Source organism: Mesorhizobium sp. KACC 23794 (assembly GCF_052180275.1).
Taxonomy (GTDB): domain Bacteria; phylum Pseudomonadota; class Alphaproteobacteria; order Rhizobiales; family Rhizobiaceae; genus Kumtagia.
The window spans coordinates 1,742,848-1,785,000 of the sequence record NZ_CP197465.1 but is presented as its reverse complement, the minus strand read 5'-3'; the positions used below and the strand labels follow the sequence as shown (position 1 = coordinate 1,785,000).

Genomic DNA, 42,153 nt, shown 5'->3' with positions numbered 1-42,153 from the left:
CGTTTTTGACCGGCGTCACCTCGACTGTTCTGATGGGTGTCGCCCTTGTCGTGGCGCTCGACGGCCGCGAGCAGCTCGCCACGCCGCCGGAGATCGCCGACCTCGCCACCGTGCAGGACGACAGCGGCGGCGAGGCGGCCAAGACCACGCGCCTCGTGCCGCCGCGCCAGGTGGCGCGCGCCAAAAACCGCCGGCGCATGGAAGTCTCCATGATGACCCGCGTCGGCGATCACGACGTCATCAAGACTATGCCTTTTGTGCAGATCAAGATGCCGCTCGCCGCCGGCTACAAGACCACCCGTTCCTACCCGCCCTTCGACCCGCTCGCCGTCTTCGCCGAGGACGGCGCGGCGGAGGTCACGGCCGCCGCAACCACCGGCGCGCAGATATACGGGTCGAAGGTCGAGAACGAGATGAGCCTGAAGACGGTCGACTTCCCGATCTCGACCGCCGCTTTCGACGAGAAGAGCGACCTGACCTCCGCCGAGGTCGAGGAGGTGGTCCGCACCACCGGCGCCGCGCTGACCGACGGCGCGATCCAGGTCGCCGCGCTGCACTATGTCGATCCGCAGCGTTTCGGCGACGGGCTCGACGCGCAGGCGCTGGCCGCCGCGTCCTACGGCATCCGCATCACCCAGGAAAACGTCTCCGTCGCGCCGCGCAGCGAGCCGGCCGCCGACGACATCGCCTATGCCGAGGACCTGATCCCCTTCAACAGCGACCGCGACGTCACCGAAGCACTCGCCGACGCGGGCTATGCCGGGGACGATGCGAAGGCAATGGCTGCTGCCGTCGCCGACCGGCTGAACGCCACGACGCTGAAGGCCGGCACGGTGCTCTGCATCGGGCTGGAGGTGCGCGGCGAGGACGCCAAGATGGTACGGCTCGGCGTCTACGACCGCACGCAGCATCTGATCACCGTCGCCGTCAACGACAGGAACACCATCGTCACGACGCCCGAGGCCGAACCCAATCCCGGCCTGCAGACCGCCTTCGACGACACGCCGATCATCACCGCGCGCGGCGCCCTGCCCTCCGTCTATGACGGCATCTACCAGGCAGCCTATTCCTACGGCATGTCGCGCTCGATGACGCGCCAGTTGATCAAGCTGCTCGCCTCCGACGTCGACTTCCAGTCGCGACTGAGCCCGTCCGACCAGATCGACGTGTTCTTCTCGCAGCCCGACGACAGCGACGCGGTTTCGGACGATTCGGAACTGCTCTACGTCGCCACCAATTTCGGCGGCGTCGCCCAGAAATTCTACCGCTTCGCCTTCCCGGACGGCTCGATCGACTATTTCGACGAAGACGGCCGCAGCTCGAAGCAGTTCCTGATTCGCAAGCCGGTGCCCAACGCCGTCTTCCGCTCCGGCTTCGGCGGCCGCAACCACCCGATCCTCGGCCTTACGCGCATGCACACCGGCGTCGACTGGGCGGCGCCGCGCGGCACGCCGATCATCGCCGCCGGCAACGGCGTCGTGGAAAAATCCGGATGGGCCGGGGGTTACGGCCGCCAGACCATCGTGCGCCACGCCAATGGCTACGAGACCTCCTACAACCACCAGAGCGGCATTGCGCAGGGGATAAGACCCGGCGTGCGCGTCCGCCAGGGTCAGGTCATCGGCTTCGTCGGCACCACCGGCCTGTCGACCGGGCCGCATCTCCACTTCGAACTGATCGTCAACGGCACCAAGGTCGACCCGATGCGCGTGCGCCTGCCCTCGGGCCGCGCCCTGAAGGGCGAGGACCTCGATCGCTTCCAGGTCGAGCGCAAACGGATTGACGATTTGCTGAAGGAAGACAAGGACGGCTCGGCGCTGAAGGTCGCCAGCGCAGGAAAGTAGCCGGGGCAATCCCCCGCCGCGCCAGCTTGCCTGCTGTTGGTATTCTGTTCACAGCATCGGCCTGGAGTGCAGATCGCCTGCTTTTGCGGCAGACGACACCTACCGTTGGCGGCGCTCCGCGCATAATGTTGCCCGCATGGTGCTGCGACAGACCATAAAATTCTGCTCCTCGCGCGACGGGACCAGGATTGCCGTCGCGTCCGTCGGAAGCGGCCCGCCGCTGCTGCGCGCCGCGCATTGGCTGAGCCATGTCGAATACGACCTCGAAAGCCCGATCTGGCGGCCATGGCTGACGGCGTTTTCGGAGCGCAACACCTACGTCCGCTACGACCAGCGCGGCTGCGGCCTGTCCGACCGGCAGCCGGCTGACATATCGTTCGATGCCTGGCTGGCGGATCTCGAAGCGGTCGCCGACACCATCGACCAAAGATCCTTCCCGCTGCTCGGCATGTCGCAAGGCGGCGCGCTGGCCATCGCCTTCGCGTTGCGTCATCCCGAACGGGTCTCGCATCTGATCCTCTTCGGCGCCTATGCGCGCGGCGCGCACCACCGGGCAACGAACGAAGCGGAGCGACTCGAAGCGAAAACCTTGGTCGACCTGATCCGCGTCGGCTGGGGGCGGGACAATCCGGCCTTCCGCCAGGTGTTCACCAGCCTGTTCATCCCAGGCGGGACGGCGGAGCAGCATCGATGGTGGAACGACCTCGAACGCATCAGCACGAGCCCGGAGATCGCGGCACTGACGCTTGAGCAGCTTCACCAGATCGATGTGACGGCGATGGCCGCGCAGCTTCGGGTTCCGACGCTGGTGCTGCATGCGCGCGGAGACGCGCGCGTGCCCTTCGAGGAAGGCCGGAAGCTGGCCGGGCTGATCCAGAACGCCAGATTCGTGCCACTGGAGAGCAGCAACCACACGCTGCTTCCGTCCGAGCCTGCCTGGCTGCAGTTCCTGGCCGAGATACGTAGCTTTCTGACGCCCGAAGCGGAAACCCTTCGCAGGCCGTCCGTCGACCGGGCGGGCCTCACCGCCGCCGAGGCAGAGGTTCTGGCGCTTGTCGCCGCCGGTCTCGACAACCGGGCGATCGCCGGGCAGTTGGGCAAGGCCGAGAAGACGGTGCGGAACCAGTTGTCCTCAATCCTTGACAAGCTTGGCGTGCGCAGCCGGGCGGAAGCCATCGTGCTCGCCCTGAAGGATTGATGGGGACAGGCCCACCATACCGGCGAATGTTTTTCACGACGGGCGGGACAAACGCCCCATGCGCTCCGCTCCGACGCACGTTTTTCTCACCGCACCATCGCTTTGCCGGCCCGCCTGCCGCGGCCGCGCCAAGCTTGTCGAAATAGGGATGGCATGCCCGGTCCGCCGGCCTCGCCATTGGAAAAAACGGAGGAGACCGAGATGGACGCGATCAGCCAGGATAAGGTCAGCGAAGACAAACTGAACAGTTTTGTCGGGCAGCTGTTGTCCGATCTCGGCGGCGCGGCCAGCGTTCCGCTGGTCAGGATCGGCGACACGCTTGGACTGTATCGGGCGCTCCACGAGAAAGGCCCGATGACGCCGGCCGCGCTCGCCAAGGCCAGCGGCTGCCATGAACGATACCTGCGCGAATGGCTCAGCGCCCAGGCCGCGTCGAACTATCTGGCCTATGACGCGGGCACCGGAGCATTTTCGCTCCCGCCGGAGCAGGCCATGGTGTTCGCCGTGGAAGGCAGCCCGGTGAACATGATCGGCGCCTTCGATATGATGGCGGCGATGGTCGAAAACCAGAAATCGGTCGAAACGGCCTTCCGCACCGGCGACGGCGTCGCATGGGGCAGTCAGGAGGGCTGCCTGTTCTGCGCCGTCGCCCGCTTCTTCCGCCCGGGCTATCTGAACAACCTCGTCTCGGCCTGGCTCCCTGCCCTGGACGGCGTCGTCGAAAAGCTGGAGCGCGGCGCCAGCGTGGCCGATGTCGGCTGTGGCCACGGCGTTTCGACCATGCTGATGGCCGAGGCATTCCCCAACTCGACCTTCGTCGGCTACGATTTTCACGAAGGCTCGATCGCGGAGGCGAACGAACACGCCAAGGCGCATGGGAGCACCGGCAATCTGCGCTTCGAGGTCGGGCTGGCAAAAGATTATCCCGCCAAAAATCTCGACCTCGTGACCTGCTTCGACTGCCTGCACGACATGGGCGACCCGCGCGGCGCGGCGGCGCATGTCAGGCAGTCGCTGAGACCGGACGGAACCTGGATGGTGGTCGAGCCGATGGCGCAGGATCGGCTCGAAGCCAACCTCAATCCGGTCGGCCGCCTCTATTATTCGGCGTCGACGATGATCTGCGTGCCTACATCGTTGGCGCAGGAAGAAGGCGCAGCACTCGGCGCGCAGGCCGGCGAGGCCCGGCTGAAGGACGTCATCCGCTCCGGCGGCTTCGGGAAAGTACGGGTGGCGACGTCGACGCCGTTCAACATGGTGCTCGAAGCGACAGCCTGAGGCCGGCCCGAGATCACGGGCGTCGGAAGCAGCCGCGCTTACGCCATGGCATCTCGACGACCAAGCGCCGAGCCCTTCAGCTCGCCGCCTTTATCCGTCCGTCGCCGCGGCCCGGTGTGCCGACCCGCTTGGCCCGCTTGGCGGCATACATCGCCTGGTCGGCCGAGGCGATCAGCGCTTCCGCGTCCCGTCCGTCGTCGGGATGCACGGCGATACCGACCGTAGCGCCCACGGCAAGGCTCGACGTGCCGAACTGCCGTGGCCTTGCCATGTCGCGGGCGAGCCGCTGCGCAAGAAACAGCAGCGATTCGCGGCCGGTGGAACCCGGGATCACGATGCCGAACTCATCGCCGCCGAGCCGCGCCACCGTGGTCCCCTCCGGTGCCGCATGGGCGATCTGCTCGGCCACTGCGATCAGCACCTCGTCGCCAACCGCATGACCGTAGGTGTCGTTGACCGGCTTGAAGCCGTCCAGATCGATGAACAGCACGGCGCAGTTCGACGACGAGTTTTCCGATATCGCGATCGCCGTCCGCAACGCCTCGCCGAAGCGGCGGCGATTGGCCAGCCCGGTCAGCGGATCGTGCCTGGCCGACTCATGGGCGAGGCGTTCGGCAGCCTCGCGGCGCGCGATTTCGCGGAAGAGCTGCCGGGTGCGGATGGCGAGAAACACAATGGAGACCAGGCCGGCGCAAAGCAGCAACGACAAGAGCTCGTCGAGTTCCCAGTCTTCATAGAGGCGGGTTGCCGCGAAAAGCCGATCGTACAGGTCGATGGTCGCCACGATTGCGAAAAGCCCGATCACCGCCAGCAACCACAGCCCGGCGGTCAACACCCGGCGCCAGACCTTGGCCGGCCACATCCCCGGGTCGTCGCCATTGGAATGGCTCTGCCGATGCAGATCGGTTGCCGACATCCAGCCCGCCCTCGTCGTCGAAAGCGTGAGGCCAAACGATTAACGGCCAGTCAGTTTCGACGATTGAATTTTATCAAAGACCGTTGCCGCCGTCACCGCCCGATGCCCCTTTCCGCGAGCGCCTTAGGACCCGCACGACCGCGGCGCGAGCAGGCTGAAAATATGCCTGCACAAGCTCCATGGATGATCCGGATCGCGTCAAGCTCGTCAAGCCGGACCCATCCGTGCCGTCAGGCCGAAACGCCGGAAGAGCCCGGTCGAGAAAGGCTGAGGCGCTGACCTCACTCGACGAATTCGACAATCACTCCGGCCGAGACCAGCTTGGCGAGTTCCTGGGCGTCCCAGTTGGTCAGGCGTATGCAGCCATGGCTTTCGGTCTTGCCGATCTTCGACGGATCCGGCGTGCCGTGGATGCCGTAGGTCGGCTTGTCCAGCGCGATCCACACCGAGCCGACCGGGCCGTTGGGTCCGGGCGGGATGGTCAGCACCTTGTCGTTCTCGCCCTGCTTGAAATTGAGCTTCGGATTGTAGGTGTAGTTCGGGTTGATTGCTACGCGCGACACGGCATGCGTGCCGGTGGGCGACGGGGTATCGGACGAGCCGATCGTCGCCGGATAGGCGGCGACGAGCTTGCCGCCGGCATCGTAGGCCCGCACCTGCTTCTGGCCCTTGTCGGCAATGATATGGGCAACCTTGGTGGTGACGTTCGAGCCGAAGTTGGCGACCCGCACCAGCGTCCCCGGTCGCGAGAAATTCGCCTCCGGATTCAAGGCCTTCAGATAGCCCTCGTCCATATGGAACCGCTCGGCCAGCATCTCGGTGACCGAGGTGTAGCTCATATGGTCGAGCTTGGCCTTCTCGCTGTAGTCGGCGGGAACCGCGGCAACGAAAGGTCCGGCCGCGTCCTCGGGCGTGATCTCGTACAGGCCCAAGGCATCGCCGCCGCTCTCCGCAAGCGCTGCCGTGATGCCGATCGTGTCCGTCGACTTCAAATTGGTGCCGGTCAGTTCGCGATAGGCGGCGAATGCCTTGTCGACATTCGAACCGAATTTTCCGTCGATGACGCCGGGCGAAGCCCCTGCCCTGTCCATCAGCACCTGGATTGCCGCGACATCCTCGCGCGCGGTGAAGTTTAGCGCAGGCGGCGTCGCCGGACTGACGGTTGTGTCGGGACGCGGCTCGACCGTGCCGGTTATGTCCGATTCGGCCGAGCTGACCTGCCCGCCGCCGAGCGGCGCACGCTGGATCGGCTCCTGGCTGGCCATGACCGGCGGGGCCTCGCGTCCGCCGCGCGGCGGGCGCGGCGCAGCCGGGAATTCGTCGGGCGCCGGCTCGCGGTAGCCATAGTCCTCCTCGGGCTGGGCGTAGTCCGGAATGGCATAGCCGTCATCCGACGGAACGGCCCTCAAACCCTCGTCGCGCCTGAGCCGTGCCATGTCTTCCGGATCGTCGAGATAATAGCGGTCCTGGCGGCGGATCTCGCGGCGGCGCTCCCGAAATTGGTCGCGCCGGTTGTTGAACTCGCGCGGCTGCACGGCGATCACCTCGCCCGTCACCGAATCGACGATGACCCGGTTGCCGTTGCCGTCGAAATAGACTTCCGCGTCGCGATATTGCGCGAGCCGGATCTCGCCCTGCGCCGGAGCCTGCCGCGCCGGTTCGCGCATCCATGGCGCGGGGGATTCGGATGCGGCAGCGGCACTTGCCGCCAAACCCATTGCCATGGCCGGAAGAAAAATCAGCCCGCGAAGCATTGTTGGTCGTTCTCTCCGGTTCCCGTCCGTCGTTCCGCGCCCGGATAGACCGTAACGCGCCTGCGAATCTAGTTGTTCCAGTATGAACAGGGCATGAAGATGACCGCCAGCATTTTCCGATGCCCGGCGTAGAACCGTGCCCGAAGAGGCGCGCGGGCGGGCAGTTCAGGCGTTGTCCAGCCCGAGTTCCCGCCGTATCTTCTTCGTCAGCCCGAGGACGACCCGCCGCCGGCTCTCCCGCAGATAGTCCTTGAGTGCGGCGTCATCCATCGATTCGTCCGTCTGCCTCTGGATCCATTTCATGCCACGCGAGGCAAGATAGGGCGCCGGGCGGCAGCCGGGCTGCTCCCTCAAGATGTCGAACGCCATTTCGGAAGTCTTGAAGGTCACGGCAAGCGCGTCGCCATCGCTCCAGCCGGCAATGGCGAAAACCTTGCCGCCGACCTTCCACACATGCGCCCCGCCCCACTGGACGACATGGGTCGTGGCGGAAAGCGAAGCGCAGAAGGCGTTGTAGTCGTCGAGGGTCATGGCCCCTCTCTCGCACACATGACGGGTCCTTGCCACGCTCCGGATTTTCACCGGCCTGGCTGTTGATCATTCCCGGCAAGTTCAGGGGACAGTTTCCTTGATTCCGCAGAAAGACGCAGCGTTTCAAGGTTGACGCGGGCGGAATCAGGTAACTGTCCCCGGGCGTTCGACGCGTCATGACGTGTCGGGGCGGAGCGCGTAGTGGGCCAGCGCGTGGGCGTGCGCCAGAATCTCGTCGATGTCGCGAATGTTGCGCCCGGGCGGGGCGTCAGGATCGTAGCGGGACAGGCGGCCGCCCGGTGGCCGGCCGCCGCGCAGAGGCGTAACGCGGCAAATGCGTCCCGCCGCAAGCGCCTGATCGCGCCGTGCTTTCCAGCGCGCGAAGCGTTTCACCTGCCCCGGCAAATCGTCCAGCGCGCGGGCAAGCGCCGCCAGCCGCCGGCCAAGACGGCCCGCGTCGAGCGGATCGTCGGGCGAGGGCGGCTTCCAGGCCGGGACGGCAAGGTGCTGGGTGATGCCGGCTATGCAGATGCGCGGCACGCTGGTGGCGACCGCCCGCCGGCGGTGGCGGCTCCACCGCGTCAGCGGATCGAGCAGCGGGAAGGAAAGCGGCCGGGCCGCCGTCTTGCGAGGAACGAGATGGGCCAGATGGGCAGGGACGGGTGCGCCGCGCGGCAAGACGATGCCGGTGCCGACGCCGTCGCGCACGAAGATGGAAGTCGGCCTCGGCTTCGGCTTGGCCTTGCGCGCGTGCCGCGGCGGTAGCGCCACGACGACACCGCGCGCCAGCACGATGACCAGGCGCCGCGCCGCGGATTCGGCCGGCCGCAGCAGCCTGAGCACGGCGCGGTAGAGATGGCGCGGCAAGCCAGGCGCCGGGGACGGTTCGCTTTTTTCCGCCTGCGCCGGAGTTGAGGCGGCCACGCCTTTCCCCGGAAACAAAGCAAACTGTCCCCCCATCTCGACCATGGCGACGAGCGCGGCCACGATGCGCCTCAGCGCCGCGCGGTGGTTCTCGATCACTGCACTCAAGTCCATCGCCGCCTCCCTTGCTTCGAACACAGGCGCGACGATTGTCGTCTGCGCGGGGAGGTTGGGGATAAATGGGAACGGATTTTTTGCGAGGTGCCCGTCAAGCACATGGAATCACAGGAAGACTCTTTTTGATTCATTCGAGGGACCGGAAATCCATCCCCTTTTTTGAGACGCACGCCACCCGATCAGAGGCAGGCGATTGACACGCTCGCGCCGTTTCCTAGCGGAAAGCGCGCACAAGTGCGCTGGAGAGAATGAAACCGGGAACCCGTATATCTGTCTCTATTGTATGATCTCAGATACGACACGGCCCAGGCCATCTGTGCGATATTGACGTAGTGTCAGCGCCGTTCCGATCTGAAGGAATCGCCGGTCTCCCTCGCCACCTTACTTCCCTTTGGCGCAACGCGTTTTTGGCCGCCAGATTTAACAAAAAGTAAGAAGATTCATATGATCACATATGGCCGGATAAGGGCGCCACCTTACCCCTGCGGTTTGTATTGCTGCATGCAGCGAAGCCGAATCGATTTGCGTTGGCGTCAGCTTATTGACCTGTAGGAGCTCTCTTCTGTGCCGTCAAACATGTACAAAATAGCCTTTCTGTCCACCATTGCATTAATCGCAAGCAATACTTTTTCGGCGGCCTCAGACAATACCGCTGGACCCAAAGTGACGGACCCGAACTTCCATATATCCCCAGGCTATCTTCAGCAAAAAGAACTGCCCGATAGCCTTGAATTGCTCGGACCGCCCCCGGCGGAGGGGAGTGCGGCGCTTGCCCGCGACGAAGCGGCAAGAAGCGCAACCATACCGCTGCGCGACAAGCCGCGCTGGGACCTGGCGCGCATGGACGCAGATCTGGAGTTTCCACAGCCGGCAAAGAACTTCTCCTGCGCCATGGGGGTCGACATCAATGAAAGCGGAACCCCGCATCTGTATCGGCTGATGCAGAAGGTGCTGACGGACGCGGGCCTGTCGACATATGGCGTCAAAAACGCGTTCAATCGCACGCGTCCTTTCGTGGTCCACAACGAGGGCACCTGCACGCCCGACCAGGAGCCAGTTCTACGCCATGACGGTTCCTACCCTTCGGGTCATACTGCGGCTGGCTGGGCCTGGGCGCTTGTGCTGACCGAAGTCAACCCTGAGCGCGCAAATAATCTGCTCAAGCGCGGTATGGAATTCGGCCAGAGCCGTGTGATTTGCGATGCGCACTGGCAGAGCGACGTCGATGCAGGGCGTATCATGGGTGCTGCCGCGGTGGCCAAGCTTCATAGCAATGCAGAATTCCTCGCTGATATCGAGGCTGCCCGCGCAGAAGTGAAAGCCGTGCAGGCAAATGGTTCATCTGCCCAGCCAAGCTGTGCCGCGGAGGAAGCGGCCTTGTCCACCGAGTAACGCCGTTGGCCGTATTTCTCATTCCGTCGATAAGAATTTCCTGCCCGGGAATTTGCGGGCCGGAATCTCGGATGCGGTACAACGTCTTCAAAATCCCTGTTCAAGAAGTGGCCTGCCAATGAACGAGATCGCTACTCCGGCCTCGGCGGACGTGAACGCGGGAGATCCTTCCCCGCGCCCCGCTCCCGATCTGGGTGAATTTCTTGCGTCCCACGGCGGACCTTTCTTCGAACTGCAAGTGCAACTGAAACTGCTTCAGAAGCACACGCTTCGCGTCGGGTCTCGAGCGGCCCTGTTCGTGTCGTTGGCCTGGGGCGTTCCTTTTCTGCTTGGCTTGCCGCGCAGTTTCTCACTGGACCACGGCCAGGGAGCCTATCTCGCCGATCTCGGGGTATGGGCGAAGTTCTTCTTCGGGATCGGTGCTTTTATTCTGGCCGAGCAACAGGTGGAAAAAGGCTTGAAAGCCAAGCTGTCCCAGCTTCTGAGCGCGCCGATCGTCGCTCCGGGGTCAATCCCGGCTGCCGCGGCTATCGTGTCCTCGGCGCTTCGCCAGCGCGATTCTCGGGGGGCAGAGCTTATTTGCCTAGCCTTGGCGGTTGTCGCCTCGATCCTCTCCTACCTGAATCTTCACACGGTGGGAGCGTCATCATGGGCGGTCGAGCATTTGCAGGAAGGCAACAGGATTTCGCTTGCCGGGTGGTGGTCGATCTGCTTCAGCCTTCCCTTGTTCGTCTTCCTCTTTCTGCGCGGTATTTGGAGGCACTTTGTATGGGCTCGCATGCTTCGCAAGGTTGCGAAGCTTGATCTCCGCCTGGTCGCGACCCATCCCGACGGCAAGGGCGGGTTGGCGTTCCTGGGGCAGTATCCGAACGCCTATGCCATGTTCGTCTTTGGAATGAGCTGCGCAATCGCCGCGGCGGTCGCAAAGTACAGCCACCACGAAGACCTGTCCGCGGCGACGCTAAGCGTGGTCATGAGCGGCTGGCTCGCGATCGTCATCGGCTTCTTCGCCTATCCGTTGTCCGCCTTCACCCCTCCGCTTCATCGGTTGAAAGAGCAAGGTTTGGCGTTTCTGGGTGCTCAGGCGACGCAATTTCATCGATCTGCCGAACGGAAGGCTATCGGCCGGAATGTCTTTTCGGATTCCACACCCGAGCCGGACACGGAACTGTCGGATCCGGGCAAACACTACGACGCGATGCGCAAGCTTTCGACGATCCTCGTCAGCAGGGCCGCCGTCGTGCCCGTCGCCGCCGCGGCACTCATTCCTTTCGCGGTGGTGGGTGCGTCCGTGCTGCCATACAAGGAGGTCATGTCCGTCCTGAAGAAATTGCTCCTGCTGTAATGCACAACTTCCCCTGAGCTTCGCGGTTCATTGCCCGCTCGGCAACGCGTCGCATCCGGTTCTTGTTCATCGGCCGCAGCTTCCGCGCTTTTCCCCACGTCGGTCGCCCTCCGGCAGTCAGGCTTGACTTGGCTCGCCATGACAAGCTCACGATGGAATTTTCACGCACAAGAGTGTGTCCATACTGGGCGCACAAAAAATGCCCCGCCTTGCGGCGGGGCATTTTTCTCATTGGGGCTCGGCCCTACCCGTACAGGAGAGCGGCGCTTACGCCGCCTCAGCCTCATCATCCGCCGTCAGCGACGCGCGCGGCCGAAAATTCAGCCGGTCGCTTCCCGCCGTGATTTTCACGGTCGAATTGTCGCGCACGTCGCCGAGCAGGATGCGCTCGGCAAGCGGGTCCTGCAGCTCCTTCTGGATGACGCGCTTCAGCGGGCGGGCGCCGTAGGCGGGGTCGTAGCCCTTGGCAGCCAGCCAGTCGATCGCCTCTTGATCCAGATCGAGCCCGATCTTGCGGTCGGTCAGGAGCTTCTCCAGCCGCTTGAGCTGGATCTCGACGATGCGGCCCATGTCCTGCCGGCGCAGGCGGTGGAACAGGATCACCTCGTCGACGCGGTTCAGGAACTCCGGCCGGAACGAGGCTTTCACCACCGACATCACCTCGTCGCGAACCTTGTCGACATCCTCGCCGTCGGCGAGGTTGACCAGATATTCGGCGCCGAGGTTCGACGTCATGATGATCAGCGTGTTGCGGAAATCGACCGTGCGGCCCTGCCCGTCGGTCAGCCGTCCGTCGTCCAGCACCTGGAGCAGCACGTTGAACACGTCGGGATGCGCCTTCTCGATCTCGTCGAACAGCACGACCTGATAGGGCCGTCTGCGCACCGCTTCGGTCAGCGCGCCGCCTTCCTCGTAACCGACATAGCCGGGAGGAGCGCCGATCAGCCGGGCCACGGAGTGCTTCTCCATGTATTCCGACATGTCGATGCGCACCAGCGCGGTCTCGTCGTCGAACAGGAAGTCGGCCAGCGCCTTGGTCAACTCGGTCTTGCCGACGCCGGTCGGGCCGAGGAACATGAACGAGCCGATCGGCCGGTTCGGGTCCTGCAGCCCGGCGCGGGCACGGCGCACGGCCTTCGACACGGCCTGCACAGCCTCGCCCTGGCCGACGACGCGCACGCCGATCTCGTCTTCCATGCGCAAGAGCTTGTCGCGCTCGCCTTCCAGCATCTTGTCAACCGGAATGCCGGTCCAGCGCGACACGATGTGGGCGACGTGGTCGGGCGTCACGGTCTCTTCGACCATGCCCACCTTGCCGTCCTGCGCCTCGGCGTCCTTCAGCTTCTTCTCGACCTCGGGAATCTTGCCGTAGGCAAGTTCGCCGGCACGGGCGAAGTCGCCCCTGCGCTGCGCGATGGCCAGTTCGTTGCGCATTTCATCGAGCTGCTTCTTCAGGTCGGCGGCGAGCCCCAGCTTCTGCTTCTCGGACTGCCATTTGGCGGTGAGCTCGGTGGACTCCTCCTCCAGCGAGGCGAGATCCTTTTCGATGCGATGCAGCCGGTCTTTCGACGCGTCGTCCTTCTCCAGCTTCAGCGCCTCGCGCTCGATCTTGAGCTGCATGATGCGGCGGTCGATCTCGTCCAGCGCCTCGGGCTTGGAATCCACCTGCATGCGCAGGCGCGCCGACGCCTCGTCGACGAGGTCGATCGCCTTGTCGGGCAGGAAACGGTCGGTGATGTAGCGGTTGGAGAGCGTCGCGGCCGACACCAGTGCGGAATCGGAGATGCGCACCTTGTGGTGCTGCTCGTATTTCTCCTTCAGTCCGCGCAGGATGGAGATCGTGTCCTCCACCGTCGGCTCCTCGACGAACACCGGCTGGAAGCGCCGGGCCAGCGCCGGGTCCTTCTCGACATGTTTTCTGTACTCGTCGAGCGTGGTCGCGCCGACGCAGTGCAGTTCGCCGCGCGCCAGCGCCGGCTTCAGCAGGTTGGAGGCGTCCATCGCACCGTCCGCCTTGCCGGCGCCGACCAGCGTGTGCATCTCGTCGATGAACAGGATGATGTCGCCGTTCGCCGAGGTGACCTCGTTGAGCACGGCCTTTAGCCGCTCCTCAAACTCGCCGCGATATTTCGCGCCGGCGATCAGCGCGCCCATGTCGAGCGCCATCAGCTTCTTTTCTTTAAGCGATTCCGGCACGTCGCCATTGACGATGCGCAGCGCCAGGCCCTCGGCGATGGCCGTCTTGCCGACGCCCGGCTCGCCGATCAGCACCGGGTTGTTCTTGGTGCGCCGCGACAGAACCTGGATGGTGCGTCGGATCTCGTCGTCGCGGCCGATGACCGGATCGAGTTTTCCCGCACGCGCGTCGGCGGTCAGGTCGCGCGCATATTTCTTCAGCGCGTCGTAGCCCTGCTCGGCGGAAGCCGAATCGGCGGTGCGGCCTTTTCGGATGTCATTGATGGCGGCGTTCAGCGCCTGCGCGGTGACGCCGGCCTTGGCGAGGATGTCGGACGTCTTGGCCGACTTCTCCATGGCGAGCGCCTGCAAGAGCCGTTCGACCGTTACAAAACTGTCGCCGGCTTTCTTTGCGAGTTCCTCGGCGGTTGAGAAAACCTTTGCCAGCGGCTGCGCCATGTAGAGCTGGCCGTTGCCGCCCTCGACCTTCGGCAGCGCCTCGATCGCGGCCTCGACGCCGAGTTTGGCGTCACGGGCACGGCCGCCGGCGCGCTCGATCAGCGACGCGGCAAGGCCTTCTTCGTCGTCGATCAGGACCTTGAGGATATGTTCGGGCGTGAACTGCTGGTTGTTGCGGGAAAGCGCCGACGTCTGCGCGGACTGGATGAAACCGCGCACGCGCTCCGAATATTTCTCGATGTTCATATACCTGTCTCCTTTTCCGTACCGGCCCGCTTTGCGGCACCGGCTTGGCCTAGATGACGAACCCCCTCGGACGAGGCGGGTTCAACTTTGCCGGATATGGGTATCTCGCGGAATTCGCTCAAGATCGCCTTGAGCCAGATCAAAAAGAAAGGCGGCCGGACATTCCTGCCCGGCCGCCTTGTGGTCAAAAAGGATGGAAAAATCAGCTTTCGACGGGAGCGGCCGTCTCGCCGGTGGCCGCGGGCGCACCAAGCAATTCGCCTTGGGCCTCGGCTGCCGGCGCTTCTTCGGTGCGACGCGGCCGGCGTCCACGGCGCGGACGCGGCGGCTCCTCGACCGCCTGGGCCTCGTTGGCGACGACAGCAACGGGAACCGGCTCCTGCACCGGCTCAGGCTGCGGGAGAACTTCCGCGACAGGTGGCGTGGGAACTTCCACGGCAGGCGCAGCGGCCACGATTTCCGGGACCCCGCTCGCCACATGGGTGGAAGCGCCGTTCGTCCCATTGTGGCGGTTGTGCTGATGGCGCCGCTCGCGATGGCGTCCGCCGGCCCTGGGCTGGCCGGCCGGCTCGCTGTTCAGCGCGACCTCGGCCGGAACACCCTCGATCACCGGCTGCGGGCCGGAGCCGTTCACTGGCTGGGGCTGAGGCTGAGGCTGGGCAGCCTGCGGCTGCTGCTGAACCGGCGTCTGGATCGTGGGCTGCGTGTAGGAATCGCCGCCGCCGCTGTTCGTGCCGCCGTCAAATTCGTAGGAGCCGTCATCCATGTCGTCGTCGAGGTCGTCACGAGACGCCTGCGGCTGCTGGGAAGCGAACTGCGCCTGCGCCGAAGCGATGATGCGGTTGTAGTGTTCGGCATGCTGGAGATAATTTTCCGCCATGACGCGGTCGCCGGAACTGTGGGCGTCTCGGGCGAGAGTGGTATATTTCTCCGCAATCTGCTGCGCGGAGCCACGGATTTTGACGTCCGGACCGTTGCTTTCATAATTGCGCGTGAGCGGATTCGGCCCTTTGCGATTGTTGTTGTTATTGTTGTTATTGCCGCCGCCGCCGCCATTATTGTTGCGACCGCGCATGCGCCTGTTCTGCTGTTGTGGCCTCATCAGACTCTCTTCGTTTAGAAAAACAATTCACGAACGGTGCGCCTTGCCGGCCATCCGGTTCGTAATCCTCCGACGGTGTTCGCCCGCATCGGTTGCGTTGGCGTCACATGCCATCCTGTTTCGGTCTCATGACACGACCCGGACGATCCCCGTACGAAGCTTCAGCATCGTTTGCTCGATCAGGCAGCTGGCTTCTCAGGGAACCGAATTGTTCAGAGCACTGCCTGCTTCGTCTCATCCGGTGCGCGGACCCTATCCGCATTCTTCCGGCTTGCCAAGCGATATTTCCGGCGGCATTTTTCGTCAAATATCAGCCGCGCGTGAAGATTTCGTGGCAAATATCAGGACGCGGTCATTGCCGCCGAGATCCTTCGCCGCCCCCTCCAGACCGTAGTCGTTTTCCAGGAACACCGCCGTCACCGACTGCTTCTGGTCGAAGCCTATCTCTAGGCCGATTCGGCCATCCACTTCCAGGAAATCCAAAGCTTTGCCGGCGATCCGGCGATAGGCGTCAAGCCCATCCTCGCCACCATCCAGCGCCGCTACCGGTTCGTGGTCACGAACCTCGCGCGCCAGGCCGGCGATGCTTTCCGTGGGTATATAGGGAGGGTTGGAGACGATTACATCCCATTTCCCCGAAACATTCTCGAACCAGTCGGATTGCAGCGGCGTGAACCGCGATTCGAGACCGATTCGCCCGGCATTTTCACGCGCGGCGGCGAGCGCATCGGCCGAGATGTCGGTGCCGGTGGCAGTCGCTTCTCCCACTTCGGAGAGCAGCGCCAGCGCGATCGCCCCCGTACCCGTGCCAAGATCGAGAATGCGGCAGGACCCACGCCGCCGCACGGCCTCCCGCACGAGGGGCAGCACGGCGTCGACCAATGTTTCCGTATCCGGCCTGGGTTCCAGCGTCGCCGGGGAAACCAGCAGGTCGAGCCCGTAGAAGGCGCGAAAGCCGATGATGCGGTGCACAGGCTCGCCAGCCTGCCGACGTTCGAATGCGGCAATGATGTGCGACGCGATCTCGCCTTCCACAGGCCGTTTCGGCGCGGTGATGGCGTGGGCGCGCGTGGTGCCGGTGAAATGCTCGACCAGCAGCCGCGCATCCAGCGCCGGATCGTCGATCCCTGCCCGGGCCAGCATCTCGCGGCCGACGCGGAGCAAGCCCTCCAGCGTCGTCGCATCGCCGTCAGGCATCGGTGCCGATCTCGGCGAGCAGCTTCGATTGATGATCCGAGATCAGCGCCGAGACGATCTCGTCGAGTTCGCCCATCATCACCCGGTCGAGCTTGTAGAGCGTCAGGTTGATGCGGTGGTCGGTCACCCGGCCCTGCGGAAAATTGTAGGTGCGGATGCGCTCCGACCGGTCGCCCGACCCGACCTGCAGCTTTCGCGATTCGGAGCGCTCCTCCGCCGCCCTGGTGCGCTCCATGTCGTAGAGCCGCGCCCGCAGGATCTGCATGGCGCGAGCCCGGTTCTGGTGCTGCGATTTTTCGGCCTGCACCACCATGATGCCGGTCGGCAGATGGGTGATGCGCACGGCGGAATCGGTGGTGTTGACGTGCTGGCCGCCGGCGCCCGACGCACGCATCGTGTCGATGCGCACATCCTCCGCCCGTATCTCGATGTCGACCTCTTCCGCCTCCGGCAGTACCGCCACCGTTGCCGCGGAGGTGTGGATGCGGCCGCTGCCTTCAGTCTCCGGCACGCGCTGGACGCGATGAACGCCTGATTCGAACTTGAAATGCGCGAACACGCCGCGCCCCGAAACCGTCGCGATGATTTCCTTGAAGCCGCCAACCTCGCCTTCGCTGGTCGAGGCAACCTCGACCTTCCAGCCCTTCGACGCCGCGTAGCGCTCATACATGCGGAAAAGGTCGCCGGCGAACAACGCCGCCTCGTCGCCGCCGGTGCCGGCGCGGATTTCGAGGATGGCGCTGCGCTCGTCGGCGGCATCCTTGGGCAGCAGCAGGATCTGGATGTCGTGCTGCAGCGCTTCGACACGCTCCTCGACGCCCGGCAGGTCGGCCTCCGCCAGTTCCCGCATTTCCGCGTCGGTCGTCTTGTCGGCCAGCATGGTCTGCAGGTCGGCAGCCTCCGCCTCTGCCGCGCGGAGCCCGCGCACCTTGCCGACGATCTCCTGCAACTCGGCATATTCGGATGCCATCTTCACATAGGCGTCCGGCTCCGGCCCGGCCGACATTTGCGCCTCGAGCATCTCGAAGCGCTTTACGACCTGGTCCATGCGGTCATTGGGGAGGGAGATCATGATTGCAGTCGACGATCCAAACGTTGGGCTTTCGCATTTGGCATCTCGCCATGCCCAGCCTGGCAAACAAGCACGGGGCAATAGCGAAGTTTCCGGCAAACCTCAACGCGCCGTCTGGCGAACATGGTTGAGGTCTTGGTGTATCGATTGCCGTTTCACGCCGATCCTAGTATATACGGAGGAATATATACCATTTCCGAAGGGTGGCCAATGACCCGATACGCCCGTGTTTTTCAATCCGGCAATTCGCAGGCTGTGCGGCTCCCGAAGGAATTCCGCCTCGATGTTGAGCGCGTCGAGGTTTCGCGCGAGGGCGACGCCATCATCCTGCGTCCAGATACCGGGCAGAAGCCGCCCTGGGCATCGTTGCGCGCGGCCATGGAACGGGGTTTCAGTTCCGACTTCATGCAAGGCGGCCGCGAGCAGCCGGATGAGCAGGAAAGGCCCGACCTGGATGCAGCGTTCCGATGACCGGCTATCTGCTCGATACCAACACGGTCATCGCCCTTGTCGGCAACAACGACACCGTGTTCCGCCGGGTCGAACAGATGGAACCTGGCTCGATCGGCATCTGTTCGATCGTCGCCCACGAACTCTACTTTGGCGCCTACAAGAGCCGGAAGGTGGCGCACAATCTCGAAACGCTTCGGCTGTTGCTGTCCGATCTCGCCATTGTCGACTTTGACCGCGAGGATGCGCGCGCCGCAGGAGAAATCAGCGCCGACCTGGCAATGAAAGGCACGCTGATCGGCCCTTATGACATCCTGATCGCCGGTCAGGCAAAACGTCGCGGAGCGGTCCTCGTGACCAACAATCTTCGCGAATTCAAGCGCGTGACCAATTTGCAGGTCGAGGACTGGACTGCGCCATGATGATTGAGGGGCGGGCAGTGCAACACCCTACAGCGGGATCCCCCGATCGTCCGCAAACGTCTGCAACAGCGCGCGCATCGGCAGGCGGGCGCTCATGCCGGCCAGGTTTTCGTTCATGAAGTCCGTCAGGGCCTCCACCGGCAGTTCGGTGAGCATGGCCTTCACCGGCCCGATCGCAGCGGGAGACATCGAGATCGACCGGTAGCCGAGGCCGATCAGGGCCATGGCCGAGATGGGCTTGCCGGCAAGTTCGCCGCACAGCGTGACCGGCGTCCCGTTACGTTTTCCCGCCTCCGCGACCTGCCGCAATATGCGCAGGAACGGCACGGAAAGGGCGTCGAAGCGGTCGGCGAGCTGGCTATTGCCCCGGTCGGTCGCCATCACAAACTGGAACAGGTCGTTGGAGCCGACCGAGACGAAATCGACCGTATGCATCAGTTCGTCCAGTTGGAAGAGCAGCGACGGCACCTCCAGCATCGCGCCGATCTTCAGGCTGGTCGGCAGATGATGACCGAAGCGGGAGAGATGCCGCACTTCACGGTCGATGATCTCGCGCGCCTGCGCGATCTCGCCGAGTTCGGTGACCATCGGCAGCATGACCCGCAGCTCGCGGCCGCCTGCGGCGCGCAGCAGCGCCCTCACCTGGGTGCGTAGCAGCCCCGGACGGTCGAGCGTCAGGCGTATCGCCCGCCAGCCGAGCGCCGGGTTCTCCTCCTGCGCGGCGCCCTTGAAATAGGGCAGCACCTTGTCTCCGCCGATGTCGATGGTGCGGAACGTCACGGGCTTGCCACGCGCGGCGTCCAGCACGTCGCTGTAGAGCCGCTCCTGCGCCTCGGCGCGCGGGAAGGTGGAGGCAACCATGAACTGCAACTCGGTGCGGAACAGCCCGATGCCGCCGGCGCCGGCGTCGGCCAGCTGCGGCAGGTCGACGGCCAGCCCGGCATTCATCATCAGGTCGACGCCCACCCCGTCCCTGGAGACGGAGGGCTTCTTGCGCAACTCGCGATAGAGTTCCTGCCGGCGCGCCCGGAACCGCACCTTTTCCGCATAGGCCGATTCGACATCGGATTGCGGCCGCAGATGCACTGCGCCATCCTCGCCGTCGACGATGATGGCATCGCCGTTCTCCGACATGGAGACGCCGCCCTTGACCTGGCCGACGACCGGAATGCCCATGGCGCGCGCCACGATCACCACGTGGCTGGTGATCGCGCCATCCTCCAGCACCAGGCCGCGCAGTTTCTCCCTCGGATAGTCCAGCAGTTCGGCTGCGCCCATGGAGCGCGCGACGATGATCGAATCCTTCGGCAGCGCCGCCGCGATGTCGTCCGGCGAACGGCCCATCAACTGGCGCAGCAGCCGGTTGGCGAGATCGTCGAAATCGCTCATGCGCTCGCGCATATAGGGATCGGTCATGTGCACCATGCGCGCGCGCATGTCGCTCTGCACCTTTTCGACCGCCGCCTCGGCGGTCAGGCCGTTGCGGATCGCCTCTTCCAGCCGCCGCACCCAGCCGCGGTCGTTCGCGAACATGCGGTAGGCCTCGAGCACATCGCGGTGCTCGCCCTCGAACGCCACTTCGCGGCGCGACAACATGTCGTCGATGGAGAGCCGCAGCGAGCCCAGCGCGGTTTCGAGGCGGCCGACCTCGGCCTCGGAATCCTCGTTGAACAGGTTGGTGACGACGATGCGCGGCTCGTGCAGCACCACATGGCCGAGCCCGACGCCCTCGTTGAAGGCAAGGCCGGTCATGGACACCGGCCGGCTGAGATCCAGCTCGATGCCCGGCCGCGACAGCCGCGCCAGATCACCGGCGGCGATCATCTCGGCGATCACCATGGCCGTGGTTTCCAGCGCCTCGACCTCGTCCTCGCGATAGGTTCGCATGGTGCGGTTCTGCACGACCAGCACGCCCAGCGTGCGCCCGGCGCGCAGCACCGGCACGCCGAGGAAGGAGTGGTAGATCTCCTCGCCCGTCTCGGGCAGGTAGGCGAAGGCCGGATGCTCCTGCGCGTTGGACAGGTTGAGCGCCCGCGCGCTGGCGGCGATGGTGCCGACGAGGCCCTGGCCGAGGCGCAATTGCGCCAGGTGCACCGAACCGGGGTTCAGACCTTCTGTGGCGTAGAGTTCCAGCACGGAGTCGGCGCGCAGCACATAGAGCGAGCAGACCTCGGCCACCATGTTGCGGGCGATATCGCGGACGATGTGGTCGAGCCGTTCCTGCGGCCCCAGGGGCTCGGCCATGAGCTCCCTGAGCCGTCGCAGCAATACGCGTGGTCCTACGACCGAGTCACGCATAAGGGTTGCGTCTCCAAACAGGTTTCGGCGGCCCTGCCGCCCGGCAAGGCACGAATCCCCCGCCGGATATTTCTTCCGCTAATGCTTATCGAGACCGTAGACGGAATGCAAAGTGCGAACCGCAAGTTCGGTATAGGCGCCGTCGATCAGGATCGAAATCTTGATCTCCGATGTGGTGATGGCGCGGATGTTGATGCCTTTTTCCGACAGAGCCTTGAAGGCGGTGGCGGCGACGCCGGCGTGGCTGCGCATGCCGATGCCGATCACCGACACCTTCGACATGCCGTCGTCATGCTGGATCACGTCGTAGCCGACCGAATTCTTGCCCTTTTCCAGCACGTTAAGCGCCTTGCCCACGTCGCCGGAGGGCACGGTGAAGGTCATGTCGGTGAACTTGCCGTCCTCGGAGATGTTCTGGACGATCATGTCGACATTGATGTTGGCCTCGGCCAGCGGCCCGAAGATGCCGGCGGCGACGCCCGGCCGGTCGGAGACGCGGCGCAGCGATATCTGGGCCTCGTCCTTGGCATAGGCAATTCCGGTGACGACCTGCTGTTCCACGATTTCATCCTCGTCGCAAATAAGCGTTCCGGGCGGGTTGAGAAGGTCGCCCATCCCCGGCGCGTTGGGATCGTCGAAGGACGACCGCACGAAGGTGCGCACCTTGTAGACCATGGCGAGTTCGACCGAGCGCACCTGCAGCACCTTGGAGCCGAGCGAGGCCATCTCCAGCATCTCCTCGAAGGAGATGCGGGAAAGCCGGCGCGCCTTCGGCTCGATGCGCGGATCGGTGGTGTAGACGCCGTCGACATCCGTATAGATGTCGCAGCGGTCGGCGTTCACCGCCGCCGCAATCGCCACCGCCGACGTGTCGGACCCGCCGCGCCCCAGCGTCGAGATGCGGTTGTCCGGGGCGATACCCTGGAAACCGGCGATGACAGCCACCTGGCCCTCGCCGAAGCGCTTGATGAGGAAAGAGCCGTCGATCTCGGTGATACGCGCCGCGCCATGCGCGCCGTCGGTCTTGATCGGGATCTGCCAGCCCTGCCAGGAGCGGGCATGGATGCCCATCGACTGCAATACGATCGCCAGCAAACCGGCCGTCACCTGCTCGCCCGAGGCTACCACGGCGTCATATTCGCGCGCGTCGTGCATGGGCGACGCGTCGCGCGTCCACGCCACGAGTTCGTTGGTCTTGCCGGACATGGCCGAGACCACGACGGCGACGTCATGGCCGGCATCGACCTCGCGTTTGACGTGGCGGGCGACGTTGCGGATGCGATTGATGTCGGCGACGGAGGTTCCGCCGAATTTCATCACGATACGCGCCATGGAAAGCGGATGCCCCGTTCGACTGTCCCGGGCTCGCGGAAGCCTTGGAATGCTATGATTGTGGCGCCGGAAAGCCCGGTCGCCGATGCGCGGCCTCCATATCCAAAACAGGTCGCTTCCGCAAGGCGCGACCGGCAGCGCTATCGGCGGCAGCGCTAACCATTGCATCTTCGTCCGAGCCGCATTGCCAAGGCTTTGGCCGCAGCCACAAAGGCAAGAATCATTTCTGCGTCGTCGGCGTCCGCCTGCGCGAGGTGAAACAGCTGCCGGCCAACACCGAGACAGACCGTTCGCCGCCGCCGGGAAAGCCCAGTGAACGTCGCGCGAGTGATTGAACTCGCACACCTGTCGCAGCGTCACGATGCGGAAGCGCTAACCAACTGATTTCGCTGGTGATCCCGACTGGATTCGAACCAGTGGCCTACAGATTAGGAATCTGCCGCTCTATCCTACTGAGCTACGGGACCAGCCAGAACGCTACATAGCGGCTTCCGGCGGATTCGCCAACAGTTTCGAGGGGCGGCAGTTTTGCGCGGTTCGGTCGACCTTGGACCCGATATATATTGAACCGTGAAGAGATGGCTTCCGCCACGGGCCGAAGTCCGGGCAGGTGAGGATTGGAACGTCACCGCAGAAATTGCCTGTTGCGGCAAAGGAACCCGGCGGATTTGCCGGCGCCGCGCCTGCCCTCGTCCGGACGCGTTCCTTGCGGGCCTGAAGTGACCGGAGCCGGCCCCTTTGCCTGCAGACATGGTTTGCGTTCTCCGGCCAAAACTGCAAAGTGGCGGTGGTGATGCCCGGTTGACGACCTGTGCATCCCTGAAAGAATTTTGGGCGGATTTCCGATGCCTTTGCCTGCCGGCCGGAGTTTTGCCGATCCGCAGAACGCGCTCGATGGTCACGTTCGGCGGACTGGAATTCTTCAGCGACGGGGGATTTTGATGAGAAGGCTTGTCTTGTTCGCGCTGGCGCTCGTCGTTGCGACGGAAGCTCAGGCTCTCGGGCGATTTTCCTCCGATCGCATGGCCTGTGCGCGGGTCCAGCAAACGATCCGGGCCGACGGCGCCGCCATCGTCAGCTATACGTCGCGCCGCAGCAATCCGCTCTACGATCGTTTCGTCCGCAATGCCCAGTTCTGCCAGGGCGGCGAGGTGACGGAAACCGTCTACATCGTCGCGGCCGATACGCAGTCCTGCCCCGTGCTGCACTGCCAGGAATATGAGCCTCCTTTCGATTTCAGATGAGTTTCAGATACTGCAAGGCCGGTACTACGATCGGCTCATGGGACGCCCGGCGACCGCTCGGCATGAAAGTGCCTATGGAATGAGTGGGCACCGTCCTGCCGGTTCGATGGTTCGGAGCCAACGCCTGGAAGGTTCCCTTTGGCGTTTGCATGGTTTTCGATGCGCGCGTTTTGCCCGTGGCGTGGCCGTTATAACAGCGTGAAATTCTGCCGTGTAGAAAAATCTTCAAAATTGACAATCCTGGCCCGTCTTGTAATTTCTTCGTCAGCGGCACAGAGACATGGGAGGAGCGGTGTCGATCCGGGAAGAACTGGCGCACACGCAATTGGCCCTGACGTCGGCGGAGCAGAAGATCGTGCTGGTGCTTTTGGCCGACTATCCGAAGTCGGGACTGGGCACGGCGACGCGCCTGGCGCGGCTGGCCGGCGTCAGCGACCCGACGGTCATGCGCCTGATGATCAAGCTCGGTTACGGGAAATTCTCGGACTTCCAGTCGAAGCTGCTGGAGGAAGTTGAGTCGCGCCTGCATTCTCCGCTGCTGATGATGGAGGCCAAGCGCCCGGCCAACGCCAGCGAGGGCACGGCGCTGGGCTACTACAATTCGGTCGCCGAGAGCCTCGACCGCACCCGCACCCAGACGCCGTCGCAGGCCTATACGCGCGCCGTTTCCATGATCATGGAGGCCAGGGGCCAGGTGGTGCTGCTCGGCGGCCGCTTCAGCCGCCACATCGCCTCGATGCTTGCCGGCTATCTCGTGCAATTGCGCAGCGGCGTGCGCGACGTGGAACAGCTTTCGCCGTCGGATTTCGACGTGCTGATCGACATGGGCAAGCGCGACCTGCTGGTGGTGTTCGACTATCGCCGCTACCAGGCAGACGTCGTGAGTTTCGCCCGCCAGGCGCATGAACGCGGGGTCGCCATCCTCCTGTTCAGCGATCCGTGGCTGTCGCCGATCGCCGAGTTCGCCGACCAGACGATGGTGGCGGCGATCGACGCGGACTCTCCGTTCGACACGCTGGCGACGCCTGTGGCGCAGATCGAGGCGGTGCTGGCGCATGCGCTCGGCCTGCACGGCGCGTCGATAAGGGCCCGCATCGAAGACATCGAGGCGATCCGCAGCACCAATGCCGTCACGCTGGACGGCGGCGACGACGCCGAACGCACCAGGAGCCCCGGCGACCGCATTTCGCCGCCGCCGGCTGCCGTTTCAAGATCGTGACATTTCAGGAGCTTTCATGACCGCCAAGACCCAGCTTCCGCGCAGAGACGGGCCGTTCCAGAAAGGGGCGACGGCGCTGCTGCTCGTCGACATGCAGCGCATCTGGCTGGAGCCGGGGCTCGATCCCGACCATCCCGAGCGGGGACCTGACCACTATATCTACCGGCAGACCCGCGAGGTGACGATCCCCAACCAGGTCGCCTTGCTGAAGGCGGCGCGCGAGGCGGGCGTCGAAGTGCTGCACACCATCATCCAGAGCCTGACCGAGGACGGCCGCGACCGCTCGCTCGACCACAAGCTGACGCCGATGCACGTTCCGCCGAGCCTGAAGGAGGGCCTTCCGCCCGAGGAATTGGCACCGGTCGGCGACGAGATAATGCTGCCGAAAACGTCCTCCGGCATCTTCAACTCGACCAATATCGACTATTTGCTGAAGAACCTCGGCATCCGCAATCTCGTGGTCTGCGGCATGCTGACCGACCAGTGCGTCGACATGACGGTGCGTGACGGGGCCGACCGGGGTTATCTGGTGACCTGCGTGTCCGACGCCTGCGCCGCGCCGTCGCAGCAGCGGCACGACGGCGCCCTGAAGGCGTTCGGCGGCTATTGCTGGGTGACGGATACGGCAACGGTGGTGCAGCGCTTCGAGGCGCTGGGGCGCGAGGCATGACCCCGCTCGCCCATGTCGTGACCACCGACCTCGCGGGCATCACGCGCGGCCGGCCGGTGACCGAGGAACGGCTCGGGAAAGCGGCGGCCACCGGCCTCGGCTGGGTGCCGGCGAATCTCTGCCTGACGCCGTTCAACTCGATCCCGGGCGAGAATCCGTGGGGCTCGGCCGGGGACGTCAGGCTGGTGCCTGACCTGTCCTCGCGGTCTTCGACCGGCTCGACGGGCTCCGAGACGCCGCTCGATCTCGTCATGGGCGACATCGTCGAACTCGACGGCTCGCCCTGGGCCGGCTGCACCCGGACTCAGCTGAAGGAAGCGCTGGCGGCGCTGAGGAAGGCAACCGGGCTTTCGGTCGTTGCCGCCTTCGAGCAGGAATTTTTGCTGCATCCGGCCGTCGCCGATCCATTGCGCGTGCCGGGTCATGCGTTCTCGGTGACCGCTTTCCGCGATGCCGGCGTGTTTGGGCCACGGCTCGCCGAATGCCTGGAAGAGGCCGGTGTCGAGCCGGAAATGGTGCTGCCCGAATACGGCAACGACCAGTTCGAGGTGACGCATGCGCCAACCGACGGGCTGGCGGCGGCGGACCGCGCCGTCGTCATCCGCGAGGTGACGCGCGAGGTGGCGCGCAATCTCGGCCGGCGGGCGTCGTTCGCGCCGAAGCCGATTCTCGACGGCGTCGGCAACGGCGTGCACATCCATTTCAGCCTGGTGGATGCCGACGGCGAGCCGGCGACCTATGATGGCGCGAAGCCCGGCGGACTGTCAGCAGCGGCAGGCTCCTTCTGTGCCGGCGTGCTAAAGCACCTGCAAGCGCTGACCGTGCTGACGGCGTCGAGCCCGCCGTCCTATTACCGGCTGGCGCCGCACAATTGGAGTTCGTCCTACACCTGGCTCGGCGAGCGCGACCGCGAGGCGACGCTGCGCATCTGCCCGGTGGTGACGATGGGCGGGCGCGACCCGGCAAAACAGTTCAACATCGAGTACCGGGCGGCCGACGCCACCGCCAATCCCTATCTGGCGCTGGCCGGCATCGTGCGGGCCGGGCTGGCGGGCATCGACCAGAAACTGCCGGCGCCGCCGATCGTGTCCGGCGACCCGACGCTGATGAGCGAGGCGGAACTGGAGGCAAAGGGCTTGCACAGGCTGCCGGAGACGCTGGAGGCAGCACTTGAGGCGCTGAAGTCGGACGAGACCGTTCGCGGCTGGTTCCCCAAGTCGCTTATCGACAGTTTTGTCGCGGTGAAACAGGCCGAGTTGGTGCTGGCGGCGGGCAAGGACAGAGCGGAAATCTGCGCCGCCTATGGGGACCGCTATTGACCGCCCCTGCCCTGGCCCCGACGGCCGACTGGCCGGAGCCGGTCGAGATCGTCAATGCCGGCTCGCATTCGCCGCTGGTGCTGGTCTGCGACCACGCCTCGAACCACATTCCGGCCGTCTATGAACGGCTGGGCGTCGCGCCGTCCGAACTCCGGCGCCACATCGCCTGGGACATCGGCGCGGCGGAGGTGACGCACGCGCTTGCGACACGGCTCGGCGCACCGGCATTTCTGGGCGCCTATTCGCGACTGCTGGTTGATCTGAACCGGCCGTTCGGCGTGCCGACCAGCATGCCGGTGATTTCGGAAGCGACGCGCATTCCCGGCAATGAGGGACTGGACGACGCCGAACGGACGCTGCGGCGCGAGCGCATGTTCGAGCCGTTCCATGCGGCGGTTGCAAAATTCCTCGACCGGCGCGGGACGGCCAGAAACCTGATCGTCGCCATCCACAGTTTCACGCCAATATTCCTCGGCGTGGCGCGGCCCTGGCATATCGGCGTGCTGTACGAGGACGGCGGCGAGCTGGCGCAACAATTCCTCGCCGCGCTGCGCGCCGATCCGACATTGGTGGTGGGCGACAACGAGCCGTACCGGATCGACCGCGAGGGCGACTACGCCATCCCGGTCCACGGGACGGATCGCGGCAACCCGGCCGTGCTGATCGAGATCAGGCACGACCTGATCGACACGCCCGAGGGCGTTGCCGCCTGGGCCGATCGGCTGGCCGCCATTCTCGAACCCATCGTCGCAACATACCAGCCGGCCGCCTGAGGCCGCGACCAGAAAGAGGATGCCATGTCGGACACCGAAGCCACCATCAAGGCGCTGCAGGATTTCATCGAGACGGACCGCGACTTCGTCATCAACCTGACGCGCGACCTCGTCCGCATTCCTTCCGTCAACCCGAAATTCGAGACGGCGGATGCGCTGAACCGTGAAGGCGACGTGCAAAAACTGCTGGAGCCAATCCTCAAGGACGAGGGCTTTGCCACGGAGCAGTTCGACGCCCTGCCCGGCCGGCCGAACCTGATCGGCGAGAAGCCAGGCTCGGAAGACAAGAGCCTGATCCTGTGCGGCCACATCGACGTGGTGCCGACCGGCGCGCTGAAGGACTGGACGGTCGATCCGTTCGGCGGCGAGATTTTGGGTGGAAAACTCTACGGGCGCGGCTCGATCGACATGAAGGGCGGGGTCGCCGCCTGCGTGGCGGCCATGCGCGCCATCAACCGTGCCGGCATCAAGCTTGACGGGCGGCTGGCCTTCCATTCGGTCGTGGACGAGGAAGCCGGCGGCGGCGGGGCGATCGACAATGTCAGGCGCGGCAAGCTCGCCAAGGCGATCCTCGTGGCCGAGCCGAGCTGGGGCGACGTGCATCCGGCCGAGGGCGGACTGGAATGGGCACGCGTCACCATCCGCGGCCGCAACGGCCATTCGGCCTTCCGCTTCAACGAGATCTATCCGCAGCAGCACACCGCGGAGCGGCTGGCGCCGGCCGTCAACGCCATCGACATCGCCGCGCGCTTCATCCAGGCGGTGCACCTGTTCGAGCAGAACCGCGTACGCGCCCGCTCGCATCCGCTGCTGCCGGCCGGCATGAACACCATCAACATCGGCGTGATGTGGGGCGGCACCGGCCTCGGCGCCAACGGCCTGCCGACGGTGATGACCAATCCGGCGATCATCCCAGACGCCGCGGTGCTCGACCTCGACATGAAGTTTTTGCCGGATGAGACGTCGAAACAGTACCGCAAGGATTTCGAGGATTTTGTCGCCAGCTTCTGCGCCATGGACGACTGGCTGAGGAAAAACCCGATAAAAATCGACTGGGATCTCGGCGGCCTGCATTTCCCGCCAATGAACACCGCGCCCGACCATCCGCTGGTCGCCTCGCTGATGAAGCGGGCGGCCGCCGCCGGCAAGGCACCGGCGATGAAGGGATTTATTGCCGTCTGCGACGCGGCGCATTATGCCGGCGCCGGCGTCGACGGAGTAATCTACGGCCCGGCCGGCGACGGCTTCCATTCGACCGACGAATATGTCGATATCGAATCGCTGGTGAGAAGCGCAAAGGTCATCGCGGCCAGCGTCATCGACTGGTGCGGGGTCAGGTAAGTGCCGGGGACAGTTTACTTTTTTCGGCCCGCGCCAGCCTTGAGGCGGCCGCGTCCTTCTGCCGAAAGAAAGTAAACTGTCCCCTGAGTTTCCCCAACCGAAGGAGGCGCATATGAGCTCATCTCCCCTCGACAACAGCCTCGTCGAAGAAGCCACCGGATGGCGGCGGCATCTGCATGCGCATCCCGAAACAGCCTTTGACGAGCACCGCACCGCCGATTTCGTCGCTGAAAAACTGGAGGAGTTCGGCATCGCTGTTCATCGCGGGCTCGGCGGCACAGGCGTTGTCGGCACGCTGAAGCGGGGCAACAGCCCGGTCGCCGTCGGCCTGCGGGCCGACATGGACGCCCTGTTCATCCATGAGGAGAGTGCGGTCGGCTATCGTTCCTCGGTGGACGGCAAGATGCACGCCTGCGGCCATGACGGGCACATGGCGATGCTGCTCGGCGCGGCCAAACACCTTGCCAAAAACGGCGATTTCGACGGCACCGTGCATTTCATCTTCCAGCCGGCGGAGGAGACGGGCGACGAGCGCTGCGGCGGCAATCTCATGGTCAAGGACGGCCTGTTCGAAAGATTTCCGGTGCAGGCGGTGTTCGGGCTGCACAATTTGCCGTCCGCTCCGCTCGGCAGTTTTTCGATGCGGCCCGGCCCGATGCTGGCATCGATCGACACGTTCGAGTTCCGCATCGGCAGCGTGCTTGCCCATCCGGCCACGCAATACGGCGTGGCGGACCCGCTGCTGATAGCGGCAGACATCGTCCAGGACATGCATGCCTTCAAGGCGCGCTACGTCAACCCGGCCGAACCGGTCGTGCTGTCGATCACGCAGTTCCAGAGCGGCAACCCGGCCGACCGGCAGAGCGTGCATGTAACGCCGGACAAGGCGGTCGTGCGCGGCACGGTCTATACGCTGAACGACGCGGTGCGCGACCAATTCGAGGCCGGGCTGGAACGGCTGGTGCGCAATGCCGCCGAGGCAGGCGGCGCCAGCCACGAATTCTTGTTCCAGCGGGGCTATCCGGTGCTGCGCAACACCGCCGACGAGACCGAGTTCGCGAAAAATGTCGCGCAGGAGGTCTCCGCGTCCGTGAATGCGGCGATGCAGCCGGTCATGGGCGCCGAGGATTTCGCCTTCATGCTGGGTGCTGCTCCCGGATGCTACGTCTTCCTCGGCTCGCTCGATGAGGGCGAGGCGGCGCCGAGGCAGCTTCATAATCCGCGCTACGATTTCAACGACGCTGTGCTGCCGGTGGGCATCCGCTACTGGGCCACGCTGGCGGAGCGTTATCTGGGCGAGACAGGGTCCGGCCGTCGGCAATGATCGGTGGAGGCGTGCAGGCTGGCAGGCGTAAAGCCGCTTGCTTGTCGCTCAGCCCTTCGACCCCCGCCGCGAGAACACGCCCATCGCGCTTTTCAACATCCCAACAATGCCGCCGGGATAGGCGAGCATGACGACGAGGATGAGAAGGGCGGTGATGATCGGCCGCCAGGCGCCGAAATCCGCCATCGCCTCGGAAAACACCGTCAGCACGAAGGAGGCGATGATCGCTCCGTAGATCGTGCTGGTGCCGCCGAGCAGCACCATCGACAGGATGATGGTGCCGAGGCTCATGCTGAACACTTCGACAGAGGCGTTGCGCTGGTAGGCGGCGTAGAAGGCGCCGGCGACGCCGGTGAAGAATGCGCTGGCCGCCAGCGTTATCAGCCGCTGCTTGACCAGCGAGATGCCGCGGCTGACCGCGTAGTCCTCGTTGTCGCGTAGCGCAACGATGCTGATGCCGGTGCGCGAGCGCACGAAGGCGCGCAGGAAGACGGTGCTCGCTGCCAGCAACGCCAGAGCGATGTAGAAATAGGCGAATTTGCCGTCGCGGACCATGTTGTGGTCGAAGACGTAGAGCGACGGAATGCGCACGATGCCCACCGTGCCGCCGGTATAGTCGGACTGGCTGAGGATGACCTGCATCACCAGTTGCGCGAAGCCGAAGGTGACGAGGATGATGTAGATGCCCTTCAGCCGTAGGATGGGGATGGTGACGGCGACCGCCGCGATGACGGCGATCACCCCGCTGGCGGCCATCGCAACCCACGGGTCCATTTCGGCGAGTTTCGTCAGAAGGCTATAGGCGTAGACGCCGATGCCGAACAGCGCGATGTGGCCGAAATTGAAGACGCCGCCATAACCCAGGCTGAGGTCCCAGTTCGACGCGACGATCGCGTAGATGAACACCATGATCAGGATATGGCGGCTGTAGCTGTCGGTGAAGACCAGGGGCAGCAACGCCATGAGCGCGAAGCCGATGATCATGGCGATGGCCTCGCGCTGCCATGGCACGCGACCGGGGCCGACCGGGACGGCGCTCGCCGCCGGGCGGGAGGGTTGGGCGTCGGTCAGGTTCGCGGCGGTCATGCGAGCCCCCGTCCGCTTCTAGCCGTGAACAGGCCCTCGGGTTTGACCATCAGCGTCAGGATCAGGGCGGCGAACAGCAGCGCCGGCGTCCAGTAGAGGCCAAAATAGTAGCTGCAGATCGCCTCGAAGAAGCCGATCACATAGGCCGCGAAGATCGGCCCGGAAATGCTGGAGATGCCGCCAAAGACGACGACGATAAGTGCCTTAAGTAGCGGGTCGGCGCCCATCACCGGCGTCATGAAGCGGTAGCCGCCGAGGAAGATGCCGGCAAGTGCGGCCAACGCGGCGGCGATGCCAAAGGCCAGCGCGTAGAGCATGGTGACGTTGAGGCCGACGAGGCGGCTGGCGTCCTCGTTCTGTGCCACGGCCCTGAGCGCCAGGCCGAGCCGCGTGCGGTTGAGGAAGAACCACAGCGCCGCCAGGATGATCGGCGTAATCACGATGATGGCGATCTGGTGCAGCGAGACGCCGATGCCGCCCAAAGTGATGTTGCCCTCCAGCAGCGGCGGAAGCTGCTTCGAGCGCGGCCCCCAGGCGACCAGCACGCCGTTCTCGATCAGCGAGCCGGCGGCGAGCGTGGTGATGACGACGACCAGCACGAGGTTGGCGCGGCCGATCAGCGGCCTGACGACCGTCGCCTGCAGCAGCCAGCCGACGCCGGCCATCAGCGCCACCGCCAGCGGGAACGCGACGTAGGCGGGAAAGCCGAGCGCCACGAACTGCCAGGCGAGATAGGCGCCGAGCATCATGAAGACGCCGTGGGAAAAATTGAAGACGCCGATGGTGGTCCAGACCAGTGCCAGGCCGACCGCCATCATGGCATAGAGCGAACCCTGGAACAGGCCGCCGAAAAGGATGTCTGCGGCGGTGTTCATCCGAGCATGTTCCAAATGCGCTCTGACATTGCGCTAGTGTCCAAAATACATGGCCATGATGTCGGAGTGGGCGAGGCTTTCGCCCGGCTTGATCTCCGTCTCCACCTGACCGTGATTGATGAAATAGAGATGCTTGCTGAGTTCGAGCAGGAACTCGACATCCTGCTCGACCACGATCAGCGGCACGCCGCTTTTCGAGATGTCGAGCACGGACTTGCACAACTCGTCCTTGATCTTCGGCGCGAGGCCAAGCGTCGGCTCGTCGAGGATGAGCAGTTTCGGGTGGCTCATCAGCGCGGTGCCGATGGAGACCATCTGCCTTTCGCCGCCGGAAAGCGTGCGCACCCGCTGGCGCCAGCGCTCGCCGAGCTTCGGGAACAGTTTCAGCACCTTTTCCTTGTTGGCCGCCTCGTGCGGCCGGGCGCGCGGCGAATAGGCGCCGAGCGCCAGGCAGTCGCCGATGGTGAGGTCGGGGAACAGCGTGTTGCCCTGCGGCACGTGGATCAGCCCCTTGCCGACGATGGCGCGCGGCGTGAGACCGGTTATGTCCTCGCCGTCGAACTGCACGGCGCCGCCGCGCGGCTTCAGCAGGCCGGAGACGGCGCGCAGCAAGGTCGTCTTGCCGTGGCCGTTGGGGCCGAACAGGCCGACATTGCCGAAGCGCCCAGCCTCCATCGAGATGCCATCGAGCACGGTGACGCGGCCGTAGCCGGCGGTGAGCCGGGCGACGTTGAGCATGGGATCACTCACGCGGCGGCCCTTCGCGTGCCTAGATAGGCTTCGATGACACGCTCGTCGCCGATCACCGTGCGCGGTTCGCCGATCGCCAGCATCGTGCCCTGGTTCAGAACGAGAAGATGCTGCGACAGGCTCATCAAGAAGGTCAGCACGTGCTCGATCAGCAGGATGGTGATGCCGCGCGCCGCGGTCCGCCGGATCAGTTCGATCGAGCTGTCGATCTCCGGCTTGGTGAGGCTGGACGCGGGTTCGTCGAGCAGCAGCATTTTTGGTTTCATGGCGATCGCGGTGGCGAGCATCAGGCATTTGCGCTGGAAGACGGAGAGTTCGCCGGCCGGGCGACCGAACTGAGCCGCGCCGAGCCCGACGAATTCCAGCGCCTCGGCGGCGGCTTCGCGGGCGGCAGCCGCCGGCTGGCTGGCGGCGCCAAAACTGGAGCCCATCAGCGCGTTCTCGAACACGGTCAGGCCGTCAAAACTGGTCTCGCGCTGAAAAGTGCGCGCCAAGCCGAGTTTTGCGATGCGATGGCCGCGCAGGCGCTGGATCTCGACGCCGTCGAAGCGGATGGTGCCGCGATCCGGCCCGAACGGAATGCCTGTGATGACGTTGAACAGCGTGCTCTTGCCGCTGCCGTTCGGGCCGGCGATGCCAAAAATCTCGCCGGCCTCGACCTTGAAGGAGACGCCGTCGACGGCCTTCAACGAACCGAAGGCTTTCGAGACGTCGTCCAGTTCAAGCAGCGCCATGCCTCACTGCATCCACGGCTGGAGCTTGAACTCGCCGGTGGCGTATTGCGCCGGCGAGATCAGGTCGCGCTTGCCGTCCCAGATCTGGAAGAAGGTGATCGGGATGAACTCGTCGCCCTGCATGGCAAGGTGGGTCGCCGGGTCGAACTTCAGGCGGCCGGCGGCGATCTGCTTGTCGGTCTCGGCCAGCGCCTTCATGACGCCCGCGTGGTCCTTGTAATCCCCGGCCTTCTTCAGCGCATCGAGATAGAGATAGACCGTCTCGTAGAGCGCCACGCCGTAGGTGCCGCTCTCGACGCCGTACTTCGCCTTGTACTTGTCGGCGACCTCGGCCGCGCGCGGGTTCTTCGGCGTGGTCAGCGGGCCGCCGAGCAAATTGTAGATGACGCCGTCGGAGTTCTTCTTGGTCAGTTCGACGAATTCCGGGACGCTGGGCGCGTATTGCAGGAAGACCAGGCTCTTGGTCGGCTGCTCCAGGAACTGGTTGAGGAAGGATGCGGAATTGCCGGGCAGGTAGTCGGTGTTGATGACGACGTCCGGAACGTTCTCGCGAACCTTCGCCAGGATGGCGCGCCAGTCGGTGACCTCGCCGAACGGCACGAGTTCGTCCACCGTGATCGTCCAGCCCTTCTCGGCAAACGTCTTCTTCATGCCTTCTGAGATGGTCTTGGAATAGGCGTTGTCGGAGGAGACGATGGCGACCTTCTTGGTCGGCAACTGGATCTTGCCGTCCGCCGCCAGCTTCTCGACGAAGGACGTGACGTCGGTGTTGTAGGCGTCGAAGGACGGCGTCAGCGACCAGCAGCAGCCATATTTGTCGGGCTCCGGGGCGACGATGTCCCTGGTCTGCTGCGAGTTCGCCGAGAGGATGTAGGGCATCTCGGCCTCGGCCATGTTCTCGATCTCGAAATTGGTCAGGCTGGCGTAGCCGGAAGCCATGAAGTGCACGTCCTGGTCGCCGAGCAGGCGCTCGACCGCGCTGGTCACCGCGCCGGCCGACTGGTCCTTGACGTCGCCGACCACCAGCTCGAACGTATTGCCGTCGAAGCCGCCGGCCGCGTTGATCTCGTCAATGGCGAGCTGGGCGCCGCGCTGGAATTCCTGACCGTCGGCCGCAGCCGGGCCGGTCTGCGGCGCTAGCAGGCCGATCTTGATAGTATCGGCCCATGCGGAGGCGCTTGTCGCGGCCATCAGCGCGGCGATCGAGGCCCCCAGGACGAGTTGGCGGACACGGCGGCCCACGGCGTTGGAAGTCATGACACGTTCCCCTGTTGCGTGTGGTAGGCGAGGTTGAATGATTGACAATCTACGCACATGCGGTTCAATCTGAAAAGATATTTTCATAGCCGTCACGCATTTTTGCCTATCCGGCGAACGCGCGCCGGCGTGTGATCGATTTGTGTGCAATTGCCTGAAAACAGGAACGGAGGCCGGAGTGGCGACGAAGAAATCCAAGCTGGAAACCAGTCACGGCACGCTCGCGGTGCGCGAGACCGACAGTTCCGGCATCCCGGTGCTGATGATCCACGGCAATTCCTCGTCGTCGGAAGTGTTCCGCAACCAGTTCGACGGCAAGATCGGCCGGGATTATCATCTCATCGCCATCGACCTGCCGGGGCATGGCGAGTCCGCGGACGCCATCGACCCCGACCGCACCTACAACATGCCGGGCTACGCCGACGCCTTCACCGAGGCGATGCTGAAGCTCGGCCATGAGCGCGCCGCTGTTTTCGGCTGGTCGCTGGGCGGTCATATCGGGCTGGAGATGATCGGCCTCTACAAGGGCATGCTTGGCCTGATGATCACCGGCACGCCGCCGGTCTCGGCCGCCGACCTCGGCAACGGGTTCCGCCCGAGCCCGCATATGGGACTGGCCGGCCAGGAGCATTTTTCGCCGGAAGACATCAACAACTATGCCCACAGCACCTGCGGCGAGCCGTTCGACCAGCTTCTCTACGACGCGGTGAAGCGCACCGACGGCCGGGCGCGAAAGCTGATGCTGGGCAAGTTCGCGGAAGGCGTCGGCCGCGACCAGAGCCAGATCATTCTGGGCGACACGCCGCCGATCGCCGTGCTGAACGGCATCGACGAGCCGTTCGTCAATGTCGAGTTCGTCGACACCATTCCGTTCTCCAACCTGTGGGAGGGGAAGAAGCATGTGATCGAAAAATCCGGCCACGCGCCGTTCTGGGATTCGCCGGACCGGTTCGATCCGATCTTTGACCGGTTTTTGAAGAGTCTTGAGAAGGATTGGCGGGAGTAGCGTTCCGTCACCCCTCAATGCACCGCCGCGTACATGATCTTCTCCTCGGTCGCCTCGGTCGGTGAAAACTCCTCGACGATGCGGCCCTGGCGGCAGACGAGGATACGGTCGGAGAGGTTCATGATCTCCGGCAGATAGGACGAGATGACGACGACGGCGAGGCCGTCGTCGGCCAGCCGGTTGATGATCTGGTGGATCTCGACGATGGCGCCAACGTCGACGCCGCGCGTCGGCTCGTCGAAGATGACGAGGCGCGGGCGCTCCACCAGACCCTTGCCGATCACCACCTTCTGCTGGTTGCCGCCGGAAAGCTCGACGACGCGGGCATTGTCGTTGATGGCGCGGATGCTGAGGTTTTCGGTCCACTCGCGCGACAGCGCGTGCATCTCCTTCAGGCTGATCACCCAGGCGCGTTCGTGGCCCGCCGCCAGCAGGCCGGAGAACAGGTTCTCGGCGATCGACATGGTCTCGAAAATGCCTTCGCTCTTGCGGTCTTCGGTAACGTAGACGACGCCGTCGCGCACCGCCTGGGCCGGCACGAGGTAGCGCACCGGCTTGTCATCCAGCTCGATGACGCCGCCGCGCAAAAAGTCGCGCTTGTGGATGCCGGCGACGACTTTGAAAGTCTCTGTGCGCCCCGAGCCGATCAGGCCGAAGACGCCGGTGATCTGGCCCTCGAAGACCGAGAAGGAATTGTTGCGCACCATGGCGCCCATGGAGATATCCTGCACGGACAGCACTTTTTTGCCGGCCGGCCTGAGCTGGGCTGCATCGCGGCTGCGGTAGAGTTCGGCCGACAGTTTGCGGCCAACCATCGCGGCGATGATCTTTTCGCGGTCGAAGGTTTTCGTATCGCCGGAAGCCACGATCTCGCCGTCGCGCAGGATGGTGATGCGGTCGGACAGAAGCAATGCTTCCTCCAGCGCGTGGCTGATGAAGACGATGGAGACGCCCCTCGCCTTCAGCCGCCGCACCAGCGCGAAGAAATGGCGCTTTTCCTCCGGCGTCAGCGTCGCCGTCGGCTCGTCGAAGATGATGATCTCGGCATTGTGGTGGACGGCGCGCGCGATCTCGACCATCTGCCGCTTGGCGGCGCCCAGCGTCTCTACCATGGCTGTCGGATCGACCGGGAAATTCAAAGACTGCAAGAACTGCTGGGCGGAAATATAGATGCCGCGCAGCCGGTTCAGGAACGCCTCGGTGCCGAGATAAAGGTTCTGCGCCACTGTCATCGACGGCACCAGGCTGGTCTCCTGGAAGACCATGGCGATGCCGGCGTCCAGCGCCGCGTTGGGCGTGGCGTAGGCGATCTCCCTACCGTTGTGGATCATCTTGCCCGAGCTCATATCGACCACGCCGGCGATGATTTTTGTCAGCGTCGATTTGCCGGCGCCGTTCTCGCCGAGCAGCGCGTGGATCTCGCCGCGCCTGAGTTCGAAATTGGCGCCTTTGACCGCAGGCACGCCGCGATAGGCCTTTGTGACGTTCTCGAGCCGGACGATGATGTCCGTGGCCGGCTTTTCCATCGGGCGGGCATCCATGTTAGGCGGCCTCCGCCGGATCGATCGCCAGCACAGCGTCGCCGCCCCGCGAGGCGACATAGACGCGCCCGCCAAGCTCGACCGCGCTGCATGTGCCGTGGCGGACGCCGTTGGCGCGGCTGTGCAGGCTGGAGACCGGGCGCAGCGACGCATCGAGTTTCACCACCAGGCCGTATGAGCGTGTCGGCGACCAGGGCTTGTGCACGCCCATCGTCTTGATGCCGCCGCATTGCAGCGGCTCCAGGAAACTCCGGCTGGAAGACAGAGACGGCGCGATCCAGTAGCGCGGCTCGACTTCCGCCATCATGTCCTGTCGGTAGTCCTCCTCTTGGAGGATGAACTCGATCAGCCGGTTGCGCGGCGCAAAGATCGACAGCCAGACGCCACCGTCGCCGGCGGGCGAGAGGCGCGACGGATAGCCGGGAAGGTGGTCGACGACAGTTTCGGCCTTGCCGTTAGCGTCGATCCGCAGCAGGCGGTGGCGCCAGGCTTCGCTGACGACGACGCCGTCGCCTGTAGGATGCAGGCCATAGGGAAAGGCGAGCCCGGAGGCGAGTTCGCGGAAGGCGGTCGAGCCCGGGTCGCGTTTCCACACGCTGCCGGTTTGGCCATGCGCCATCAGGTCGGCGCTCCACATGGACGGTGTCCGGCTGGCCGAGCCGTTCGCCAGCCACAGCGCGCCGTCGCCGCCGAACGCCAGAGCGGTGATGCAGCGGTCAGTCGACGGCAGCTCGGTCTCCTTGCCGGCGATCACCAGCTTGCCGGTTTCGAGGCCGATGGCAAGTTCGCCGGAGGGCGAGACAGCAAGCGCGGTGACGGGCGCGGCAAAGGTTTCGACGACACGCGGTGCGGCGCCAGCGGCGATTTCGTACACGGCGTTGCCGCTGCTGGCGAAAAGCGCCTTGCCGAGCGTCGCCAGATTGTCGGCGTCGGCGAGCGTGGCGAAAACCTCGGCCTCGTCAAGGCGTGTGTTGGGCCGGAACGCGCCGTCGAGCGGCGGGATGGTGACCGCCTTGCCGCGGAAAAAATTGAGGATCGGTTCGAAAATCATTTGCCGCCTCCCCAATAGGAATTCAGCCCGGTCCAGCTTTCGTCCGCGCCGGGGATTCGGTAGCGGCCGACGCGGTTGTTCAGGATGCCGCCGACATAGAGATACCCCTTGTGTTCGCGCATCGAGGTGACCATCGGATGCGAGACGCCGGAGAGGTCGCCAAGCGTCTCGACGATATTGCCCGTCTCGCTGAACTTCACCACGCCGCCGGTGTTGATGTTGGGGAACAGCCAGTCGTCCTGCGGCAGGCGGCGCGTCATGCGCTTGCGCATGCCGGGGTGGCGCAGCGACAGGTCGAAGCTCGGCGTGCGCATGCCGAGCCAGGCCATCCAGTAGTTGCCGTCGGAGGCGCGGTTGATGTTGTCGGGATAGCCGGGCATGTCCTTGATGACGCATTCGGCGGTGCCGGCTTTCGGCCCCTCCAGCCAGTAGCGGTGGACGCGGCAGGCCCAGCTTTCGGCGAAGAACAGCGATTTGCCGTCATGCGCCATGCAGACGCCGTTGGCGTAGCGGTAGCCGTCGAGCAGGGTTTTGGTCGAGCCGTCCCTAGGGTCGTAAACCAGCAGGCGGCCCGTGGCGCGATTCTCGATCGAATCCAGCGCCCAGTCGTGGGCGTCATAGCGTTTGGTGGAGTCGGTGAAATAGATGCGGCCGTCCGGCGCCACGTCGCAATCGTTGGGGTCACGCAGCCGCGCGTCGTCGACGATCGAGGTGAATGAGCGCGCGGTCTCGGCGGAGAGCCGCTTCACCTCGCGCCCGGGCGAGACGGAATAGAGGCCCATGGCCCCAACGCAGGAGATGAGGTTACCGGACTTGTCGAAGGCGAGCCCCAGCGGGAAGCCGCCGATGTGGGCGAAGACTTCGGAACGTTTGTAGTCGGGCGCAAAGAAGCGGACGATCTCGCCGTGGCGGGTGCCGCAATAGAGATTGTCATCGCGGTCGAGGATGACGTCCTCGGGGCCTTCGAGTTCGCCAAGGCCGATATAGTCGGTTTCGGACAGGCGGTTGTCGAGTTCGTAGGGCGTGCCGGAGCCGGGTGCCGCCGACTGTGTCTCGCCCATCTTCAGATAGACCGGCGCGACATAAACCTCGTTCAGCACCTTGTGGCGGTTCTTCAGCCAGCGGATGTCGATGATGACGGCGACGGCCAGCATGAGGCCGAGCACCATCTGGTTGGTGCCGGTGCCGTAGCCCAGCCGGATCAGGCCGTTAGTCATGACCAGCACGACGATTGCGCCCATCAGTCCCTTGACCACCGAGCCGCGGCCGCCGCCAAGACTGTTGCCGCCGACCACGGCGGCCGTCAGCGCCAGGATTTCGAGGTTGAGGCCCGTCCCCGGCCCTGCCCCGCTGAGCCGCGTCGCGATCAGGAACCCGGCAATCGATGCGCAGAAGCCGGAGAAGACGTAGGTGAGGAACACTGTCCGCTTGACCCTGATGCCGGCATTGTGGGCCGAGCGCCGCGAGCCGCCGACGGCCAGCACATGCCAGCCGGGGCGCGATCGTGTCAGCGCGATATGGGTGACGATAGCGAAGACGATGGCCGTCAGCACTGAGATGGAAAAGCCGAAAAGCGTGCCGTCGCCGATAAAATCCCAGACATCCGACATCGCCATCGACATCTGGATCTGCGCGGCGAAGTTGACGACAAGAATGTCGAATAAGGCGCGGCCGATGATGAAGGTGACCAGCGTGGTGAGGAAGGCGCGCAGCCTGAGCACGCCGACGAGGTAGCCATTGATCGCGCCGCAGGCGAGACCGGTAGCAATCGCCGCGGCCAGCGCCATCCACACCGGCTGCTCGAAGATGAAGAAGACCGAAACGGCGGCGAAGCAGGACAGCGCGAAGATCGAGCCGACGGAGAGGTCGATGCCGCCGCCCAGCATGACGACCACGAGGCCGGTGACGACGATCGAGAACTCGCCGAGCTGGCGAGTGGAATCCTGCAGCGAGGCGATCTTGAAGAAGCCGGGGATGGCTGTGCCGAAGCCTGCCACGGTGATGACCAGCGCCAGGAATGGAATCGCATTGTCGGTCCAGCGCTTGGTGAGAATCTCGCCGACCAGATGATCAGGAACGAGATTGTAGCGCCAGGACTGCAGGCGTTCGCGAAAGGTCATCTATGGGCGCCGGTGGTTTCGGGAAAGGGGCGGCCGGGAAGCCCGGCCGGTAGTGGGACGTGTTTAGACGCCTTATGCCAACAGGTCTGCACCTCGACCGTCGGCGCCGCCCCTCATCGCCCTGCCGGGCACTTCTCCCCGTAAAGAGACGGGGAGAAGGACGCCGTCGTCAACGGTTTCGCCAATCGCCAAGGTTGCGGATTGAGGCGGCCAGGTCGCGGCCAGCGCTCCTCTCCCCGCTCTTGCGGGGGAGAGGGTGGCGGCAGCCGGGTGAGGGGCAGCGCGACGTTCCAAGGTCAAGCGACCCCTGACGTCACTGCGCGGCGGCGGCCTGCAGAGCCTTCAGGTCCCAGCAGCTGTTAGGTGTGAGGTCGGCCTTGGTCGTCGCCTTCTCCAGCGTATAGATGTAGGTCTTCGAGGTGCCGGGAGCCTGGCCGCTCTGCAGCAGGAATTTTATGATGGCGTTGATGTCGCGCGACTGCTGGTGCAGTTCGGTCATCACCACCGCGCCATAGGTGCCGTCTTCCAGCTTGTCGCAGTCGGCGGTTTTTTCGCCGCCGCCGGTGGTCACCAGAAACACCTTGTCCTGCATTTTTGCGTCGCGGATCGCGGCGGCCGCGCCAACGGCGTCGCCATCCCAGAAGTCAATGATGCCGCAGATGTCGGGGTTCTGCTGGAGCATGGTGGTCGTCACGTTGCGCGAGGTGGTGGCGTCCCAGTTGGAATCGGGTTTTGCGACGATCTGGAAGTCGGGGTTTTTGGCCATGACCTTCATGATGCCGGCATACTGGTAGAGGCTCGACGCATTGACCTGGTCGCCCTGCACGAGGCCGATCTTCTTCGACGAGTTCGGGCCACAGCCCTTGATCACGGCTTCGGCTTCAAGCTGGCCGAGGCGGTCCCAGTCGGAGCCGACGAAGGCGTCGGCGGCGAAGTTCGCCGGATTGTCGATGAGGATGACGTAGGTTCCGGCTGCCTGCGCCTTCTTCAGCAGACGGGCGTAGGAGTTGAGGTCGGGCGAGTGCACGATCAGCACGTCCGGCCGCGTCTCGGACGAGATCGCCTCGGTGATCGCCTGGGCGCCGGCCTCGACGCTCCAGTTCGGGTCGCGGGTCTCGAAGGTGCCGCCGAACGCGTCGACCTCCTTCTTGATGTAGCTGGCCCAGCCCTGCGCCAGGTCAAAACCCATCGCCATCGGGACGAGCATGACGCGCTTTCCCTTCATCGCCTCGGCATAGGCGGCCGGGCCGGGATCTTCCTGCGCCTTCGCCTGGACGGCGAGGAACGGCATCGACAAGGCGGCCGCGGCGGCCAGAAGTTTTAGCATCAGTCTCATGGCAATCCCCTTTTTCTGTCCAGTTTCAATAAAGTCAGGCGGGCGGCTTGCGGCCGACCGTTAGATGTCGCCCTGCTGGGCCGTCTGCTCGTCGCGCGGGTTGACCAGCCCGTCGATGATGATCGCGGCAAGCAGAATGGTCGATTTGATCAGGTTCTGATAGATCAGCGGTATGTCGATGATGGTCATGGCGTTGAGCATGATGCCGATGAGGGCCGCGCCGAACAGCACGTTGCGCACGCCGCCCTTGCCGCCCGCCAGGCCGATGCCGCCGATCACCGCCACCAGCACGATGTCGTAGAGCAGCGTCGAGTTGACGACGCGGGTGTTGATCGAATGCAGGCTGGCGGCGGTCAGCAGGCCGGCGGCGAAGGCGATCAGCGCCGAGATAACGTAGCGCAGCACCAGCATCGGCCGCACCGGGATACCGATGTTGCGCGCGGCGACCGGGTTGT

At 64.7% G+C, this 42,153-nt stretch carries 35 protein-coding genes and 1 tRNA gene (2 of these 36 cut by a window edge); 15 read left to right on the top strand and 21 right to left on the bottom strand.

Features of this window, described 5'->3' with window-relative positions:
- From ACSBOB_RS08810 to ACSBOB_RS08800, 3 genes are all read left to right on the top strand, one after another.
- On the top strand, positions 1-1,844 hold the 3' portion of the coding sequence (locus ACSBOB_RS08810; RefSeq protein WP_442582056.1) for a M23 family metallopeptidase. The gene continues 115 nt to the left of window position 1, outside the view; the window shows 1,844 of its 1,959 coding nt (coding positions 116-1,959); the start codon falls outside the window, past its left edge; its stop codon occupies positions 1,842-1,844.
- A 136-nt stretch (positions 1,845-1,980) separates the two neighbouring features.
- Positions 1,981-3,042, top strand: coding sequence for an alpha/beta fold hydrolase (locus ACSBOB_RS08805; protein WP_442582055.1), 1,062 nt, complete (start codon positions 1,981-1,983; stop codon positions 3,040-3,042).
- A gap of 201 nt (positions 3,043-3,243) precedes the next feature.
- Positions 3,244-4,320 carry a class I SAM-dependent methyltransferase gene (locus ACSBOB_RS08800; protein ID WP_442582054.1) on the top strand — a complete coding sequence of 359 codons (1,077 nt, stop codon included), beginning with the start codon at positions 3,244-3,246 and terminating at the stop codon, positions 4,318-4,320.
- A 76-nt stretch (positions 4,321-4,396) separates the two neighbouring features.
- On the opposite strand, the gene ACSBOB_RS08795 is transcribed toward ACSBOB_RS08800, so the two are convergent.
- The 4 genes from ACSBOB_RS08795 to ACSBOB_RS08780 all read right to left on the bottom strand — a co-directional run bounded on the left by ACSBOB_RS08795 (position 4,397) and on the right by ACSBOB_RS08780 (position 8,559).
- The gene (locus ACSBOB_RS08795) at positions 4,397-5,236 is read right to left on the bottom strand and encodes a diguanylate cyclase domain-containing protein (protein ID WP_442582053.1); all 840 of its coding nucleotides are present in this window, start codon (positions 5,234-5,236) and stop codon (positions 4,397-4,399) included.
- A 281-nt stretch (positions 5,237-5,517) separates the two neighbouring features.
- The gene (locus tag ACSBOB_RS08790) at positions 5,518-6,990 is read right to left on the bottom strand and encodes a L,D-transpeptidase family protein (RefSeq protein WP_442582052.1); all 1,473 of its coding nucleotides are present in this window, start codon (positions 6,988-6,990) and stop codon (positions 5,518-5,520) included.
- Positions 6,991-7,155: 165 nt separating this feature from the next.
- On the bottom strand, positions 7,156-7,521 hold the full coding sequence (locus ACSBOB_RS08785; RefSeq protein ID WP_442582051.1) for an MmcQ/YjbR family DNA-binding protein: 366 nt from the start codon (positions 7,519-7,521) through the stop codon (positions 7,156-7,158).
- Positions 7,522-7,695: 174 nt separating this feature from the next.
- The gene (locus tag ACSBOB_RS08780; protein ID WP_442582050.1) at positions 7,696-8,559 is read right to left on the bottom strand and encodes a hypothetical protein; all 864 of its coding nucleotides are present in this window, start codon (positions 8,557-8,559) and stop codon (positions 7,696-7,698) included.
- Positions 8,560-9,138: 579 nt separating this feature from the next.
- On the opposite strand from ACSBOB_RS08780, the gene ACSBOB_RS08775 reads away from it, so the two are divergent.
- Together ACSBOB_RS08775 and ACSBOB_RS08770 are read left to right on the top strand one after the other, a co-directional pair.
- Positions 9,139-9,954, top strand: coding sequence for an acid phosphatase (locus ACSBOB_RS08775; RefSeq protein WP_442582049.1), 816 nt, complete (start codon positions 9,139-9,141; stop codon positions 9,952-9,954).
- 118 nt (positions 9,955-10,072) lie between these two features.
- Positions 10,073-11,299: a hypothetical protein gene (locus tag ACSBOB_RS08770; protein WP_442582048.1), complete on the top strand. Its 1,227-nt coding sequence runs from the start codon at positions 10,073-10,075 to the stop codon at positions 11,297-11,299.
- A 267-nt stretch (positions 11,300-11,566) separates the two neighbouring features.
- Here ACSBOB_RS08770 and clpB read toward each other — a convergent pair whose 3' ends face one another.
- The 4 genes from clpB to prfA form a co-directional block, all read right to left on the bottom strand.
- Positions 11,567-14,179 (bottom strand): ATP-dependent chaperone ClpB, encoded by a 2,613-nt coding sequence (gene clpB, locus ACSBOB_RS08765; protein WP_442582047.1) that lies wholly within the window; start codon positions 14,177-14,179, stop codon positions 11,567-11,569.
- A gap of 202 nt (positions 14,180-14,381) precedes the next feature.
- On the bottom strand, positions 14,382-15,254 hold the full coding sequence (locus ACSBOB_RS08760) for a DUF4167 domain-containing protein (protein WP_442583687.1): 873 nt from the start codon (positions 15,252-15,254) through the stop codon (positions 14,382-14,384).
- Positions 15,255-15,584: 330 nt separating this feature from the next.
- A complete protein-coding gene (prmC, locus tag ACSBOB_RS08755; RefSeq protein ID WP_442582046.1) occupies positions 15,585-16,478 on the bottom strand; it encodes a peptide chain release factor N(5)-glutamine methyltransferase in 894 nt (297 codons plus the stop codon).
- Positions 16,471-17,550 (bottom strand): peptide chain release factor 1, encoded by a 1,080-nt coding sequence (gene prfA / locus ACSBOB_RS08750; RefSeq protein ID WP_442582045.1) that lies wholly within the window; start codon positions 17,548-17,550, stop codon positions 16,471-16,473. The genes prmC and prfA overlap by 8 nt, the downstream gene beginning before the upstream one ends.
- A 210-nt stretch (positions 17,551-17,760) precedes the next feature.
- Here prfA and ACSBOB_RS08745 point away from each other — a divergent pair, with 210 nt between their 5' ends.
- Together ACSBOB_RS08745 and ACSBOB_RS08740 are read left to right on the top strand one after the other, a co-directional pair.
- Positions 17,761-18,021 (top strand): antitoxin, encoded by a 261-nt coding sequence (locus ACSBOB_RS08745; protein WP_442582044.1) that lies wholly within the window; start codon positions 17,761-17,763, stop codon positions 18,019-18,021.
- Positions 18,018-18,422 carry a type II toxin-antitoxin system VapC family toxin gene (locus ACSBOB_RS08740; protein ID WP_442582043.1) on the top strand — a complete coding sequence of 135 codons (405 nt, stop codon included), beginning with the start codon at positions 18,018-18,020 and terminating at the stop codon, positions 18,420-18,422. The genes ACSBOB_RS08745 and ACSBOB_RS08740 overlap by 4 nt, the downstream gene beginning before the upstream one ends.
- A 27-nt stretch (positions 18,423-18,449) precedes the next feature.
- Here the strand turns inward: ACSBOB_RS08740 and ptsP are convergent, their stop codons facing one another.
- From ptsP to ACSBOB_RS08725, 3 genes are all read right to left on the bottom strand, one after another.
- Entirely contained in the window at positions 18,450-20,720 is a 2,271-nt protein-coding gene (gene ptsP, locus ACSBOB_RS08735; protein WP_442582042.1) for a phosphoenolpyruvate--protein phosphotransferase, read from the bottom strand.
- 78 nt (positions 20,721-20,798) lie between these two features.
- A complete protein-coding gene (locus ACSBOB_RS08730) occupies positions 20,799-22,052 on the bottom strand; it encodes an aspartate kinase (protein ID WP_442582041.1) in 1,254 nt (417 codons plus the stop codon).
- Between the two features lie 390 nt (positions 22,053-22,442).
- Positions 22,443-22,519: transfer RNA gene (locus ACSBOB_RS08725), tRNA-Arg, on the bottom strand.
- 489 nt (positions 22,520-23,008) lie between these two features.
- Between ACSBOB_RS08725 and ACSBOB_RS08720 the strand changes: the two genes are divergently transcribed.
- The 7 genes from ACSBOB_RS08720 (at position 23,009) to ACSBOB_RS08690 (ending at position 29,942) form a co-directional block, all read left to right on the top strand.
- Positions 23,009-23,296 carry a hypothetical protein gene (locus tag ACSBOB_RS08720; protein ID WP_442582040.1) on the top strand — a complete coding sequence of 96 codons (288 nt, stop codon included), beginning with the start codon at positions 23,009-23,011 and terminating at the stop codon, positions 23,294-23,296.
- Between the two features lie 292 nt (positions 23,297-23,588).
- A complete protein-coding gene (locus ACSBOB_RS08715) occupies positions 23,589-24,515 on the top strand; it encodes a MurR/RpiR family transcriptional regulator (protein ID WP_442582039.1) in 927 nt (308 codons plus the stop codon).
- A 16-nt stretch (positions 24,516-24,531) separates the two neighbouring features.
- Positions 24,532-25,185: a cysteine hydrolase family protein gene (locus ACSBOB_RS08710; protein ID WP_442582038.1), complete on the top strand. Its 654-nt coding sequence runs from the start codon at positions 24,532-24,534 to the stop codon at positions 25,183-25,185.
- The gene (locus tag ACSBOB_RS08705; RefSeq protein WP_442582037.1) at positions 25,182-26,504 is read left to right on the top strand and encodes a glutamine synthetase family protein; all 1,323 of its coding nucleotides are present in this window, start codon (positions 25,182-25,184) and stop codon (positions 26,502-26,504) included. Before ACSBOB_RS08710 ends, ACSBOB_RS08705 begins: the two co-directional genes overlap by 4 nt.
- On the top strand, positions 26,501-27,277 hold the full coding sequence (locus tag ACSBOB_RS08700; protein ID WP_442582036.1) for an N-formylglutamate amidohydrolase: 777 nt from the start codon (positions 26,501-26,503) through the stop codon (positions 27,275-27,277). Before ACSBOB_RS08705 ends, ACSBOB_RS08700 begins: the two co-directional genes overlap by 4 nt.
- Positions 27,278-27,301: 24 nt before the next feature.
- The gene (locus ACSBOB_RS08695; protein ID WP_442582035.1) at positions 27,302-28,618 is read left to right on the top strand and encodes a M20 family metallopeptidase; all 1,317 of its coding nucleotides are present in this window, start codon (positions 27,302-27,304) and stop codon (positions 28,616-28,618) included.
- A 112-nt stretch (positions 28,619-28,730) separates the two neighbouring features.
- Positions 28,731-29,942 carry an amidohydrolase gene (locus tag ACSBOB_RS08690; RefSeq protein WP_442582034.1) on the top strand — a complete coding sequence of 404 codons (1,212 nt, stop codon included), beginning with the start codon at positions 28,731-28,733 and terminating at the stop codon, positions 29,940-29,942.
- Positions 29,943-29,990: 48 nt separating this feature from the next.
- Here the strand turns inward: ACSBOB_RS08690 and ACSBOB_RS08685 are convergent, their stop codons facing one another.
- Genes ACSBOB_RS08685 through ACSBOB_RS08665 form a run of 5 tightly spaced genes read right to left on the bottom strand, consistent with a single transcriptional unit; the run spans position 29,991 to position 34,644 of the window.
- Positions 29,991-31,028: a branched-chain amino acid ABC transporter permease gene (locus ACSBOB_RS08685; RefSeq protein ID WP_442582033.1), complete on the bottom strand. Its 1,038-nt coding sequence runs from the start codon at positions 31,026-31,028 to the stop codon at positions 29,991-29,993.
- The gene (locus tag ACSBOB_RS08680; RefSeq protein ID WP_442582032.1) at positions 31,025-31,903 is read right to left on the bottom strand and encodes a branched-chain amino acid ABC transporter permease; all 879 of its coding nucleotides are present in this window, start codon (positions 31,901-31,903) and stop codon (positions 31,025-31,027) included. The genes ACSBOB_RS08685 and ACSBOB_RS08680 overlap by 4 nt, the downstream gene beginning before the upstream one ends.
- Positions 31,904-31,936: 33 nt before the next feature.
- Complete coding sequence (locus ACSBOB_RS08675) at positions 31,937-32,653, bottom strand: ABC transporter ATP-binding protein (protein ID WP_442582031.1); 717 nt, start codon at positions 32,651-32,653, stop codon at positions 31,937-31,939.
- Entirely contained in the window at positions 32,650-33,387 is a 738-nt protein-coding gene (locus tag ACSBOB_RS08670) for an ABC transporter ATP-binding protein (RefSeq protein WP_442582030.1), read from the bottom strand. Before ACSBOB_RS08670 ends, ACSBOB_RS08675 begins: the two co-directional genes overlap by 4 nt.
- Positions 33,388-33,390: 3 nt before the next feature.
- Positions 33,391-34,644 carry an ABC transporter substrate-binding protein gene (locus tag ACSBOB_RS08665; protein WP_442582029.1) on the bottom strand — a complete coding sequence of 418 codons (1,254 nt, stop codon included), beginning with the start codon at positions 34,642-34,644 and terminating at the stop codon, positions 33,391-33,393.
- A gap of 178 nt (positions 34,645-34,822) precedes the next feature.
- Here ACSBOB_RS08665 and ACSBOB_RS08660 point away from each other — a divergent pair, with 178 nt between their 5' ends.
- A complete protein-coding gene (locus tag ACSBOB_RS08660; protein ID WP_442582028.1) occupies positions 34,823-35,650 on the top strand; it encodes an alpha/beta fold hydrolase in 828 nt (275 codons plus the stop codon).
- Positions 35,651-35,664: 14 nt separating this feature from the next.
- Here the strand turns inward: ACSBOB_RS08660 and ACSBOB_RS08655 are convergent, their stop codons facing one another.
- The 5 genes from ACSBOB_RS08655 to ACSBOB_RS08635 form a co-directional block, all read right to left on the bottom strand.
- On the bottom strand, positions 35,665-37,191 hold the full coding sequence (locus tag ACSBOB_RS08655; protein ID WP_442582027.1) for a sugar ABC transporter ATP-binding protein: 1,527 nt from the start codon (positions 37,189-37,191) through the stop codon (positions 35,665-35,667).
- A 1-nt stretch (position 37,192) separates the two neighbouring features.
- On the bottom strand, positions 37,193-38,242 hold the full coding sequence (locus ACSBOB_RS08650; RefSeq protein ID WP_442582026.1) for a hypothetical protein: 1,050 nt from the start codon (positions 38,240-38,242) through the stop codon (positions 37,193-37,195).
- Entirely contained in the window at positions 38,239-40,362 is a 2,124-nt protein-coding gene (locus ACSBOB_RS08645; protein ID WP_442582025.1) for an ABC transporter permease, read from the bottom strand. Before ACSBOB_RS08645 ends, ACSBOB_RS08650 begins: the two co-directional genes overlap by 4 nt.
- Positions 40,363-40,675: 313 nt before the next feature.
- Entirely contained in the window at positions 40,676-41,698 is a 1,023-nt protein-coding gene (locus ACSBOB_RS08640; protein ID WP_442582024.1) for a sugar ABC transporter substrate-binding protein, read from the bottom strand.
- Between the two features lie 60 nt (positions 41,699-41,758).
- A protein-coding gene (locus ACSBOB_RS08635; protein WP_442582023.1) for an ABC transporter permease crosses the window boundary here: on the bottom strand, positions 41,759-42,153 show its end. The gene runs 577 nt beyond the window's last position; 395 of the gene's 972 nt are visible here — the last part of the coding sequence; its start codon lies beyond the right edge, outside the window; the stop codon is at positions 41,759-41,761.

What these genes read in the sequence shown, in the direction of transcription:
- ACSBOB_RS08805 (WP_442582055.1), top strand. Translation starts at nt 1,981, where the DNA reads ATGGTGCTGCGACAGACCATAAAATTCTGCTCCTCGCGCGACGGGACC.
- ACSBOB_RS08800 (WP_442582054.1), top strand. Translation starts at nt 3,244, where the DNA reads ATGGACGCGATCAGCCAGGATAAGGTCAGCGAAGACAAACTGAACAGT.
- ACSBOB_RS08795 (WP_442582053.1), bottom strand. Translation starts at nt 5,236, where the DNA reads ATGTCGGCAACCGATCTGCATCGGCAGAGCCATTCCAATGGCGACGAC.
- ACSBOB_RS08790 (WP_442582052.1), bottom strand. Translation starts at nt 6,990, where the DNA reads ATGCTTCGCGGGCTGATTTTTCTTCCGGCCATGGCAATGGGTTTGGCG.
- ACSBOB_RS08785 (WP_442582051.1), bottom strand. Translation starts at nt 7,521, where the DNA reads ATGACCCTCGACGACTACAACGCCTTCTGCGCTTCGCTTTCCGCCACG.
- ACSBOB_RS08780 (WP_442582050.1), bottom strand. Translation starts at nt 8,559, where the DNA reads ATGGACTTGAGTGCAGTGATCGAGAACCACCGCGCGGCGCTGAGGCGC.
- ACSBOB_RS08775 (WP_442582049.1), top strand. Translation starts at nt 9,139, where the DNA reads ATGTACAAAATAGCCTTTCTGTCCACCATTGCATTAATCGCAAGCAAT.
- ACSBOB_RS08770 (WP_442582048.1), top strand. Translation starts at nt 10,073, where the DNA reads ATGAACGAGATCGCTACTCCGGCCTCGGCGGACGTGAACGCGGGAGAT.
- clpB (WP_442582047.1), bottom strand. Translation starts at nt 14,179, where the DNA reads ATGAACATCGAGAAATATTCGGAGCGCGTGCGCGGTTTCATCCAGTCC.
- ACSBOB_RS08760 (WP_442583687.1), bottom strand. Translation starts at nt 15,254, where the DNA reads ATGCGCGGTCGCAACAATAATGGCGGCGGCGGCGGCAATAACAACAAT.
- prmC (WP_442582046.1), bottom strand. Translation starts at nt 16,478, where the DNA reads ATGCCTGACGGCGATGCGACGACGCTGGAGGGCTTGCTCCGCGTCGGC.
- prfA (WP_442582045.1), bottom strand. Translation starts at nt 17,550, where the DNA reads ATGATCTCCCTCCCCAATGACCGCATGGACCAGGTCGTAAAGCGCTTC.
- ACSBOB_RS08745 (WP_442582044.1), top strand. Translation starts at nt 17,761, where the DNA reads ATGACCCGATACGCCCGTGTTTTTCAATCCGGCAATTCGCAGGCTGTG.
- ACSBOB_RS08740 (WP_442582043.1), top strand. Translation starts at nt 18,018, where the DNA reads ATGACCGGCTATCTGCTCGATACCAACACGGTCATCGCCCTTGTCGGC.
- ptsP (WP_442582042.1), bottom strand. Translation starts at nt 20,720, where the DNA reads ATGCGTGACTCGGTCGTAGGACCACGCGTATTGCTGCGACGGCTCAGG.
- ACSBOB_RS08730 (WP_442582041.1), bottom strand. Translation starts at nt 22,052, where the DNA reads ATGGCGCGTATCGTGATGAAATTCGGCGGAACCTCCGTCGCCGACATC.
- ACSBOB_RS08710 (WP_442582038.1), top strand. Translation starts at nt 24,532, where the DNA reads ATGACCGCCAAGACCCAGCTTCCGCGCAGAGACGGGCCGTTCCAGAAA.
- ACSBOB_RS08705 (WP_442582037.1), top strand. Translation starts at nt 25,182, where the DNA reads ATGACCCCGCTCGCCCATGTCGTGACCACCGACCTCGCGGGCATCACG.
- ACSBOB_RS08695 (WP_442582035.1), top strand. Translation starts at nt 27,302, where the DNA reads ATGTCGGACACCGAAGCCACCATCAAGGCGCTGCAGGATTTCATCGAG.
- ACSBOB_RS08690 (WP_442582034.1), top strand. Translation starts at nt 28,731, where the DNA reads ATGAGCTCATCTCCCCTCGACAACAGCCTCGTCGAAGAAGCCACCGGA.
- ACSBOB_RS08685 (WP_442582033.1), bottom strand. Translation starts at nt 31,028, where the DNA reads ATGACCGCCGCGAACCTGACCGACGCCCAACCCTCCCGCCCGGCGGCG.
- ACSBOB_RS08680 (WP_442582032.1), bottom strand. Translation starts at nt 31,903, where the DNA reads ATGAACACCGCCGCAGACATCCTTTTCGGCGGCCTGTTCCAGGGTTCG.
- ACSBOB_RS08670 (WP_442582030.1), bottom strand. Translation starts at nt 33,387, where the DNA reads ATGGCGCTGCTTGAACTGGACGACGTCTCGAAAGCCTTCGGTTCGTTG.
- ACSBOB_RS08665 (WP_442582029.1), bottom strand. Translation starts at nt 34,644, where the DNA reads ATGACTTCCAACGCCGTGGGCCGCCGTGTCCGCCAACTCGTCCTGGGG.
- ACSBOB_RS08655 (WP_442582027.1), bottom strand. Translation starts at nt 37,191, where the DNA reads ATGGATGCCCGCCCGATGGAAAAGCCGGCCACGGACATCATCGTCCGG.
- ACSBOB_RS08650 (WP_442582026.1), bottom strand. Translation starts at nt 38,242, where the DNA reads ATGATTTTCGAACCGATCCTCAATTTTTTCCGCGGCAAGGCGGTCACC.
- ACSBOB_RS08645 (WP_442582025.1), bottom strand. Translation starts at nt 40,362, where the DNA reads ATGACCTTTCGCGAACGCCTGCAGTCCTGGCGCTACAATCTCGTTCCT.
- ACSBOB_RS08640 (WP_442582024.1), bottom strand. Translation starts at nt 41,698, where the DNA reads ATGAGACTGATGCTAAAACTTCTGGCCGCCGCGGCCGCCTTGTCGATG.